Source organism: Sphingopyxis sp. OPL5 (assembly GCF_003797775.2).
Taxonomy (GTDB): Bacteria; Pseudomonadota; Alphaproteobacteria; order Sphingomonadales; family Sphingomonadaceae; genus Sphingopyxis.
Genome location: NZ_CP060725.1, coordinates 3,812,362 through 3,868,638, shown reverse-complemented (window position 1 = coordinate 3,868,638; position 56,277 = coordinate 3,812,362). Strand labels below are relative to the sequence as shown.

At 62.3% G+C, this 56,277-nt stretch carries 55 protein-coding genes, 1 tRNA gene and 1 pseudogene (2 of these 57 cut by a window edge); 31 read left to right on the top strand and 26 right to left on the bottom strand.

Translation table 11 applies throughout. From position 1 onward, the window contains the following. Both dmeF and EEB18_RS18665 read left to right on the top strand, forming a co-directional pair. Positions 1-536, top strand: partial view of a CDF family Co(II)/Ni(II) efflux transporter DmeF gene (gene dmeF / locus EEB18_RS18670; RefSeq protein ID WP_187140148.1) — the 3' portion only. The gene continues 484 nt to the left of window position 1, outside the view; only the last 536 of its 1,020 coding nucleotides appear in the window; its start codon lies off the left edge, out of view; its stop codon occupies positions 534-536. A 93-nt stretch (positions 537-629) separates the two neighbouring features. After that, positions 630-1,334, top strand: coding sequence for an outer membrane beta-barrel protein (locus tag EEB18_RS18665; RefSeq protein WP_187140149.1), 705 nt, complete (start codon positions 630-632; stop codon positions 1,332-1,334). 14 nt (positions 1,335-1,348) lie between these two features. Here EEB18_RS18665 and EEB18_RS18660 read toward each other — a convergent pair. Then, positions 1,349-1,438, bottom strand: a tRNA-Ser gene (locus EEB18_RS18660). 165 nt (positions 1,439-1,603) lie between these two features. On the opposite strand from EEB18_RS18660, the gene EEB18_RS18655 reads away from it, so the two are divergent. The 10 genes from EEB18_RS18655 to mazG all read left to right on the top strand — a co-directional run bounded on the left by EEB18_RS18655 (position 1,604) and on the right by mazG (position 10,938). Next, positions 1,604-2,668 (top strand): lytic transglycosylase domain-containing protein, encoded by a 1,065-nt coding sequence (locus tag EEB18_RS18655; RefSeq protein WP_187140150.1) that lies wholly within the window; start codon positions 1,604-1,606, stop codon positions 2,666-2,668. Between the two features lie 10 nt (positions 2,669-2,678). Beyond that, positions 2,679-3,653: a septal ring lytic transglycosylase RlpA family protein gene (locus tag EEB18_RS18650; protein ID WP_262408002.1), complete on the top strand. Its 975-nt coding sequence runs from the start codon at positions 2,679-2,681 to the stop codon at positions 3,651-3,653. A 51-nt stretch (positions 3,654-3,704) separates the two neighbouring features. Next, positions 3,705-4,907: a D-alanyl-D-alanine carboxypeptidase family protein gene (locus EEB18_RS18645; protein WP_187140152.1), complete on the top strand. Its 1,203-nt coding sequence runs from the start codon at positions 3,705-3,707 to the stop codon at positions 4,905-4,907. Continuing rightward, entirely contained in the window at positions 4,904-5,527 is a 624-nt protein-coding gene (gene tmk / locus EEB18_RS18640) for a dTMP kinase (RefSeq protein WP_187140153.1), read from the top strand. The genes EEB18_RS18645 and tmk overlap by 4 nt, the downstream gene beginning before the upstream one ends. Beyond that, positions 5,518-6,501: a DNA polymerase III subunit delta' gene (locus tag EEB18_RS18635; RefSeq protein ID WP_187140154.1), complete on the top strand. Its 984-nt coding sequence runs from the start codon at positions 5,518-5,520 to the stop codon at positions 6,499-6,501. The genes tmk and EEB18_RS18635 overlap by 10 nt, the downstream gene beginning before the upstream one ends. A 53-nt stretch (positions 6,502-6,554) precedes the next feature. Continuing rightward, positions 6,555-8,129: a methionine--tRNA ligase gene (gene metG, locus EEB18_RS18630; RefSeq protein ID WP_187140155.1), complete on the top strand. Its 1,575-nt coding sequence runs from the start codon at positions 6,555-6,557 to the stop codon at positions 8,127-8,129. 118 nt (positions 8,130-8,247) lie between these two features. Continuing rightward, positions 8,248-9,024 (top strand): TatD family hydrolase, encoded by a 777-nt coding sequence (locus EEB18_RS18625; RefSeq protein ID WP_187140156.1) that lies wholly within the window; start codon positions 8,248-8,250, stop codon positions 9,022-9,024. A gap of 27 nt (positions 9,025-9,051) precedes the next feature. Further along, entirely contained in the window at positions 9,052-9,816 is a 765-nt protein-coding gene (locus EEB18_RS18620) for an MBL fold metallo-hydrolase (RefSeq protein ID WP_187140157.1), read from the top strand. Further along, positions 9,813-9,986 (top strand): hypothetical protein, encoded by a 174-nt coding sequence (locus EEB18_RS18615; protein ID WP_156377824.1) that lies wholly within the window; start codon positions 9,813-9,815, stop codon positions 9,984-9,986. Before EEB18_RS18620 ends, EEB18_RS18615 begins: the two co-directional genes overlap by 4 nt. Positions 9,987-10,191: 205 nt before the next feature. Next, positions 10,192-10,938, top strand: a complete 747-nt coding sequence (gene mazG / locus EEB18_RS18610) for a nucleoside triphosphate pyrophosphohydrolase (RefSeq protein WP_187140158.1) — start codon at positions 10,192-10,194, stop codon at positions 10,936-10,938. Here the strand turns inward: mazG and hflX are convergent. The 6 genes from hflX to EEB18_RS22850 all read right to left on the bottom strand — a co-directional run bounded on the left by hflX (position 10,916) and on the right by EEB18_RS22850 (position 17,896). After that, positions 10,916-12,262, bottom strand: coding sequence for a GTPase HflX (gene hflX / locus EEB18_RS18605; RefSeq protein ID WP_187140159.1), 1,347 nt, complete (start codon positions 12,260-12,262; stop codon positions 10,916-10,918). The genes mazG and hflX overlap by 23 nt on opposite strands. An 8-nt stretch (positions 12,263-12,270) precedes the next feature. Beyond that, positions 12,271-12,762, bottom strand: a complete 492-nt coding sequence (gene hfq, locus EEB18_RS18600; RefSeq protein WP_056351428.1) for an RNA chaperone Hfq — start codon at positions 12,760-12,762, stop codon at positions 12,271-12,273. A gap of 122 nt (positions 12,763-12,884) precedes the next feature. Further along, positions 12,885-14,264 (bottom strand): sigma-54-dependent transcriptional regulator, encoded by a 1,380-nt coding sequence (locus tag EEB18_RS18595; protein ID WP_187140160.1) that lies wholly within the window; start codon positions 14,262-14,264, stop codon positions 12,885-12,887. Continuing rightward, positions 14,254-16,545 carry an ATP-binding protein gene (locus EEB18_RS18590; protein WP_262408001.1) on the bottom strand — a complete coding sequence of 764 codons (2,292 nt, stop codon included), beginning with the start codon at positions 16,543-16,545 and terminating at the stop codon, positions 14,254-14,256. Before EEB18_RS18590 ends, EEB18_RS18595 begins: the two co-directional genes overlap by 11 nt. A 215-nt stretch (positions 16,546-16,760) precedes the next feature. Continuing rightward, positions 16,761-17,102 (bottom strand): hypothetical protein, encoded by a 342-nt coding sequence (locus EEB18_RS18585; protein WP_187669025.1) that lies wholly within the window; start codon positions 17,100-17,102, stop codon positions 16,761-16,763. Between the two features lie 362 nt (positions 17,103-17,464). Then, positions 17,465-17,896 (bottom strand): GFA family protein, encoded by a 432-nt coding sequence (locus EEB18_RS22850; protein ID WP_410468111.1) that lies wholly within the window; start codon positions 17,894-17,896, stop codon positions 17,465-17,467. Between the two features lie 175 nt (positions 17,897-18,071). Between EEB18_RS22850 and EEB18_RS18575 the strand changes: the two genes are divergently transcribed. Beyond that, positions 18,072-18,449: a hypothetical protein gene (locus EEB18_RS18575; RefSeq protein WP_222943115.1), complete on the top strand. Its 378-nt coding sequence runs from the start codon at positions 18,072-18,074 to the stop codon at positions 18,447-18,449. Positions 18,450-18,682: 233 nt separating this feature from the next. Here EEB18_RS18575 and EEB18_RS18570 read toward each other — a convergent pair whose 3' ends face one another. Both EEB18_RS18570 and EEB18_RS18565 read right to left on the bottom strand, forming a co-directional pair. Next, the gene (locus tag EEB18_RS18570) at positions 18,683-20,359 is read right to left on the bottom strand and encodes a recombinase family protein (protein WP_187140164.1); all 1,677 of its coding nucleotides are present in this window, start codon (positions 20,357-20,359) and stop codon (positions 18,683-18,685) included. Positions 20,360-20,584: 225 nt separating this feature from the next. Then, positions 20,585-20,953 (bottom strand): hypothetical protein, encoded by a 369-nt coding sequence (locus tag EEB18_RS18565; RefSeq protein WP_187140165.1) that lies wholly within the window; start codon positions 20,951-20,953, stop codon positions 20,585-20,587. Between the two features lie 99 nt (positions 20,954-21,052). Between EEB18_RS18565 and EEB18_RS18560 the strand changes: the two genes are divergently transcribed. After that, complete coding sequence (locus EEB18_RS18560) at positions 21,053-21,313, top strand: helix-turn-helix domain-containing protein (protein WP_187140166.1); 261 nt, start codon at positions 21,053-21,055, stop codon at positions 21,311-21,313. Here the strand turns inward: EEB18_RS18560 and cas1 are convergent. Continuing rightward, positions 21,310-22,377 (bottom strand): CRISPR-associated endonuclease Cas1, encoded by a 1,068-nt coding sequence (gene cas1 / locus EEB18_RS18555; RefSeq protein ID WP_187669024.1) that lies wholly within the window; start codon positions 22,375-22,377, stop codon positions 21,310-21,312. The genes EEB18_RS18560 and cas1 overlap by 4 nt on opposite strands. Positions 22,378-22,408: 31 nt before the next feature. After that, on the bottom strand, positions 22,409-23,338 hold the full coding sequence (locus EEB18_RS18550; RefSeq protein ID WP_187140168.1) for a hypothetical protein: 930 nt from the start codon (positions 23,336-23,338) through the stop codon (positions 22,409-22,411). A 70-nt stretch (positions 23,339-23,408) separates the two neighbouring features. Between EEB18_RS18550 and EEB18_RS18545 the strand changes: the two genes are divergently transcribed. The 7 genes from EEB18_RS18545 to EEB18_RS18515 all read left to right on the top strand — a co-directional run bounded on the left by EEB18_RS18545 (position 23,409) and on the right by EEB18_RS18515 (position 31,688). Next, positions 23,409-23,984 (top strand): hypothetical protein, encoded by a 576-nt coding sequence (locus EEB18_RS18545; protein ID WP_187140169.1) that lies wholly within the window; start codon positions 23,409-23,411, stop codon positions 23,982-23,984. Between the two features lie 12 nt (positions 23,985-23,996). Next, the gene (locus EEB18_RS18540; RefSeq protein ID WP_187140170.1) at positions 23,997-24,359 is read left to right on the top strand and encodes a hypothetical protein; all 363 of its coding nucleotides are present in this window, start codon (positions 23,997-23,999) and stop codon (positions 24,357-24,359) included. Next, entirely contained in the window at positions 24,356-27,169 is a 2,814-nt protein-coding gene (locus EEB18_RS18535; protein ID WP_187140171.1) for a hypothetical protein, read from the top strand. The genes EEB18_RS18540 and EEB18_RS18535 overlap by 4 nt, the downstream gene beginning before the upstream one ends. 161 nt (positions 27,170-27,330) lie before the next feature. After that, complete coding sequence (locus tag EEB18_RS18530; RefSeq protein ID WP_187140172.1) at positions 27,331-28,536, top strand: SIR2 family NAD-dependent protein deacylase; 1,206 nt, start codon at positions 27,331-27,333, stop codon at positions 28,534-28,536. Beyond that, positions 28,529-30,430: an ATP-binding protein gene (locus EEB18_RS18525; RefSeq protein ID WP_187140222.1), complete on the top strand. Its 1,902-nt coding sequence runs from the start codon at positions 28,529-28,531 to the stop codon at positions 30,428-30,430. Before EEB18_RS18530 ends, EEB18_RS18525 begins: the two co-directional genes overlap by 8 nt. Next, a complete protein-coding gene (locus EEB18_RS18520) occupies positions 30,430-30,648 on the top strand; it encodes a KTSC domain-containing protein (protein WP_187140173.1) in 219 nt (72 codons plus the stop codon). The genes EEB18_RS18525 and EEB18_RS18520 overlap by 1 nt, the downstream gene beginning before the upstream one ends. Before the next feature lie 2 nt (positions 30,649-30,650). Further along, a complete protein-coding gene (locus EEB18_RS18515; protein WP_187140174.1) occupies positions 30,651-31,688 on the top strand; it encodes a hypothetical protein in 1,038 nt (345 codons plus the stop codon). A gap of 205 nt (positions 31,689-31,893) precedes the next feature. On the opposite strand, the gene EEB18_RS18510 is transcribed toward EEB18_RS18515, so the two are convergent. From EEB18_RS18510 to dusB, 3 genes are read right to left on the bottom strand one after another with little or no spacing between them, the layout of a single operon-like run. Beyond that, entirely contained in the window at positions 31,894-33,312 is a 1,419-nt protein-coding gene (locus EEB18_RS18510) for a sigma 54-interacting transcriptional regulator (protein WP_187140175.1), read from the bottom strand. Then, on the bottom strand, positions 33,309-34,400 hold the full coding sequence (locus tag EEB18_RS18505) for a two-component system sensor histidine kinase NtrB (RefSeq protein ID WP_187140176.1): 1,092 nt from the start codon (positions 34,398-34,400) through the stop codon (positions 33,309-33,311). The genes EEB18_RS18510 and EEB18_RS18505 overlap by 4 nt, the downstream gene beginning before the upstream one ends. Continuing rightward, positions 34,397-35,395: a tRNA dihydrouridine synthase DusB gene (dusB, locus tag EEB18_RS18500; RefSeq protein WP_056351408.1), complete on the bottom strand. Its 999-nt coding sequence runs from the start codon at positions 35,393-35,395 to the stop codon at positions 34,397-34,399. Before dusB ends, EEB18_RS18505 begins: the two co-directional genes overlap by 4 nt. 94 nt (positions 35,396-35,489) lie before the next feature. Between dusB and EEB18_RS18495 the strand changes: the two genes are divergently transcribed. The 4 genes and pseudogenes from EEB18_RS18495 to EEB18_RS18480 all read left to right on the top strand — a co-directional run bounded on the left by EEB18_RS18495 (position 35,490) and on the right by EEB18_RS18480 (position 38,024). After that, entirely contained in the window at positions 35,490-36,677 is a 1,188-nt protein-coding gene (locus EEB18_RS18495) for a bifunctional 2-C-methyl-D-erythritol 4-phosphate cytidylyltransferase/2-C-methyl-D-erythritol 2,4-cyclodiphosphate synthase (protein WP_187140177.1), read from the top strand. A 31-nt stretch (positions 36,678-36,708) separates the two neighbouring features. Next, positions 36,709-37,248, top strand: coding sequence for a hypothetical protein (locus tag EEB18_RS18490; protein WP_187140178.1), 540 nt, complete (start codon positions 36,709-36,711; stop codon positions 37,246-37,248). Between the two features lie 52 nt (positions 37,249-37,300). Continuing rightward, positions 37,301-37,864, top strand: a complete 564-nt coding sequence (locus EEB18_RS18485; RefSeq protein WP_187140179.1) for a CinA family protein — start codon at positions 37,301-37,303, stop codon at positions 37,862-37,864. Positions 37,865-37,945: 81 nt separating this feature from the next. Beyond that, positions 37,946-38,024, top strand: a pseudogene (locus tag EEB18_RS18480). Between the two features lie 58 nt (positions 38,025-38,082). On the opposite strand, the gene EEB18_RS18475 reads toward EEB18_RS18480, so the two are convergent. The 3 genes from EEB18_RS18475 to lipA form a co-directional block, all read right to left on the bottom strand. After that, positions 38,083-38,442 (bottom strand): membrane lipoprotein lipid attachment site-containing protein, encoded by a 360-nt coding sequence (locus EEB18_RS18475; RefSeq protein WP_187140180.1) that lies wholly within the window; start codon positions 38,440-38,442, stop codon positions 38,083-38,085. A gap of 173 nt (positions 38,443-38,615) precedes the next feature. After that, on the bottom strand, positions 38,616-39,056 hold the full coding sequence (locus EEB18_RS18470) for a type II toxin-antitoxin system RatA family toxin (protein WP_187140181.1): 441 nt from the start codon (positions 39,054-39,056) through the stop codon (positions 38,616-38,618). Positions 39,057-39,064: 8 nt separating this feature from the next. Continuing rightward, complete coding sequence (lipA, locus tag EEB18_RS18465; protein WP_056351393.1) at positions 39,065-39,994, bottom strand: lipoyl synthase; 930 nt, start codon at positions 39,992-39,994, stop codon at positions 39,065-39,067. A 62-nt stretch (positions 39,995-40,056) separates the two neighbouring features. Between lipA and EEB18_RS18460 the strand changes: the two genes are divergently transcribed. From EEB18_RS18460 to EEB18_RS18450, 3 genes are all read left to right on the top strand, one after another. Beyond that, positions 40,057-40,695 (top strand): carbonic anhydrase, encoded by a 639-nt coding sequence (locus tag EEB18_RS18460; protein ID WP_187140182.1) that lies wholly within the window; start codon positions 40,057-40,059, stop codon positions 40,693-40,695. Positions 40,696-40,709: 14 nt separating this feature from the next. Beyond that, on the top strand, positions 40,710-41,285 hold the full coding sequence (locus EEB18_RS18455; protein WP_187140183.1) for a hypothetical protein: 576 nt from the start codon (positions 40,710-40,712) through the stop codon (positions 41,283-41,285). Positions 41,286-41,418: 133 nt separating this feature from the next. Continuing rightward, positions 41,419-42,123 carry a DUF899 family protein gene (locus EEB18_RS18450; RefSeq protein ID WP_187140184.1) on the top strand — a complete coding sequence of 235 codons (705 nt, stop codon included), beginning with the start codon at positions 41,419-41,421 and terminating at the stop codon, positions 42,121-42,123. A 97-nt stretch (positions 42,124-42,220) separates the two neighbouring features. Here the strand turns inward: EEB18_RS18450 and EEB18_RS18445 are convergent, their stop codons facing one another. Beyond that, on the bottom strand, positions 42,221-42,625 hold the full coding sequence (locus EEB18_RS18445; RefSeq protein ID WP_235535780.1) for a PaaI family thioesterase: 405 nt from the start codon (positions 42,623-42,625) through the stop codon (positions 42,221-42,223). 50 nt (positions 42,626-42,675) lie between these two features. Continuing rightward, positions 42,676-44,355 (bottom strand): energy-dependent translational throttle protein EttA, encoded by a 1,680-nt coding sequence (gene ettA / locus EEB18_RS18440; RefSeq protein ID WP_056351379.1) that lies wholly within the window; start codon positions 44,353-44,355, stop codon positions 42,676-42,678. Positions 44,356-44,485: 130 nt separating this feature from the next. Here ettA and EEB18_RS18435 point away from each other — a divergent pair, with 130 nt between their 5' ends. After that, entirely contained in the window at positions 44,486-45,898 is a 1,413-nt protein-coding gene (locus EEB18_RS18435; protein WP_187140186.1) for a M28 family peptidase, read from the top strand. 145 nt (positions 45,899-46,043) lie between these two features. Further along, positions 46,044-46,331, top strand: coding sequence for a hypothetical protein (locus EEB18_RS18430; protein WP_082545231.1), 288 nt, complete (start codon positions 46,044-46,046; stop codon positions 46,329-46,331). A gap of 101 nt (positions 46,332-46,432) precedes the next feature. Here the strand turns inward: EEB18_RS18430 and EEB18_RS18425 are convergent, their stop codons facing one another. After that, positions 46,433-48,190 carry a hypothetical protein gene (locus EEB18_RS18425; protein WP_187140187.1) on the bottom strand — a complete coding sequence of 586 codons (1,758 nt, stop codon included), beginning with the start codon at positions 48,188-48,190 and terminating at the stop codon, positions 46,433-46,435. A gap of 260 nt (positions 48,191-48,450) precedes the next feature. Continuing rightward, positions 48,451-50,133 carry a tetratricopeptide repeat protein gene (locus EEB18_RS18420; protein ID WP_187140188.1) on the bottom strand — a complete coding sequence of 561 codons (1,683 nt, stop codon included), beginning with the start codon at positions 50,131-50,133 and terminating at the stop codon, positions 48,451-48,453. Between the two features lie 346 nt (positions 50,134-50,479). Between EEB18_RS18420 and EEB18_RS18415 the strand changes: the two genes are divergently transcribed. Beyond that, positions 50,480-50,902: a hypothetical protein gene (locus tag EEB18_RS18415; protein ID WP_187140189.1), complete on the top strand. Its 423-nt coding sequence runs from the start codon at positions 50,480-50,482 to the stop codon at positions 50,900-50,902. A gap of 22 nt (positions 50,903-50,924) precedes the next feature. Here EEB18_RS18415 and EEB18_RS18410 read toward each other — a convergent pair whose 3' ends face one another. The 5 genes from EEB18_RS18410 to EEB18_RS18390 form a co-directional block, all read right to left on the bottom strand. Beyond that, the gene (locus EEB18_RS18410; RefSeq protein WP_187140190.1) at positions 50,925-51,839 is read right to left on the bottom strand and encodes a hypothetical protein; all 915 of its coding nucleotides are present in this window, start codon (positions 51,837-51,839) and stop codon (positions 50,925-50,927) included. Positions 51,840-51,844: 5 nt separating this feature from the next. Continuing rightward, positions 51,845-54,301: a fimbrial biogenesis outer membrane usher protein gene (locus EEB18_RS18405; protein WP_187140191.1), complete on the bottom strand. Its 2,457-nt coding sequence runs from the start codon at positions 54,299-54,301 to the stop codon at positions 51,845-51,847. 241 nt (positions 54,302-54,542) lie between these two features. Next, the gene (locus EEB18_RS18400; protein ID WP_187140192.1) at positions 54,543-55,310 is read right to left on the bottom strand and encodes a molecular chaperone; all 768 of its coding nucleotides are present in this window, start codon (positions 55,308-55,310) and stop codon (positions 54,543-54,545) included. 118 nt (positions 55,311-55,428) lie between these two features. Further along, positions 55,429-56,028, bottom strand: coding sequence for a hypothetical protein (locus EEB18_RS18395; protein WP_056351356.1), 600 nt, complete (start codon positions 56,026-56,028; stop codon positions 55,429-55,431). Between the two features lie 49 nt (positions 56,029-56,077). After that, positions 56,078-56,277, bottom strand: partial view of a hypothetical protein gene (locus EEB18_RS18390; RefSeq protein ID WP_156377819.1) — the 3' portion only. Its footprint extends 373 nt past the window's final position; the window shows 200 of its 573 coding nt (coding positions 374-573); its start codon lies off the right edge, out of view; it ends in the stop codon at positions 56,078-56,080.

Below are 56,277 nucleotides of genomic sequence, written 5' to 3'. Positions count from 1 at the left end.
ACGGCCATGCGCACCACAATCATGCGCACGACGACCATGATCACCATGGTCACGGCCACGATCACCACCACCACGACCATGCCAAGCCTGCGCGGCACAGCGACAACAATATGCGCTCGGCCTATCTCCATGTCCTCGCCGATGCGCTGACCTCGGTGATGGCGATCGCGGCGCTGCTCGGCGGGCGGTACCTCGGATGGATCTGGCTCGACCCCGTCATCGGCATCGTCGGCGCCGTCGTCATCGCCATCTGGGCCTGGTCGCTGATCCGCGACACCGCGTCGGTGCTGCTCGACAGCAGCGAACCCGCGCTCGAGGCGAAGATCCGCGACACCCTCGAGGCCGAAGGCGACATCCGCCTCGCCGACCTCCACGTCTGGCGCGTCGGCCCCGCCGCGCACGCCGCCATCGTCTCGGTCGATGGCGGCGACTGTAACGCGATCCGCCGGCGGCTGGCGAGCATATCGGAAATCGCCCATCTGACGGTCGAGACGAGGCGCGAGCCGCCGTATTTATCGGTGGATAAAGAGTTGTAAATATGGCCCTATCACCTGCGCGATAGGGCTGCTTTCGATTGTGCCATCGGAAATCCGGCCATATCGTCGATCGGCAATCGGGTGGGGTAGGTCATGATTTCGAGCAACAGCTGTTCCGCCGTGCTGGCCGCGGCGATACTGGCATCCACCTTGTTGGCGCCGACCGCCGTCCAGGCGCGCGACGGCGAAGCCTATGTCCAATATGCGCTCGGGCTCACCGATCCGCTCGACACCGAATTTCGTGTCGATGGCATAAAGCAGGCCAACCGCGTCGATTATCACACCGGCCAGTTCGATACGGCGCTTTCAGTCGGTTACGACTTCGGGACGATCCGCGCAGAGGGTGAGTTCATCGCCCAGCGCAGCCGTATTCACGACTATATCGTCAACGTGCCGACCTTGCTCACCGGTCCCGAAGTCGCGCAGCCGGCGCTCTATCCCGATGTCAAAGGCTATACGCACCGCAAAGCGCTGATGGCGAACATCATCGTCGAAACCGGCGGCAACGGGAAAATCGGCCTTTACGGCGGCCTTGGCATCGGGTTTCAGAATGTGAAAGCCAGCCGCTTCCGCAGCCGCCTGCTGCTCGATCCGTTCATCGACGCATCATCGACCCGGCTGGTCGGACAGGCCATCGTCGGCGCCTATATCCCGTTGTCGAAGAACCTCGACCTTGGCGTCAAATATCGCCTCATCCACGGCGAAGGCTTCAAATATACCAGTATCCAGGGCGGCCAGACCTTCAAGGGCAACTTCGGTTCGCACAGCTGGCTGGGAACGCTGGCCTGGAATTTCTGATTGCCCTCGGCTTTTGGCGGACAGGGTGGGATTCGAACCCACGGTGAGCTTGCACCCACGGCGGTTTTCAAGACCGCTGCCTTAAACCACTCGGCCACCTGTCCTCCGCCCGCGCCATAGCGCGCGCGCGGCTTGCGGCAAGCGAAACCTTGTCCGGCGGCGCGGCGGGCCGGCGGTTCTCCGTCCGCCGCGCTTATGACTCGCTTCATCGGGTCGCAGGCTGGTCATTCAGCGTGCATCTGTGTCAGACCTTGCTTATGGGGTGGGACATGATGCGCACTGCAAGTTTCGGAATCACACGCTTTTTCTCGCTGTTCGCGGCGTTCGTATCGGCGTGGATGCTCACCGCCTCGGCGCCGCTCCATGCCCAAAGCGGCGACCCCGGCTTCGATACCTATATCCAGTCGCTATGGCCCAAGGCGCAGGCGCGCGGCGTGTCGCGTGCGACCTTCGACCGGGTGACCATCGGGCTGCGCTACAATCCGCGCGTCATTGCGCTCGACCGCGACAATCTCGGCGCGCCGCCGACCAACGACACCCCGATCCCAGCCTTCGCCCCCTATAAACTCAAGCATGTCGATGCCGCGCGCATCGGCGGCGGACGCCGCGTCCACGATCGGCTGCTGCCCTTGCTGTCGCGCATCGAGCAGCGCACCGGGGTGCCGACCAGCATCATGATCGCGATCTACGGCCATGAAACCGCCTACGGCCAGGTCACCGGCAATTTCGACCTGCCCGAGGCGCTGGCGACCCTCGCCTATGAAGGGCGCCGCCGCAGCCTGTTCGAACCCGAATTCCTCGCGACATTGCAGATGGTCGAACAGGGCGTGCCGCGACAGGTGCTCAAGGGCAGCTGGGCCGGCGCCTTCGGCTATCCGCAATTCCTGCCCTCGGTCTATCTGCAGGTCGCCGAGGACGGCGACGGCGACGGCAAGGCGAATATCTGGTCGAGCGAGGCCGATGCGATCGAATCGATCGGCGCCTATCTGCGCCGCGCCGGCTGGCGCGCCGGGCAGCCCTGGGGCGTCGCGGTCAGCGTTCCCGCCGGGTTCAACCGGACGCGCGTCGCCAGCAAGCTCGAACCCACCCGCTGCCCGCGCGTTTTCGCGCGTCACAGCCGGTGGCGTTCTGTCGCCGAATGGCGCGCCGATGGCTTCCAGCTGGCGGGCGGCAATTGGCCCGACGGTCGCGTCCAGGCGACCTTGCTCGAACCCGACGGGCCGGGACGCACCGCTTATTTGCTGACCGGCAATTATCGTGCGATACTCGATTACAATTGTTCCAATTTTTACGCACTGTCTGTGGGGTTGCTGGCGGATGAAATCGATCGGTAATAGGGGGGTCATGCTGGCGGCGACATTGCTGCTGGCGGGTTGCGGAAGTGTCGATGGCAAGCGCGATGGCGGCCCTGTGGCCGGGCCGACGCCTGCCCCCGGCGGCGGCGCGCTGGTCGACGGCCCGCCCAAGCTCGGCGCGCCCTTCACGGTCGCCGGCACCACCTACACCCCGTCCGACATCGCCGATTACGACGATGTCGGCTATGCGAGCTGGTATGGCGAGGAACTCGCGGGGTCGCCGACCGCGATCGGCGAGCCCTTCAACCCCGACGGAATCAGCGCGGCGCACAAGACGCTGCCGTTGCCGAGCTATGTCGAGGTGACCGCGCTCGATACCGGACGCACCATCGTCGTGCGCGTCAACGACCGCGGGCCGATGGCCAATGACCGGTTGATCGACCTGTCGCGCGGGGCCGCGCAGCAGCTCGGCCTCACCGGCGGCGTCGCCGCCGTGCGCGTCCGTCGCACCAACCCGCCGATGGCCGAAAAGGCGCAGCTGCGCAGCGGCGGCGCCGTCGGCGAACGGCTTGCGACCCCCGACACGTTGCTCGTCCTGCTCCGCAACAAGCTCAAGGACAGGCCGGCGCCTGCCGGCATGGCCGCCGCGACCGCGAGCAAACCCACCCCCTCGGCCCCCGCGCCGGGCGGCGACCGTTTCATCGTCGAAGGTCCGGGTGCCAAGCCCGCGACCGCGAAACCCGCCACCGCAAAACCTGCGACGGCGAAACCCGCGGCGACCCCGCCGCCCGCTGCCAAGCCCGCACCCGCCACCAGCGGCAGTTATGCCGTGCAGGTCGCCGCCTTCGGCAGCCAGAGCCGCGCCAATGCCGCCGCGAAATCGGTCGGCGGCACGGTGACCAAGGCGGGCAACCTCTGGCGCGTGCGCATGGGGCCCTTCGCCAGCGAGGCCGAGGCGGCGAGCGCCGCCGGCAAGGCCAAGGCCAAGGGGTTCCGCGACGCGCAGGTCCAGCGCGACCGCTGACGCCCGATGACGGGACACCGGCACAGTAAAACAAGGGCAGGGGGCGCGGCCTTGGCGGCGTTCGCGCTGCTGCTCGTCCCTGCCGCCGCGCCCGCCGCCAATCCGCCCGCGAAGAAGGCGCCCGCCCAAAAGGCGCCGGCAGCGGTCAGCCGCCCGCTCTATGTCACCCAGGCGCCGATCGTGATGCTCAAGGATCTCGATTCGGGCGCGATCCTGTTTTCGCGCGGCGCCGACAAACGCTTCGCCCCCGCCTCGATGGCCAAGGTGATGACCGCCTATGTCGTGCTCGACCTGATCAAGGCGGGCAAGCTGTCGCGCGACACGGTCTTCACCGTCGACGACGCGACCTGGAAACAATGGAACGCCCGCCGCGGCGGCTCGACGATGTTCCTCCGCGCCCGCGAGAAGGTGAGCGTCGACGAACTGCTCAAGGGGCTGATCACCGTCTCGGGCAACGACGCCGCGACCGCGCTCGCGGTCGGCATCGACGGCAGCGAGGATGCTTTCGTCAAGAGAATGAACGAGGTAGCGAAAAAGATTGATATGAAGTCGAGCCGCTTCGGCACCCCCAGCGGCTGGCCCGACGGCGGCGTCACCAAGGTGTCGGCGGCCGACCTGATCACGCTGGCCGACCGGCTGATCCGCGACCATCCTGCGGGATATGCGCGCTATTTCTCAATTTCCAGCCTCCGACACGGCAAATCGCCCGATGGCAAGCCGATCGTCCAGCCGAACCGCAACCCGATCCTCGGACGGTTCGAAGGGGCCGACGGGCTCAAGACCGGCCACACCGCCGACGCCGGCTATTGCTTCCTCGGCTCGGCCAAGCGCGACGGGCGCCGCCTGATCATGGTCGTTGCGGGGATGAGCAGCGAAAAGGCGCGCCGCGACGAGGCCGAACGGTTGATGGCCTGGGGCTTCGATGCCTGGGAAGGGCGTGAGATCGTCCCCGCCGGCGCCAAGGTCGGCCAGATCGATGTCGGGCAGGGGGCAAAGCCCATGCTCGCCGCCGAAGCCGCCATCCCGGTCCGCATGACCGTGCCCGCGGGCTATCGGGGCGGCTATCGCGCGACCGTTCGCAGCCAGAGCCCGCTCGCCGCGCCGATCGCGCGCGGCACCCGTGTCGCCGACCTTATCGTCACCCCCGACGGCCTGCCGCCGCAAATCACGCCGCTGCTCGCCGCGACCGATGTCGGCGAGGGCGGCTGGTTCGACCGCGCGCGCACCGGCTTCTACCGGCTCACCGGACTGTGAGCGGCCGCTTCATCACGCTCGAAGGCGGCGAGGGGGTCGGCAAGTCGACCCAGATCCGCGCCCTCGCGGCCGCGCTCACGAAGCGCGGGGTCGATGTCGTGACCACCCGCGAACCCGGCGGCAGCCCCGGCGCCGAGGCGATCCGCACCCTGCTGATGACCGGCAGCGACGACCGCTGGGACGCGCGCAGCGAAGCTTTGCTCTTCGCCGCCGCGCGCGCCGACCATGTCGCGCGCACCATTCGCCCGGCGCTGGCACGCGGCGCCTGGGTGCTCTGCGACCGCTTCGTCGACTCATCGCGCGCCTATCAGGGTGCCGGCGGCGGGCTGACCGATGCCGACATCCTCACCCTCCATCGCATCGGCTCCGAAGGCCTGCTTCCCGACCGCAGCTTCCTGCTCACCGTCGGCACCGACGAGGCCGCGAGGCGCCTCTCGGTCCGTGACGCCGCCGGCGCCGACCGCATGGGCAGCAAGTCCGCCGACTATCAGGCGCGCCTCTCCGCGCGCTTCGCCGCGATCGCCGCCGCCGAACCCGACCGCTGGCGCGTTGTCGCCGCCGAAGGCGCCGCCGACGCCGTGACGTCAGCCATCCTCGCCGAGCTCGAACCATGGCTCTGATCGGGCATCAAGACGCCGAGAACGCGTTCCTCGAATCCTGGTCCGCCGGGCGGCTCCATCACGCCTGGCTCTTCGCCGGGCCGCAGGGCATGGGCAAGGCCGCCTTCGCCGCGCGCGCCGCACGCTTCCTCGTCACCCATGACAAGGGCGGGGCGAGCGCCGCTGTCGCTCTCGACGACCCCGGCGATACCGCCGCCGACCGCCTCGTCGCCGCGGGCAACCACCCCGAGATTCTCCACCTCAACCGACAGGTGAAGGACAAGGGCAAGGACCTCGCGCGCAACATCACGATCGACCAGGTGCGCGAGCTCAAGGCCCGTCTTCACTTCTCGCTGTCGCTCGGCGACTGGCGCGTCATCATTGTCGACGCGATCGACGATCTGGAGCCTGCCGCGTCCAACGCGCTGCTCAAGACGCTCGAGGAACCGCCGGCGCAGACCGTCTTCATCCTGATCAGCCACTCGCCGGGGCGCCTGCTCCCGACGATCCGGTCGCGGTGCAGAACGGTGCGTTTTCAACCGGTTGATCATGACGTCATGACGGCGTGGCTGCACGAACTGCGCCCGATGGCCGATATGGTCGAGCTTCGCGCCACCGTCGCCGCATCGGGCGGCGTCCCCGGCAAGGCGCTCGCGCTGATCGACAGCGACGTCGGCGCGATGGAAAAGAAGCTGCTCGCCATCGCCACCTCGGGCGACCCCGGCAATCGCCTGCGCGAAGCGCTCGCGCGCGAGGTCGGCGGCACGGCCAACCGCGCCAAACTCGAACTCGTCATCGACATCGTCCCCGGCCTGCTCGCCCGCATCGCACGCGAGCGCCCGGTTGCCGAGATCGCGCCGGTACTCGCGCAATGGGACAGGGTGCAACGCACCGTTCGCGATGCGATCCGCGGGTCGTATGACGGCGCGATGGTCGGGTTCGAGATCGGCAATTGCCTCGCCGAGCTGGCCCCGCGCGGAATGCCGGCGCGCTGACGCGGCGGAAGGGGCCACTTCCCCTTCTGCCCCGCACCCGCTAAGGCGCGGCCATGTCCGAAACCAACACCCCTTTCTACATCACCACCGCGATCAGCTACCCCAATGGCCGCCCGCATATCGGCCACGCCTATGAAGCGATCGCGACCGACGTGATGGCGCGGTTCCAGCGCGCCCGCGGCCGCGACGTGCGGCTGACCACCGGCACCGACGAACATGGCCTCAAAATGTTTCAGACGGCGCGCGACCAGGGTCGCCCGACGATCGAACTCGCTGATGAAATGTCAGGATATTTCCGTGAGATGTATGCCAAACTGAATATCAGTTTCGACCATTTCATGCGCACATCCGACCCCGCGCATCACGCCGCGTCGCAGGCCTTGTGGCGCGCGATGGAAGCCAATGGCGATCTCTATCTCGACCGCTACGAGGGCTGGTATTCGGTCCGCGACGAGGCCTTTTACGATGAAAGCGAACTGATCGCGGGGGAAGGGGAGGCCAAACTCTCGCCGCAGGGGACCGCGGTCGAATGGACCGTCGAAGAAAGCTGGTTCTTCCGCCTCTCGGCCTATCAGGACAAATTGCTCGCGCTCTATGAGACGAACCCCGATTTCATCCGCCCCGAAAGCCGCCGCAACGAAGTGCTGCGCTTTGTCGAGGGCGGGCTCAAGGATCTCAGCGTCTCGCGCACCAGCTTCGACTGGGGGGTGCCGGTGCCGGGGTCGCCCGGCCATGTCATGTATGTCTGGGTCGATGCACTGACCACCTATATGTCGGCGCTCGGCTATCCCGATACCGACGGCGAATGGGGCAAATATTGGCCCGCCGACATCCACATGATCGGCAAGGATATCGTTCGTTTTCATACGGTTTACTGGCCGGCCTTCCTGATGAGCGCCAATCTGCCTTTGCCCAAGCAGGTGTTCGGGCACGGCTTCCTGCTCAACCGCGGCGAGAAGATGTCGAAATCGCTCGGCAACGTCGTCGACCCGATGACCCTCGCCGACACCTTCGGGGTCGATCCGCTGCGCTATTATCTGCTCCGCGAAGTCAGCTTCGGTCAGGACGGCACCTATTCGGCCGAGGCGATCGTGCGCGCCGCCAACGCCGATCTCGCGAACAGCTTCGGCAATCTGGCACAGCGCAGCTTGTCGATGATTTTCAAGAATTTGGGCGGCGAACTTTCCGTCATACCGGGAAATGCAGAGGCGGACGCGGACTTGCTTGCCACCGTGAAAATTGCCTGCGCTTCCGAACTTCCGCGCGAGTTTGAGAAACTGAATTTTTCAGTCGGCATTGACGCTTGGCTGAGGGCAGTTTTTGCATGCAATCAGTACGTGGATGAAATGGCCCCTTGGGCGCTGCGCAAGACCGATCCTGAGCGAATGGCCGCTGTGCTCATGACTCTCTTCATCGCCGTTCGCGACCTCGCGATCGCCATCCGCCCGGTTGTGCCAGCCGCCGCCGACAATCTGCTCGACCAGATGGGCATCGCGGTCGACGCGCGGGACTTTGCGGCGCTCGACGACACCGACTGGCTCGCCAGGGTGGCGGGCAGCGGCTTCACCGTCGGCCAGCCCGTCCCGATTTTCCCGCGTCTCGAACTGCCCGAGGGGGAAGGGGAATGACCGCCCCCATAAACTTCGTCATTGCGAGCGAAGCGAAGCAATCCAGGGCGGCCTTGCACTGCCCTGGATTGCTTCGTCGCTACGCTCCTCGCAATGACGAGCCGTTGAAGGTCCTTTGATGCTCGTCGATTCGCACTGCCACCTCAACTACAAGGGGCTTGCCGAACAGCAGGACGAGGTGCTGGCGCGCGCCCGCAACCGCGGCGTCACCGCGATGCTCAACATCGCGACGCGTGAAAGCGAATGGGACGATGTGCTCGCCGCTGCCGAGGCGAACGACGATGTCTGGGCCAGCGTCGGCATCCATCCGCACGACGCCGACCATCATCCCGACGTCGACACCGCGAAGCTCGTCGAGCGCGCCGCGCACCCGCGCGTCATCGGCATCGGCGAAACCGGGCTCGATTATTATTACGACAAGAGCGACCGGCAGCGGCAGCAGGACAGTTTCCGCCGCCACATCCACGCGTCGCAGGCGACCGGCCTGCCGATCATCGTCCACACCCGCGATGCCGAGGAAGATACGCTCGCGCTGCTCGGCGAGGAGATGGGCAGGACGACATTCCCCGGCGTGATCCACTGTTTCACCGCCAGCGACGATTTTGCAAGGCAGGCCCTGGCGCTCGGCCTCTATATCTCGATCTCGGGCATCGTGACCTTCAAGAACGCCGCCGATCTTCAGACGACCGCGCGGTGGCTGCCACAGGACCGGCTGCTGATCGAAACCGATTCCCCCTTCCTTGCCCCCGTCCCGCACCGCGGCAAGACCGGCGAACCGGCCTTCGTCGCCGACACCCTCGCCTATCTCGCCGATCTGCGCGGCGAGGACAGGGCGGTCCTGGGCGCCGCAACAAGCGCCAATTTCTACCATTTGTTCAACAAGGCGGCGCCATGACGTCACGTCTGGCATGAAGGTCGCACTATGAAAGTTCGCATCCTGGGTTGCGGTACCTCGTCGGGGGTGCCGCGGATCGGCAATGATTGGGGGCAGTGCGATCCCGACAACCCGCGCAACCTGCGCAGTCGCTCGTCGATCCTGATCTCCTTGGGCGGTTTCCGTCTGCTCGTCGACACCAGCCCCGACATGCGGCTGCAACTGCTCGATGCCGAGGTGGGGGCGGTCGACGGCATCATCTGGACCCACGAGCACGCCGACCACTGCCATGGCCTCGACGACCTGCGTCAGATCATGCATCTGCGCGGCTCGCAGGTGCCGGCTTACGCCCGCAACCATGTGCTCGACACGCTCAAATGGCGCTTTACCTACGCCTTTGCGGGGAACGCCGGCTATCCGGCGTTGGTCGATCCGATCGACCTGCTCGACCATCAATCGATCGGCCCCCTTGAGGTGTCGGCGATCGAAATGCCGCACGGCCCGATCAAGGCCAGCGGACTCATCTTCAGCGATGGTGTCCACAAGATCGGCTATGCGACTGATTTCTCGAAATTTACCGACGAAATGGTCGATTTTTTCCAGGGTGTCGATCTGTTCGTGATCGACGCGCTGCGCCGCTATCCGCACCCGACGCATCCGCATCTGGCCATGTCGCTCGCGGCGCTGGAAAAGGTAGGAAATCCGCGCGCGATCATCACCCATATGGACAATACGATGGATTACGACGACCTTGCCGGCGAACTGCCGCCGGGCGTCGAGCCGGGCTATGACGGGCTGGAGGTGCAGCTGTGAACGACATGGGCGTCAATCTGATCTGGGGCATCGGTTCGCTGGCGCTGGTAGTCAGCGCACTCGTCGCGCGCCAATTGCCGATGAAGGACTGGATCAAGATGGCACTGGCCTGGATCGCGATCTTCGGCCTGATTTTCCTCGTGATCCGAACTTGGCAGGTCGTGACGTGACTTATGCTTAGGGCCTCGTCATTGCGAGGAGCGAAGCGACGCGGCAATCTAGAGCGGGCATGAATCGCTCTGGATTGCTTCGCTTCGCCCACAATGACGAACGATTGGGAAAGCAGTCGCCTTCTACTTCTCCACAGATTTAACATAATATATATTATCGGATAAACTGATGTCCCAAGGCACGACCGAATCCCCCGCATCCCCCATGGCCCGCCTGCTTGGCGTCATGGCCCGCTTGCGCGACCCCGACGGCGGCTGCGAATGGGATCTGGCGCAGGACTTCTCGACCATCGCGCCCTATACGATCGAGGAAGCCTATGAGGTCGCCGACGCGATCGCCGGCGGCGATCCTGTGGCCATCTGCGACGAGCTTGGCGACCTGCTGCTCCAGGTCGTCTTTCACAGCCAGATCGCGGCCGACGATGGCCTGTTCACCTTCGACGATGTCGCGACCGCGATCTCCGACAAAATGGAACGCCGCCATCCGCATATCTTCGGTGACGTCACGACGTCCGACGTGCGGCTGCAATGGGAGCAGATCAAGGCGAACGAACGCGCCGCCGACGGTCCCAAGGGTGCGCTCGACGGCGTTGCGCTGTCGCTGCCGGCGTTGCTCCGCGCCGAAAAGCTCCAGTCGCGCGCCGCGCGCGTCGGGTTCGACTGGCCCGATGCCGATGGCCCGCGCGACAAGATCGCCGAGGAACTTGCCGAAGTGGCCGCGGCGACCAACGAACAGGAACGCCATGAAGAGGTCGGCGACCTGCTCTTCGCGGTCGTCAACTATGCCAGTAAGCTCGGAGTCGATGCCGAGAGTGCGCTGCGTGACGCCAACATGAAGTTCGCAAGACGCTTTGCCGCCATGGAAGACCGCGCGGGTGGAACGCTGGCCGGCCTGTCGCTCGACGCGCAGGAAGCGCATTGGCAGGCGGTCAAGGCGTCGGAGCGGTCCTAGCCGGCCACAGCCGTTCGAACCGCGCCTTGTCGGCGGGATCGAGCCGTACCGTCAACACATGACCGTCGTCCTGCGGCTCGTCGCCCAGCACTTCGCCGCGCGCGTGAAGCCACGCCGCCGCTTCGCCATGGTCGTAGCCGAGGAAAATGCGTTCGACCCTGTGCAGCGCGGTCAATTGCGACGCCATGAGCGTCCGGGCCGCTTCGACGCCCTCGCCGCTGACCGCCGAGATGACCGCGACGTCACTCCGCCGCGCCGCCATCTCTTCGATCGCCGCTCGCTCATCGGAATCGGCGGTGTCGATCTTGTTCCATATCTCGATCTGCGGAATGACCGCGGGCGCATCGGCGCCCCCTTCCCCGCCGTCCTGCGGGCCGTTGACGCCCAGCGAATTGAGGATGGCAACAACATCGGCATATTGCGCCTCGCTGTCGGGATGCGCGATGTCGCGGACATGGACGATCAGGTCGGCGGTCGTCACTTCCTCCAGCGTCGCGCGAAACGCCGCGACCAATTCGGTTGGCAGGTCGGACACGAAACCGACGGTGTCGGACAAGATCGCCTTGTCAATGCCGGGCAGCCGAATTTCGCGCATCGTCGGGTCGAGCGTCGCGAACAGCATATCTTCCGCCATGACGTCACTTCCCGTCAAGCGATTGAAAAACGTCGATTTTCCGGCATTGGTATAGCCGACGAGCGCGACCACCGGCCAGGGCGCGCGCTGGCGCTTGGCGCGCTGCAACTGCCGCGTCCGCTTGGCATCCTCCAGGCTGCGGCGGATACGCGCCATGCGGTTGCGGATCATCCGGCGGTCGGCCTCGATCTGGGTTTCGCCGGGGCCGCCGAGGAAGCCGAAGCCGCCGCGCTGGCGCTCGAGGTGGGTCCAGCTGCGCACCAACCGCCCCGCCTGATAGTCGAGATGCGCCAGTTCGACCTGCAGCCGCCCCTCGGCCGTCGCCGCGCGCTCGCCGAAAATTTCGAGGATTAATCCCGTCCGATCAATGACTTTGGTTCCGAACGCGGTCTCCAGATTGCGCTGCTGGATCGCCGTCAGCGACGCATCGACAATCACAAGCTGCGCGGCACCTTCGCCAACTTCCGCCTTGATCGCATCGATCTGCCCCACCCCGATCAACGTCGCCGCCCGCGTCTGCCGCAGCCGAAGCGGAAACACCGCCACGACCTCCAGCCCGATCGCGAGCGCCAGCCCCTTCGCTTCTTCGGCGCGAGCGTCGACGTCGCGCGACAGCCGCTGGGCGTGCCATTCGGGCACGATCAGCACCGCCGTGGCGCCGCGCGTCACCTCGTCGTCATTGTCGGACATCGGATCGATCAGGCGTCGCCTTCGGGCTCGCTGTCGGTCAGATTGATCGGCCCGTTGGGCTGCACTGTCGAAATCGCGTGCTTGTAGACCAACTGCACCTGCCGCTCACGTTCGAGCAGCATGCAGAACAGATCGAACGCGACGATATCGCCCTGCAGCATCACGCCGTTGACGAGGAACATCGTCACCGATTCGTCGGATTTGCGTACCGCGTTCAGGAACACATCCTGCAATGCCTTGCCCTTGCTGGCGGGCGCGTCACGCAGATTGTCGCCGAGCAGCGACAGGTCGAAGTCATGCGAAGGCATGACGGTCGAAATCGCATGCTTGTAGACGAGCTGCGACTGGCCATCGCGGCGCAGAAGCAACGAAAAATTGTCGAACCAGGTGATGATGCCCTGCAATTTGACACCCTTGACGAGGAACATCGTCACCGGTGTCTTGCTGCGGCGGAGAGCGTTGAGGAAGAGATCCTGGAGATTCTGGTTTTTATCGGACACATTGGCCTCCTGTTCTTGGCGGGTAAAACCGCTTGATGGCCCTGACTGGACCGCCGCTTTCGTCGCGGCGTGCCCAATATGCGGCAAAGCGTCGCGCAGGTCTAGCGCAAAGCCGATGGCTTTCAGGCTTCGCCGTCCGAATTGTCGGTCAAACCCAAAAGCTTCAGCTTCCGGTGCAATGCCGACCGTTCCATGCCGATGAAGGTCGCGGTGCGCGAAATATTGCCCGAGAAACGATTGATCTGGATCCGCAGATATTCGCGCTCGAAATTCTCTCGCGCTTCCTTGAGCGGGATTGCGGTGATCGATTCGGCGTTAGGCAATATGTCGGTGCCGCCGCGCACCAGTTCGGCAGGCAACATGTCGGCGTCGATCCGCCCGAGCCGATCGCTCGGCGCGAGGATCATCACGCGCTCGATGACGTTGCGAAGTTCGCGAACGTTGCCGGGCCAGTCGTGCGCCTGGAGCGCCGCCATCGCTTCGGTGCTGATTTCCGCCGGCGGCGCACGGCGATCGGCAGCGTAGCGACCGACAAAATGCTCGCACAGGGCTGCGATGTCATCGCGCCGCTCGCGCAACGACGGGATGTGCACCGGCACGACGTTGAGCCGGTAATAGAGATCCTCGCGGAAACGCCCCTCGGCGATTTCGGTCATCAGGTCGCGCGCCGATCCCGAAATGATCCGGACATCGACGCGGATCATCGTCCGCCCGCCAACGCGGGTGAAGCTCTGATCGGTCAGCACGCGCAATATCTTGCCCTGCGTGGTCAACGGCATGTCGGCGACCTCGTCGAGGAAGACGGTACCGCCATGCGCCTGTTCGAGCAGGCCGACGCGGATCGCGCCGTCGTCGCTTTCGGACCCGAACAGCTCGGCCTCGACCGTTTCGGGGTCCATGCGCGCCGACGAAATGACGCGGAACGGCGCGGTGTGGCGGCCGCTCCAGCCGTGGAGGACGCGCGCTGCGACCTCCTTGCCCACGCCCGCCGCGCCGGTGATCAGCACGCGGCTGCCGGTGCCGGCGACGCGTTTCAGCGTCGCACGGACATTGTTGATCGCGGCGCTGGTGCCGGTGAGTTCGTCGGCGGGACCGGCACGTTCGCGCAGCCGCTCATATTCGAACTTCAGCCGCTCGTTTTCGGTCGCGCGCGCAACGAGGTGGAGCAGGCGCTCGGCCTCGAACGGCTTTTCGATGAAGTCGAAGGCGCCGCGGCGGATCGCAGCGACGGCGGTGTCGAGCCCGCCATGGCCCGAAATGACGATGATCGGCAGCGTCGGGTCAAACGCCTTGATCGCCTCGACCAGTCCAAGCCCGTCGAGCCGAGAACCCTGCAGCCACACGTCGATCAGCGCGAGCGACGGGCGCCGTTGGCGGATCGCCTCGAGCGCGGCGTCGCTGTCGGACGCGGTACGCGCCTCATATCCTTCGTCTTCCATGACGCCGGCGACGAGGTCGCAGATGTCGCGCTCGTCGTCGACGATCAAAATATCAAGCGCCATGATCTTCTCTATCCTGTCGGTTCCGGGAACGGCCCGGGACCGATTCGGCCTGCCCTGTTGTCGTATCGGCGCCGCGCCCGGCGAGCGGGCGGAGGCGGTCGGGATGAAGCGTGAGCGTCACGCATGTCCCCTTTCCTGCCGGATTGTCGGAAAAATCGAGTTCGCCATAATGCTGCTCGACAATTTTCTTGACGATCGCGAGGCCGAGTCCGGTGCCGCCCTGGCGCGTCGTCATATAGGGTTCGGCGATCGTGTCGCGGGCTTCGGGGAGGCCGATGCCGTCGTCGGCGATGCGGATCACAACTTCACGATCATTGCCCATATCGAGGATCGCACGAATGTGGCCGATCGGTGAAGTTTCGGGATTTTTTACATTTTCTTCAATGGCTTCAACCGCGTTCTTGACGATATTGGTCAGCGCTTGGGACAGCAAGCGGCGGTCGCACACCAAGGGCTCGATATCGTTCGGGACGGTGACGCTGAAGGCGATGTCGGGCTTGGCGACCTCGAACAGGAACACCGCCTGTTTCAATATGTCGCGGATATCCTCGACCCCGAAGGTCGGCTTGGGCATGCGCGCGAAGCTGGAGAATTCGTCGACCATGCGCCGCATGTCGTGGACCTGGCGGATCACGGTGTCGGTGAGCTTGCGGAAGGTCGCCTGGTCGCCCTCGACCTTGTCGCCGAAGCGGCGCTGGAGGCGTTCGGCGGCGAGCTGGATCGGGGTGAGCGGATTCTTGATCTCGTGCGCGATGCGGCGCGCGACGTCGGACCAGGCGGCGCGGCGCTGGTCGAGCAATTGCTGGGTGATATCCTCGAAGCTGAGGACGAAGCCGTCGCCCTGCGCGACCGCCTTGGCGGCGAGCGTCGCGGGCTCGCCCTCGCGGCGCGCGAGCTGGACCACCGCCTCGCGCTCGTCGCCGGTGATCAGGCGCGCGAGTTCGGGCGCGACCTGTTCGAGCGGGCGTCCGGTGAGCTGGTCGGCGGGGGTCCCGATCAATCGCTCGGCGGCGGCGTTGGCAAGCAGGATGTGATGGCCGGCGTCGACCGAGACGACCGCCGAGGAGACGCCGCTGAGCACCGCTTCGATGAAGCTTCGGCGCGCCTCGATCTGCTCGTTGGCGCTGAGCAGCGCGCCGGTCTGACCCTGAATCTGTTCGGTCATGCGGTTGAAGGCATGGGCGAGGACCGAAATCTCGTCGTCGTGTGCGGTCGGCGTCACCCGCACCGACAGGTCGCCGCCGGCGGCGGTACGCGTCGCCCCGACGAGCGTGCCGAGCGGGCGGACGATGCGGTCGGCGACGACGATCGCCGCGATCACGGCGAGCGCGAGCAGGAGCAGCGCGCCGAGATAGAGCGCGCCGTTGAACTGGAGCTGGAGCTGCTGCGAACGTTTGAACAGGGCATTATAGTCGGCGAGCACGGTGCTCGCGCGCTGCGACTGCTGAAAGCCCAGAACATTGGCATCGCGCGACGCATAGAGATAGGCGCGCGATCGCCGCGGCAATTTGGTGACCGCTTCGATCCGGTCGGACTGGCGGCTGACGATGACATCCTCGCCATTGTCGAGCCGCGCGACGATCGACGGCGAAATGCGCGCTTCGGCATCGCGATTATCGGGATCGATCATCGCCGCCGTACGCGCGACGCCATCGGGACCGATCTCGATGATCGCCGATTCATTGAGGTTCCGGACGACGACCTGTTGCAGATAATAATCGGCAAAATCGGGACCATCGATCGGAAACCGGGCCAGGATATCGCCGAGATCGCCCGCCATCTTCATCGTGTTCGCGACGACCTCGCGCTGGTTTTCCTGATAATAGCCCTCGGCGAGACCAGCCGCATTTTCGAACATGCCGCGCGAGCGGTCGGAAAACCAGAAATCGACCCCGAACTGGAAGAGCAGCGAGGCGAAGATCACGACGAGCATCGTCGGCGTCGCGGCGATCAGCGAAAAGAGCGCGACGAGCCGGACGTGGAGACGCCCGGTACCGCCCGCCATCGAGCGCATCGCGCGCGCGCGCGCCACGCGGCTGCCGATGAGCACGATCAGCGCCATCGCGGGAACGAGGTTGACGACCATGATCACGGCGACCAGCCCCGGCGTGAGCAACCGTTCGCTCTGCGCGTCGCCGGTAACGAAGACATAGGTGGCGATGCCGACGCTGAGGATGAGGGCCAGCGTGTAATATTCGGGCGCGGCAAAGGTCCAGATGCGCGAACGGGCCCCCTGCCCTTCGGGTTGCGCTTCGCCGGTTACCGTAACGCCGTTCGCCATTGTTGCCTCGTTACGACAAACCTGTTGCATAGAAAACACACAATGTGCGCGGGGACCACGGTTTGGCGCATAAATCGGTTCGGTTGGACGTTGTTTTGCCGGATGTTCGATACCGGGATCGGGAAATGCGGGTCGTGGCGGGTGGCGCGGATCGGGGCGATCGGATTCCGATGCCGATGATCGCTTTGGGGTAGGAAGCAGACGCTCGCTGTGGACTACATCTCCAATAGGGACGTGATCTGTGAAGGCTCAGAAAGGCCCATTTGGCGCCCTAGAGCGACACCCAAAGGCACCACCCAGAATGCCGAGTCAGCATCAAATGGCGCAGGAGAATCGCTGAGATTGTATATGGTCTTTGCGCAAATTTCCTCAAAAGCATATTGTACCAAACCTAGCTGATCGTCCCGCTTCTCCGCCTTCAGCGTCTTTTGTCGAATGTCTTGGAAGAGCGCATGGGCGCCCTTCCAACTTCCACGATCCGCAATCATTATGAGAAGTTTGCGGAGCGTGTCTCTATCGTCACACCGATTTTCGAAGAACGTCAGCATCTCCGTCATTGCGTCAACGATGTTGGTTGGATGAGTGCGCATCACATTCTTCTATAGGATGTCACAAAGTCCGCAATCGGTCGTTACCGGCCATTTTGGCTGGGTTCGAACCGGGTGACCGGAATGAGGTGGGGAACGGACGTTGCCACTCCTCCCTGTCGCGCAGCGATGGGGAGGTGGCAGCGCGTAGCGCTGACGGAGGGGCCGACGCCGTCAAAGGCTGGCGCAACGCCGCGGCCCCTCCACCACCGCTACGCGGCGGTCCCCCTCCCCACGGCTGCGCCGCAGGGAGGATTCATTTCCGCAACCGGTCGTGAGAGGCCATTCCGGCGCCCGCGGAGGGTCGGCGACGGGCTGGCTTCTCCGCGCGGTCAGCTATCGGCCTTGTCCGAGGGGAATCCTGCCGCGAATTGCGGCGCCCCGTCGGTTATGCACACCCAGGGCGCCTTCGAACCGACGAATATATGGGCGGCATACCCACGAAATCCCGGGTCGTCGTCGAGCAAGCCCGCCGGGACGAAATATATCTTTCCTTCCCGATCGGTGTGAGGGGTCGGACTTCCGCACGTCTTGCAGAAGCTGGACTGCCACCCCTGCTCACCGGGGACATGGTAGGTCGCGATATTGTCCGCGCCTTTCACCCAGCGGAAGCTGGCTTTCGCGGCATAGAAAACGGCATTGCCATCGGTTCCGGACACCTTGCGGCATTTCGAACAGTGACATTGCCCGGCCGGTCCGAATTTGCCGTCGACGACGAAGCCTATTTCGCCGCAAAGGCATGAGCCTTTGATTGGTCTGGGCATCGCTACCTCCCCCATGTTCTGAACCGGGTCATACTAGCAAAGCCCGGCGTGGCCGCAATCGGTCATGCGCGACCATCGGCTTTCTCTCGCTTGCCGCGTTCCGGACGAGCGATGCGCAAATCGCCGACAGGGAACATCCGTTGACGCAAAAGCCGTCTGCCCGCATCACCCGGTCATGACCGACATTGGACCGGGTTCAACCAGCCTCTATCTGCTGCCCGAAGGAGAGCGCCCCGACTGGGTGGAGTATCCAGGGCCCTTTATGCGCATCGTCGAACAGGCGCTGCTCGACATCACTCCTTGGCATATCATGGAGGCGCGGCGTGCCGCCGTTCATTTCGAGGGACTGTCGCGACGTTATCCATCCCGCGACCTGTTCCCCTTCGCCTATCGTCAGGACAATGACGATGTGGCGTGCTGGTCGAAGGATTCCGGCGAGCAAGTCGTTATCATCCATGATTTCGCATCGCCCGGTTGGGAGGATGCGGGCCGGTTCGACGATATATGGTCCTGGTTTCGTGCCGCCGTGGAGGAGATGATCGAGTGGGAGTGAGGCAGTGGGCGACGGGGTCCGCTTTGGGGTGGGAAGCGGACGTCGCCGATCTTCCCCGTTCCGGGGAGGATCGCTTTTGGCCGCTACCGGCCGTTAGCCGCCATCCCTTGTCGTCCTGCCGGGCTTGACGCGGCAGCCGCCTTTTTCTTCTGCAAGACAAGGCAGGCCCCGGATCAAGTCCGGGGGGTATAGTGATCGCTAGCAAAAATTGCATGAAAGCGCCGACGCAAGCGCTACCCTTTCCTCTTCGGACTGCGACCTCGCTGAATAGCCAAGACAGGCATACCAAGGCGCTTCCGCGCAGCCCGCATAATCTCGCTTCGACTGCTCGAATAGCCGACCTGCTCATATATCGAAACCAGACCACCAAACCTCCGCGCTATTGTTCCGACAGCGGGAAGATCAGGATCGGCATTTATCAATTGCATTGATAGGTAGCCGTGCGTTGCCAAGAGCCTCCGCAGCCCATCGATCATCTCTGCATCGGGCACTCCCCTTTTTGGCGGACGCGCCTTAGGCAATCCGTTGGCATCCTGAAATGCATGTCTGCGCGCAGTGGCTGCCCGTCGCTGCGAGTTGGCGTCCGCGTCGATGCCTGCCAGACGAAAAGCTGGTATCAGACCGCCGAACCGCCGAATGTAGTATCTCCCAGTCGGGCATTCTGGGTCCAGGTCGATCAGGTGGCGCGAAATGTAGCCGTGCCCACGGTAAATCCTAAGAAGCTCCTCCAACAACTCTTCGTCCGTATAGGGCAATCCGTTTCGATTTTTGCGGACACGCGGCGGGATTTCATACCCAACTGTTTGAAACGCCTTTCCGAGACCGCCGAAGCGATCGGACACGACACATGCTCGCGGGAGATAGGGGCACACCTCGATAAGATCATAAGATAGCCGCCCCTCCGCCTTTAGCAATTTTTGAAGCCCGGCGTGAATTTCTTGAGTCGACCAATGCCGACGTGTCACCAGCGCCAACCGCCGTTGAGCAGCGTCGAACAGCTTTTCGGGGATGATGGGATCGACGACGCGGACGCGGCTGAAGTCGGTATCCTTGGCTCTGGGCTCATTCTTCTGTAGGTTGTTCCTCGTTCTGCCGAACACGTAATAGCCGATATACAGCTGGTTGGTCAGAAGAGTGCGAACGGGCTGCGTGTGCCAAAGGTTGCCGTTGGGGTGGCGTTCGCCTTGCTGGTTCAGCCAATCTGCAATCTGCCCAAGATTCATCCGCTTTCTCACGAAATTGTAGAAAACTTGCGCAATTATTTCTGCTTCGTGATCGGGACCGCGAACAAAGACGACTTTATCGGTCGCGAGTGCCTTGCGTTCGCCAGTCTTAAGGACGAATCGAGGAACGCCATTCTCGTCGATAACTTGCCGCCGAAGCCCATAAGGTGGAGCGGTGCCCTGTTTGAAACCTAACCGCGCCTGTAGTCGCTGTGCCCGCGCAATCTTCGAGGACAGTTCGCGACTGTATTCCGCAGCCATAACCCGCTTCATGTGCTTGACGATCGAGGCGACCATGCCACCTTCGGAATCGAAGGGTTCGGCACAGTAGTGGATGGAAACGCCCGCCGCGCGGCACATAAATTCATAATGGGCGGCTTGATCCGTATCCTGGAACCGCCCCCATCGGCTCACGTCTAGAACCAGAATCGCCCCATAGTTCGCCTCGCCGCTGATGACATCGCTAAGCAGCCTCTTCAGCTCGTCCCGCCCCTTGAGCGTTAGGCCGCTCTTCCCGCTATCTTGGTAAGTTTCGACAATATCAAAGCCCCTATCAAGGGCGTATGCTGCGATAACGGCTTTTTGGTTGTCAGGCGAATATCGCTGATGCTCGGTCGACATGCGAATGTATTGGGCGGCGGGTATCCCGGCGGCTGCCATATCCCTGAGAACCATCTCTTTCGACATGGCAACCTCCAATCGTACCGAGACATGTTGCAAGGTAAAAGCTGATAAGACCTAAATATCTGAGCATCTTGCTCGGACGATTGGCGATGACCGAAATAACGTCGTAGCGCTGCCTATCGTTCTTTGTGGGAGGGCAGCACCGAACATCGGTTGCCAGCCACCGGTGGTGTTAGCTTTCCGCTGCTCAACGGTTGATGTGGCGAACGTTGAATCTATGCTCCCCGCCTAGAACTTCTTCCCGGGAAACCCCGAAAAGGTCTTTGCCTCGCATGCGCCAGTGTCTTTTGGTTCACTCCCGAAGCCTCGGCGTATCGCCGCAAATGCGCCGGTGTAACGATCGATCTTTATCGTCCAATCGTTTTGGCCGTCGCTGCTAAACGTAACTAGTTCAATCATGCTGTCGCTAAGCCGATCAATCCCCCAGACAGATTGGCATTGGTCGATGCACCACTTCTTCTGCGCGAGGTCGAATCGATAATGTAGCTTCTGCCCGCTCAATCCCCGGCAGATGAGATCGAAGGTTGGTTCGGCGGCCTGAACTGATGTGGCGCCAAGCGCGAAAGCAGACAGCATGAGACGGGCGAAAAAGCGCATAATCTTCCTCCAAATTTCATGGCAAAGATACCGCGCAAATCTTAATATGATGGATATATCCAGTGGTTTTATGCCCTGCATCTTCGGCTTTGTCGGATCATGCGCGGCCGCGAACTTGTTGGGAAAAATATCAGGCGGATTCGCGTCGAAAGAGGCGTGTCTCAAGAACGGCTGGCGTTCGACGCCAGCGTGGACCGCTCTTATTTGGGAGGCATCGAGCGCTTCGACGAAAATCCGAGCGTCGATACGCTCGATAAGATCGCGGCTATTTTGAATGTCGGTGTTCTCGAATTTTTCCTACCGATTAGGGACGATGAGAATTTGAGCGGCCTTCGCCCCGGAAGGAAAAAGCGAGACTAAATTATCAATGCCGCCACAACCCGCGCCAGTTGCGGGGACAGTCGGCAAGCGCCGTCTTTCCGCAGTATGAAATCCGCGCCCGAAAAGGTGCGGGATTGCACAAAGTCCAAAATTGCCGCGTCCACGCGCGGGCGTTCGGGCTCTAGCATGTCGAGAATGTAGCTCGCGCTCGATCGCTTTTGCCGGTGCATGATCCCGAGAAGCGGACTGTAGCCATCGGCGACGGCTTTGATCTGCAATTTGCTATGCATCACGGCGTAGCCGTAATTCAGCATGGCATTGATCGGATCGGTAGCGCGGCGATTTTCGGGTTTACATTCGTGAACCGAGCTGCGGCCCCGATATGTCAGCCAGCTTTCCGGGACCGGATATCGTTTCGAGATTTTCCATTGCGGGCGCAAATTGCGCCAAGCGCGAAAATAGAGGGATGCGCATTCGCCTTCGATCGCTCGCACCTGCTGCATATCGTGGAGAGGCCGATCGAGTGCTGTGATCCCGCGCTTGGCCCCTGCAATCGCGGCGTCTGTGTCCGCGTGCCTAGGCAAATGACCGGAAAGCGTCTCCAGGCTATTCGTCAGCTTCGATTGAATAAGCTCTTGCACGAACGCCATGCGTCGAACTGGGCATGCAAGCGTTTCTCGCTGCCAATCTATCTTGGATTGGTCGCTCGCAAATCCATTTCCGCTGGCGACGATCGCCACGTCGCCGGACCCTTTGATACGGGCGAGAGCAATGGATTGCTCTGACAGCCAATCCAAAACATCAAAGGACAGTGAGCCGCTTCCGTCCAATAGCATTATGATGCGCGGCAAATCCAAATCGCCTTTGAGAAGGCGGTGGCATTCCTGCTTTTGGGGATAATGGGTAAAGCCTTGTTTGATAATAAGGGAGCCATTCTCGACGCGAAGGCTATTGCCGTGGCCGGTCAATATCAGTGCATTGGGATTTCGCTCGCGAAGCCGTCTCGGCTTTTGCAATTTCCCTAATTCGGCGATCCAATTATCGGAACGAATTGCCCATTCGTCGGCCATTTCCGATTGCTCAAATTGCGTTTCTAAAAGCATATTGTTCTATAGCGAAATCGCCGGGGAAATGTCAGCAAATTCGCGCAAAATCAGTGAGTTTTTGTCCAAAATTGGGATCGTTCACGATTGAATGTAGAATTCCGGCAAACTGAAAAATTGCCCAAGGTCCGATTGATATTTGGGAATGCAATTGCATTCTAATGTCGATCAAATTTTGAAGATTTTTGGCCGTTTGGGCCGCGACGGCTTCAACGTCGGGCGGTATCGAAATGTTGGTCATTATTTTATTTAATTGGCGTGCCTTCTCAAATTGCTCCGCTGCCGCATTTATGAGGGTCTCTTCGCCTGAATTCGCGATTTCATCTTGATAACCGGTCAAACCTGCCGTCGCGGAAGCAAATGCGAGTAAGTCTTTCCGCGGCATAAGATTAGCAATTTTCGGATCGATTTTTTCCAGACCTTCCGCCAGCAATGCGGCGATTTGAGAGGCTTCGACCTGCCCTGTACGAGCAGCGTCCGCAAACAATGCGTACAATTCTGGGGCCTGCTCAAACGGCGCATCAACAAATCGCTGATCGAGCGGACCAAGTTGGGTTTTGATTGCCCGCTTTTTCGCACTGCTGACTTCTTGGAAATTCTTTCCACCCAAGGTTGTCGTCTGGCGGCGATTCAGCTGCTCACGCCATTTAATAAATTCACTGACGACTGCCTCGCGTGCCAATTCGAAATCAGGGTGTCCCCATTCGAAATAGGCCTGAGCGACCACAGCATTCTTGCGGCGGATGCCAAGCTTTCGGAGCTCGGATAATCGAACGGCCCGCTCCAGGCCTGTATCCTGCCGCGCCCATTCCGGCGCCTTACCGAAGGCCTGGCCGATCGGCTGGGCCTTCGGCAGCACGTCCCAACCTACCCACTGTCGCACAACATTGACGGTGACGGCTTCCTTGCCAGTCAACCCAACGGCTTCATTCAAATGATCTGCCAGCTCTTGATTGGTCATTTCCGCACTATCGCACAGATGCGTCCGGATTCGCGAGAACGGACTCGGGGAGTCACGTCACCAGCGAGGCATGGCACAGAAAAGAAACTATCGCAGCGAATATAAACGCCGGTTGGCGAACGCGAAAAAGCGGGGACTAAGCCGATCACAAGCTCGCGGCCACGCCCGTCCCGGCGAGGCGGCACTTCGCCCCAAACCGACTATAGATACGACCCGCCTAGAGGCGGCGCTTAGCGACATGCGCCAGTCGGGCGCGCTGACCACCGCCGCCAAATCCCATCGTATCGCGCCCGAACGGCTACGCCGGTACATCCGCGAACTGGGCCTCGCCAAGCGCGAGGGCCGAGCATGGACTTTCACCGACAAGCGGCTTCGCGAGATGACGACCATCAGCGGCGGCGAAGTCTACAAAATCAAGATTATCGGGTGGGAAGAGTCATCACTTAACGGCGATTATCTCAGCGCTGTCCGCACCTTTCTGCGGCTCAATGATTACGACCTGATCGCCCCCTTCGTCGGTCGATCGGTGATCGACGCCAAGGGCAAAGCCCACCCCTTCGAAACCCGTCCGAACACGCTCCACCGGCTCGCCGCGTCGCAGTCGGGGAACGAACTATTCCACCAAGTTTACCGCCTAGTTTCTTGAAAGGAGAATACCATGACTGATAAATTTGAACGAGATCGCCGCCAGCAAAAGCGGTTCGAAAAGCTAGGGACCGAGGATCCCCATTGCGGGATGTGCGGCGAAGGCAATGATTGCACCTTGGAATTGCATCATGTTGCGGGCCGCAAGCATGATGATTTGACGGTGATCCTTTGCGCCAATTGTCATCGGATCATGAGCGACGATCAGCGCGACCACCCAGCGTTTGATCGGGACGCCAATAGCCCAATGGCTGCGATCGGCTATTTCCTGCTGGGGCTCGCCGACATGCTGCGGGTCATTGTGCGCCGTCTCTATGAATTCGGCCTGATACTCATTGAAGGAAAGTCGGATGATGTCGGGGAGGCCGCGAAATGAGCGCGCTCGATCTCCCCGCTATCACCGATGAACTTCCGGTTGCCATTCGAGCTTATGCCACGCCGACATGGCGGATCATTCCCGATGAAAGCGCCAAGCCAAAACGCCGCCGCAAAGGCCTTTTGCCCGCGTCGAAATGGTCACTGACCTTTGACAGTGAAACAACGACCGACGCGGCTCAGGCGCTCCGGTTTGGCACCTATCAATTGCGAAAAGAGGGGGAGCTTCGCGAAAGCGGGATATTCTACGATCCCGACGGTATAACTGGCGCCGAACTGGAGGTCATGACCGCATTCGCCGATCGCGAGGAGCTGACGCTTCGCGACCGTGACAGCTTTGTGGACGAGATATTCTTCCGGCGAGCCTATCAGCTCAATGCGACAATCATCGGCTTCAATCTGCCGTTCGACATCTCGCGCCTTTCGATCAGGCACGGCTCGGCACGGGCGCCGATCGATGCCGACACGCATCCCATGCGCGGCGGCTTCACCTTCACACTCTCGCGCCAGAAGATTTTCCCGAACGTTCGCGTGAAGCATATGGGTGCGAAGGCCGCTCTCATTTCCTTTGCTGCACCAATGGGCAATCCGGATTCACGGGGACAACGGCGTCGCGGTATGAAATCGCCCGTCCGACGCGGCCATTTCATCGATCTCAAAACGCTAGCAGCGGCGCTCTTTGCAAAGTCTTTTTCGCTGAAAAGCCTTTCGCAATTCCTCGAAATTCCTAATCCCAAGTTGGATTTTGAGGATTTCGACGGACCTATTACCGATGATATCCTGACATATGCCGTGCGCGATACCCAAGCGAGTTGGGAATGCTTTGCCGAATTGATGGCCCGATTTGTCGATTTGAAGCTCGACCGCAGCATTCCGGAAAAAATCTACAGCGAGGCGGGCATCGGCAAAGCCTATCTCAAACAGATTGGCGTCACGCCGTGGCGTAAAGCCCAACCGGAATTTCCCGCCCAGCTCATCGGCAACGTTATGGGCACATACTATGGGGGGCGATCGGAGGTCCGCATCCGCCGCGAAATCCGGCAAGTGATGCTCTGCGATTTCCTGTCGATGTATCCCACCGTCTGTACGCTCATGAACCTTTGGCAGTTTGTCATCGCCGACGGCATGACATGGCGCGATGCGACCGACGAAGCCCGCGACCTTCTCGATAGTATTGATCTCGATGCGTTGCGGTCACCGCGCACCTGGTCGGCGCTCAATATGATCGTCCGGGTCAAACCCGACGCCGACATATTTCCGGTTAGGGCCGACTATTGCGGCGAGGGCCAGCCAACAATTGGTGCAAATTTCCTTACCTCGCCGCACCCTATGTGGTTCACTTTGGCGGATTGCATTGCAGCAAAGCTGGCCACCCGAAAAGCGCCGGAGATTGTGGAAGCGATGGCGTTCGAAGCGGGGCTGCCGCAGGAGGGATTCCAGCCGATCAATATTGCCGGAAACCCAGCGTACCGCGTCGATCCCTACAAGGATGATTTCTTCAAACGCGTCATTGAACTGCGGCAAGCGACCAAACGCCAGATGAAGGCGGCGCCGCCGGAAGAGTGCGACCGGCTCGACATCGAACAAAACGCTCTCAAAATTTGCGCCAACTCGACCAGCTACGGAATTTGGGTCGAGGTCAATGTCGAGGATCGGCCGGAACCTCGATCAGTGACGATCTTCAATTCGACTGCCGAGCAATTCACGCTCAATACCGATAAGGCTGAAATGCCGGGGAGCTATTTCCACCCGCTGCTCGCCACGCTGATTACTGGTGCGGCACGGTTGATGCTCGCCATCGCAGAAAGGCTCGCGGCGGATGCGGGCCTTGATTGGAGCTTTTGCGACACCGATAGCATGGCCTTTGCTAAACCCGATGATCTGGAAGGCGACGATTTCACCGCCCGCGTCCGATCGATCGTCGATTGGTTCGAGCCGCTCAACCCGTATGAGTTTGGCGGATCGATCCTCAAGATCGAGGATGTAAATGACGGCCTTGATGGCGGCGGGCTGGAGCCACTCTATTGCCTCGCCATTTCGTCGAAGCGCTATGCACTTTTCAACCTGACGGCGATCGGCACGCCGACCATGCGCAAGATATCGGCGCACGGCCTCGGGCATTTGCGTGAACCATACGACGATGCGAATGCCCCAGCGGGCTTCCCGATCCCGCACCCGTCCGTTCTTCGATATGGCACCGCGCGGTGGCATTGCGATTTATGGCACCAGATCGTTCGAGCCACTTTGGCGGGACACCCTGATCGGGTTGCCCTCGACTATCATCCGGCGCTTAATCAGCCGACGGTCAGCCGCTATGCTGCGACATCACCTAACCTGTTACGCTGGTTCAAGGGCTATAACGAAGGACGGTCATACCGCGAGCGGGTAAAACCGTTCGGCTTCTTGCTTGCGCTTCGCGCTGCGTTCGATTTCGCGGGTGGCGAGCAAATCGATACCGCGCCAAAGCGGGGAAGGCCGCGCAAACGATTGCCGATCAGGCCGGTTGCCCCGTTCGATAAAGAACATTACCGCGCAATCCAGCTCGCCTTTGATCGTGAAACCGGCAATCCGATCACCGCATCTGCGCTCGCGACATATGCCGAAGCGCTTGCGACCTATCACCTCTCGCCGGAATTGAAATTTTTGAACGGGGACTATTTCGATAGCGGGATAACGAAGCGACGGCACGTTCTCATTTGCGGTATCGAACATATCGGTAAAGAGGCCCATGATTGGGAGCGGCAGACGGCCACTGGCTGGGACGCAAAAGCGAAGGTTTCCTACACGCCGCCACTGGAAGGCGCAGATTAGGGCTGTCTCAGCGGCGGTCGAGGTTTGAGCCGCCAGACTTTCCATGGCCCCCATTCTGGATTTGTCGGCGATGGACGTAAGGACCGTGACTTGTATAAGATGACAAAGGGGGCGACGCTCATCATGCGCGCTACAGCAGTATCAAGCTATGTAGAGGTGCCATGCAACACGACGCTATTCGCCAAGTTGGCTTTATTCAGCAGTCCCTTTCCCAAAATAGGAAGCAGATAGGGTTCTTCATTGGCGCGGGGTGCCCGTTGTCGGTGCGAGTGAATATAAGGGTTGAAGGCGACAAAACGCTCAGCGACCCACTCATCCCGGACGTCGCCGGTCTCACCGCAATCATCCACAAGAAACTGGCAAACGCTGACCCTGTCGCGCCATCAAGTTGGGACAGAATTATTGCAATCGCCAAGGAAGATGGGGGCAATGAAAAGAACATCGAGTTCCTTTTAAGCCAAATTCGTTCGCTTCAAAGTGTCGCTGGAAAAGGCGTAGTGCGGGGCATGAAGGCGGATGAACTCCGCGAGTTAGATGAAAAAATCTGCCGGATCATTTCAGAAGAGGTCAATAAGCCTCTGCCAGATAGAAAATCAGCCTATCATAATCTCGCGGTTTGGACCCGTTCGGTCAAACGTGAAAAGCCAGTCCACGTTTTTACCACCAACTACGACCTTTTAGCTGAGCAATCTCTCGAGGAAAGCTCCGCGCCATACTTTGATGGATTCATTGGCTCTCGAAAGGCGTTTTTCGACTTGGGAGCAGTCGAAGATGAAAACATTTTACCCGCACGGTGGACCCGCCTCTGGAAGATTCATGGTTCCTTGAACTGGCGTTTGCAAGACGGCAAAAGCGTCGTTCGAAGCGACCAGAAATCTGATACGGAATCGTATCTGATTTATCCTTCACATCTAAAGTATGACCAGAGCCGGAAAATGCCATATCTGGCTATGCTGGATCGTCTAAAGGCGTTCTTATTAAATCCCTCATCTCTGCTTTTTCTTTCTGGATATTCCTTCGGGGACGAGCACATAAATGACATAATTTGCCGTAGCCTTGAGACTAATCCAACCGCGCACGTTTTTGCATTTCTTTTTGGACCATTAGACAGCTCGCAATATGCCCAAGCGAAAGAATGCGGGCTCTCTACGCCAAACCTGAGCGTGCTTGCCTTCGACAAGGGCATCATCGGGCGCGTTGAAGGCCTGTGGACAGGCACGGATGAGCCAACATCGTTTGATCTTCCTGAAGGCGTAATCAACACAGACCCCTCGACGCAGGTTTGTGAGTTGAAGCTTGGAGATTTCGCTGTTCTGGGAAACCTGCTCAAGGGGCTTGCCGTCGGTTCGGAAAACGATGATGTCTAAGTCAATCCATACCGCTACCATCATCGGCACAGTTCAAGATGTCAGCGGCACGTCGGTCAGCGTCACCCTTAATGCTGATCAGTTTTCAGGCCTCACTTTTGTGAGCGGCCAAGGGTATCGGATCGGTCAGATTGGAAGTTTCGTCAAGATTCCGGTTGGTTATCTTGATCTATATGGAATCGTTTCTCAGGTGGGAGCTAGCGCTGTTCCAGAAGCGCTCTCAGCAACCATGCCTACGGGCTATAAGTGGATCACCGTGCAGCTAATTGGCGAAGGGTATCGCACTGGAAAGTTCCAGCGCGGCATCTCACAGTATCCTACCATCGAAGACGAGGTGCATTTGGTCTCGGAAGACGACCTTGCGGCGATTTACGGAAAGGCTGGAAAGCAAAATCATTTCGTCCGGATCGGGCATATTGCTGGGAGTGAATCCATCGATGCGCTCGTCGATATCAACAAGTTAGTTACTAGGCATTCCGCCGTGGTGGGCACGACCGGTTCGGGAAAGTCCACCACGGTCGCGGGCTTGCTGAACGTTTTATCCGACAGCACCCGGTTCCCATCGGCCCGCATTGTCGTTCTCGATCTTCACGGGGAATATTCACGCGCGTTGGGTGACCGCGCAAACATCTTCAAGATCAACCCGGATAGCCGGAATGCCAATGAGCATCCGCTCCATATACCCTTCTGGGCAATGAGCTTCGACGAACTTATCAAAGTCACTTTCGGAACGCTGCCCGCAGATGGCAAAGCAAGAAACATGATTTTGGAGCGGGTGATCGAACTAAAGGCCGAGACACTGAAAACATATCAAAGGCCCGGTGTCACCGATGATAATATTAGTGCCGATAGCCCTATCCCATTCTCCCTGAACAAGCTTTGGCACAGCCTCTACTGTACGGAATTTGGAACTTATTATAGCGCGCAAGGGAACGCATCAGACCCGAAGACCTGGGCCTATGAATTAGACCCGGCTAAAAAACCCATGATGGGAGACGCTCAAATAGGCCGACCTCCCCGGTTCAAAAAAGTAAAAAATATCAAATCTGACGACGAAAAGATAAATTACATCCCGGATGGATATAATATTCGAGGGGCCGTCGAGAATCTTGGTTCCAAGATTCGTGTTTCCCGCTTCGATTTCCTCCTTAATGCTGGCGACTGGCATCCCGATTTAGACGGGAAAGTTGAAAAAGACCTGCCCGACCTGATGAAGCTATGGTTGGGTAGCGACAAACCGATAACGATCCTCGATCTGTCAGGCGTACCGGCATCGATGATGAATGACATTATCGGCATCGTGTTGCGGGTTCTTTACGACGCGTTGTTTTGGGCACGCAATCTGTCGGAAGGTGGGCGGGAAAGACCGCTACTCATTGTGATGGAAGAAGCTCACACTTATCTGAATGATAATTTCGACGGCGCTGCATCATCGGTGGTCCAGCGGATCGTCAAGGAAGGACGAAAGTACGGAATTGGTGCTATGATCGTGAGTCAACGCCCCTCCGAAATCAATTCAACCATTCTTTCTCAATGCGGCACTTTCTTCGCGCTAAGGCTCAGCAATGGGACGGACCGGTCTCATGTGACCGGTACGCTATCAGACAATCTGGAGGGGCTGACTAATATGCTGCCTATCCTGCGGACTGGCGAGGCGATTGTACTCGGCGAAGCCGTCGGACTCCCAATGAGGACAATGATCCAAGCTCCACCGAAAGATCGGCGTCCGGATAGCCAAGACCCAATTGTTTGCGACGATGTTCTGCCAGAGGATTCGATGGCGCCGGGTGGCTGGAATATCCCGCTACCCAAAGATATAAAATATGACGAGTTTGTGCTGGCGTGGCGCCAGCAAAGCCCCGTCATACCCAAGGCATCCAAGGAGAATGAATAATGAGCTGGCATCAATTTGGCGCGTTTGAATCTTCGAACATTCAAAGCATTCGGTATGATGATGAAACTCAGACTTTGGAGGTCACTTTCCTCAATGGTGGTACATATCATTACTACGATGTCCCGTCGCAAGTAAGTCAGGATTTTGAGAGAGCAGAATCGAAGGGACAGTTTCTTGCTGCCAATATCAAAGGCCATTATCGATATGGAAAAGTCTAAAGATGGCGATAGTCTATTTGGACCAACAGAAAAATCGAGTGCAGATTTCTTCATTTGAAATTGACAATGCCCTCGTATTTTCATTTTTTGATAAGCTTCCAGCTTCTGATCGTGACGAAAAACTACACAAGGCTTTATACATTGGGGTCCTTGCGCTTATCGAGGATCGAATTTCGAGTTTCCTAGCTAAAACGAGCAATGAATTAGGAACTGAGCTTGAAAGTCTAAAAATACTTTTCGATATGAAGCGAGAAATATTTTACAAGACTTCTGTAAAAGGAATTTTAGCTGAGGACGAAATCGCAGAATATCTCGAGGATTTCTTATCGAAGCAGAAGCTGCCCGATAAGGTCGAACTGACAGGCAATTCCGCGGGTACTATCCCTCGCAACAAGACGGGAGACATCGTTTGCCACCTCGGAGGTGGTCAAAATCTCCGGATTGTGATCGAATGCAAGTTTGACAAAGGGATTAAGCTTGGAGACATTCAATCGAAAGACGTTTTCACGAAGAAGATGGATACAGCTTGGAGTCAGCTTCTGGAGGCACAGGCAAATAGAGATGGAAAAGTTGGAATCATTGTTTTTGATGCGTCAATTGTCGATGGATCTATCCTAAATTTCGTACAAGATGTGAGATTTATACCTTCGATAGGATTCGTTACGATCATAGATTCTCAAAAAGGGGATTACCAAAATCTCGCAATTGCCTACATGCTAGCACGAGACATTGCTATAAATAGCAAACCAATATCGTTAGATGGAAATATTCTTACTATAATTGTTAATAGAATAATAAAAGATATAAGTGAAACTATTCTGATTAAGAATCTAGTTTTTTCGAACATCGAAAATTGCCGAAAAATACTTTTACAGATTGAAAAAAGCCTTCTTTTGATGGAATTCAATCAAAAGTATCTGGCAAAATTTCTTTCTGATGGCACGCTGTCGAGTGATGACCTCCTCTCCTTTTATTCGGGCGAGGATGTCAAAGACCGCTTTCGCGACATTGAAAAAGAAATCTATGCCTTGGGCTCGTAGCTGAGGCCAGCGAGACGTGTCTCTCCGCGAAATTGCCCAGTGGGATCGATCAAGGGTGTATCACTCATAATTTTCGGAGCTATCACTATACCCCCCGGATCAAGTCCGGGGTGACGATGAACGAGAAATCTTCGCTCGATTGAAGGCTCTCATGCCATCCCGTGCCAGCTTTCAAGCCTGTGCACTTCGCCGCGCCGGCACCGCTTCACACCCGCGTCGGGTCGATGTCGAGCTGCCCCAACCGCTTGCGCAGGGTGTTGCGGTTGATGCCGAGGCGGCGGGCGGCCTCGAGCTGGTTGCCGCGCACGTCGCGCAGCACGCGGCGTAGCAGCGCGGCCTCGACGATCGCCTGAAGCCGTTCGTGGATCGTGCCGTCCTGTTCGGCGGCGGCGAGTTCCTCGCGCGCCCAGTCGTCGACGGCGCGGCCGATCGCGTCGGCGGGGGCGAGGATCGGGTGGCCCTCCCCGCTTTCGTGGAGCACCGCCTCGACATCGCGGACCGAAACGACGGTGTCGCGCGACAGCACCGCGAGACGCTGGACGACGTTGCCGAGTTCGCGGACGTTGCCCGGCCAGTCATAGCGTTCGAGCAATTGCATCGCGGCGGGCGCGAACTGGCGGTCGGGAAGGCCCGACGCGCGGCCGGCCTCGACGAAGTGGCGGATCAGCGCGGCGATGTCGCTGCGCCGGTCGCGCAAGGGCGGCAGAGTCACCGGGATGACGTTGAGCCGGTAGAAAAGATCCTCGCGAAAGCGGCCGTCGGCGACGAGGGTGCGCATATCGCGGTGGGTCGCGGCGACGACGCGGACGTCGGCACGCAAGGCCTGACTGCCGCCGACGGTCGAATATTCGTTGCTTTGAAGGACGCGGAGCAGCCGCGTCTGCGCCTCGATCGGCATGTCGCCGATTTCGTCGAGGAAGAGCGTGCCGCCCGCTGCCTGTTCGAAGCGTCCCGCGTTGCGGCTGTGCGCGCCGGTGAAGGCGCCCTTTTCGTGGCCGAACAGTTCGGCCTCGATCAGTTCGCGCGGGATCGCCGCCATGTTGATCGCGACGAACGGCCCGGCGCGGCGCAGGCCGGTGGCGTGGACGGCGCGCGCGACAACCTCTTTCCCCGTGCCCGATTCACCGAGGATCAGGACGGCGAGGTCGTTCGAGGCGAGGCGTGCGATGGTGCGGTAGACCGCCTGCATCGCCGGAGCGCGGCCGACGAGGCCGTGACTGTCGGCGGGACCGGCCTCGGCGGCGGCGGCGGGTTCGGCGCGGCGGCGGGCCAGCGCGGCGCGGACGCTGGTCGTCAGGTCCTCGAGGTCGAAGGGCTTGGGCAGATAGTCGTAGCTGCCGATGCCGGTCGCGCGCACCGCCGTATCGAGGGTGTTCTGCGCCGACAGGATGATCACGGGCACTTGCGCGTCGAGCCCGGCGCCGGGCAGCGAGTCGATGCCGTCGCCGTCGGGCAGCACGACATCGGTGATGACGAGGTCGGGACTGTTCGCGGCGAGCCAGGCGTTGCGTTCGGCCACGGTGGTGACCGCGGCGAAGACGCCGCATTCCTCGGCAAGCGTTTCGCGGATGATCAGCGCGATCGTCGGATCGTCCTCGACGAGCAGGATCGTCTTGCCGTTCATGCCGTCTGACCCTTTTGCGCTGCGGGGAGGTGGATGCGGAAGCGGGTCCATTCGCCGTCGCGCATATGCTGGACGGTGCCGCCCATGTCGCGCGCGAGCTTTGCCACGAGGGCGAGGCCGAGGCCGCGTCCCTCGCGCTTGGTGGTAACGAAAGGATCGAACAGGTCGCCGCGAATCTCGGCAGGAACGCCCGGACCATTGTCGCTGATCGACACTTCGATCGGCAGCGCGATGCGTCCGCGGCCGTCGCCATTGTCGATCGAGAGGCCGTGGCGGTACGCCGTCGCGATACGCACCGTGCCATCGTCGCGCGCGCCCAGCACCTCGCAGGCGTTGGTGAGCAGGTTGAGCAATATCTGCACCATGGCGTCATGGTTGCCGAGGACGAGCGGCAGCGAGGGGTCGAAATCCTCGGCGAAACGGATGCCGGGAAGCTGGCGCGCGCGCACCGCCTCCATCGCCTGGTGGATCGGCTGGTAGAGGTTGAGCGGCTCGCAGGCGATCGGCTGGCCGCGCGAGAAATGCTCCATCTGGTCGATCAACGTCGCGATGCGATCGACCTCGGCGACGATCAGCGAGGTGAACCGCGCCTTGCCCGCGTCGGCGCCGCGCGCGAGCAATTGCGCCGCGCCGCGGATGCCGGCGAGCGGGTTCTTGATCTCGTGCGCGAGCATCGAGGCGGCGGCGCCGGCGGCGCGGCCCGAGCGGCCGATCGCGCCGCCCATCAGTTCGGCGTCGCGCTGCGACGCGACGAGCGCGAGGATGCGGTGCCCGGCGTTCCCATAAGGCACCATCTGCATGTCGACCGCGACCGCCTTGCGCCCGCCGACGCTGATCTCGGCGCCATGGGCGAAAAGCGCCGAATAAGCGGGGTCGCTCATCCGCTGGCGATAATTGCGGTCCATGCCGATGACGTCATAGACGACATGGCCGACCATCGCGGCGCGGCCGGTGTTGCAGAGCTGCTCGGCGGCGGCGTTGACGAAGAGGATGACGCCGTTGCGGTCGATCAGCAGGGTGGCGACGGGATGCGACTGGATCAGCTCGTCATGGTCGAACGTCGGGATGCTCGACGTGAGCGCGCTCACGCAGCCGCCCTGGTCAGATGCGGTCCGTAAAAGCCTTCGAGCGCGTCGAGCACACCCTTGCTGTCGGGGATCTGGTTGACCTTGTTGCGGAACTCGGCCGAACCATGGAGCCCCTTGACGTACCAGCCGAGGTGCTTGCGCGCCATATTGACCCCGGTCATTTCGCCATAATGGTCGATCATCGCGCGGTAATGCGATGTAATGACGTCATATTGCTCGTCGAGGCCGGGGTCGGGGCGCTCAGCCTCGCCGCGCAGCGCCGCCATCACCTGCCCGAGCAGCCAGGGGCGGCCATAGGCGCCGCGGCCGATCATGACGCCATCGGCGCCGCTCTGCGCCAGCGCGGTGCGCGCGTCGTCGGCGGAGCAGATGTCGCCATTGACGATGACCGGGATCGAGACGGCATCCTTGACCGAGCGGACGAAGCCCCAGTCGGCCTCGCCGCGGTACATCTGGTTGCGGGTCCGGCCGTGGACGGTGACCAGCTTGGCGCCGATATCCTCGGCGATATGGGCGAGTTCGGGGGCGTTGAGGCTGTCGTGGCACCAGCCCATGCGCATCTTGACCGTCACCGGCACCGACACCGCCTTGACGCAGGCGTCGATCAGCGCGGCGGCGAGCTTGAGGTCGCGCATCAGCGCCGATCCCGCATCGCCATTGGTGACCTTGCGCACCGGGCAGCCCATGTTGATGTCGATGATCGCGGCGCCGCGATCCTCGTTGAGCTTCGCCGCCTCGCCCATTTCATAAGGGGTGCAGCCGACAAGTTGCATCGACACCGGCTCTTCGATCGGGTCCCAGGCGGCCTTTTGCACAGATTGACGCGTCTCGCGGATCGCCGCCTGGCTGGCGATCATTTCGGTGACGTTGAGCCCCGAGCCATAGTAGCGGACGAGCTTGCGGAACGGCAGGTCGGAGACGCCCGTCATCGGCGCGAGGATCACGGGATCCGCGATGGTGATGGGGCCGATCTGGATGGGGCGCAGCGCCGCCATGGGGGAAGCCTTCGAATTTGCCTAAAAATTGAGCAGCGCCCCTACACGTTAAGCGGCTTTCCCGCAAGCGACGGCTGCGCTAACCGGCGAGGTGATGAGCGAGTCCGCCCCTTCCCCCGCCCCTGCCGTCGTCGCCGTGCTGCTGGCGGGCGGGGTCGGTGCGCGCGCAGGCTATGACCAGCCCAAGCAACTCGCGCTGCTCGGCGGCAAGCCGGTGCTGCGCTGGAGCCTCGACGCCTTTGCCGCGCATGGCGGGCTGTCGGGCGGGGTGCTGGTGGGCAATGATGACGTCATGGCGGCGGTCGGAATGCTGCCCGAAGGCTGGATTTCCGCGGCTCCGGGCGACGAACGACAACAATCGGTGGCGAATGCGCTGGCGGCGCTGGCGGGCTTTCCCGACGATGCAGCGGTGCTGGTGCATGACGCGGCGCGGCCCGGCGTCAACGCCGCGGTGATCGACCGGCTGCTCGCCGCGCTCGCCGACGGCGCCGAAGCGGCGATCCCGACCCTGCCGGTTCCCGATACGCTGGTCGCGCAGGCCGACGGGGTTGCGGGCGATGTCGTCGATCGCGGCGCGCTGGCGCGGGTGCAGACGCCGCAGGCGTTCCGGCTCGGGACATTACGCCGCGCGCATGCCGCGGCCGACGGCGCGGCGGCGACCGACGATGCGCAGCTGGTGCGGCGGATCGGGGTGCCGGTGGCGGCGGTCGCGGGCGATGCGCGGCTCCACAAACTGACATATGCGGACGATATGGCGATCCTGTCGGGATTGCTGGAGACGGGCAGGATGATGCAAAACGCGGTCGGCATGGGATATGACGTGCATCGCCTCGTCGCCGACAAGCCCTTGTGGATCGGTGGGATAGAAATCGCGCATAGTCATGGACTTGAAGGCCATAGCGATGCCGATGTCGCGCTTCATGCGCTGACCGACGCGATCCTCGGCGCGCTTGGCGACGGCGATATCGGTGACCATTTCCCGCCGAGCGATCCGCAGTGGCGCGGCGCGGCATCGCACCGTTTCCTGTCCTTCGCCGCCACCCGTGTCGCAGCGCGCGGCGGGCGGATCGCACATGTCGACCTGACGATCATCGCCGAGGCGCCGAAGATCGGGCCGCACCGCCAGGCGATCCGCGAGCGTATCGCCGACATCCTAGCGGTTTCACCGCTGCGGGTCAGCGTGAAGGCGACAACGACCGAGCGGCTGGGCTTTACCGGCCGCCGCGAAGGGATCGCTGCGCAGGCCGTCGCGACACTGTCGCTTCCCGACGACCGGGCCTAAGGTCGGAAAAGCGAAAGACGATGGGGGATTCATGAAGCGGATTGTTTTGAGCGTTGCAGCCGGCGCGGCGGTGTTGGCGGGGCCATCGGCGCAGGCGGCGACAAAACCCTGCCTCACGCCGGCCGAAATGAGCGGCCTTGTCGCCTATTTCCTGCCGCAGGTGATCGACGGCGTCGTCGAGACATGCAGTCCGCACCTGCCGGCGGGCAGCTATCTGCTGACCGGATTGGACACCCGCGTCGCCGAACTGCGCGGCAACGCCGATGCGGTCTGGCCGCTGGCCCGGGCGGGCTTCATCAAGATCGGAAGCGGCAAGAATCCGGAGGATGGGGCAGCGATGCTCGACATGTCCGACGATGAATTGCGGGCAACGATCGACACCGGCTTCGTTGAAACGCTCGGCATCGAACTCAAGCCGGGCGAATGCGCCGACGTCAACGACATCAGCGAAACGCTGGCGCCGCTGAGTGCCGACCAGATGGTGGGGTTCGTCGCAGCGACGTTTGCAGCCGTGTCGCGCGGTGGCAAAGGCGTGGCAAGCTGTCCGCGCGCCCTGTACAACGCCAATTAGGCGAATATCGCTCTGAACCGCCCGGCAAGCCGGGCGCCACAAAGGTTTTCCCATGACTGATACATCGGCCGTCCCCAGCAGTCGCGAGGCCGCACGCGGCGAACTGGCGACGCGCGTGCTGACCGACAACCGTGCCGCCGGGCGCAGGGTCGCGGTCGCCGAGAGCTGCACCGGCGGCATGGTGTGCGCGGCGCTGACCGACATCGCGGGCAGCTCGGACGTGTTTTCGGCGGGCTTCATCACTTATTCGGGCGCGGCGAAACAGGCGCAGCTCGACGTGAGCAGCGAGATATTGGAGACGTTCGGCGAGGTGTCGCTGGCGACCGCCTGGGCGATGGTGGCGGGCGCGCTGGCGAACAGCGATGCCGATGTCGCGGTCGCGATCACCGGGATCGCGGGTCCCGGCGGCGGGTCGGAAAAGAAGCCGGTGGGCCTGGTCGTCTTCGCGCGCGGGCTGCGCGGGCAGGACCCCGACGATTATTTCACCCAGCGGGTGCAGTTCGAAGGCGGCGACCGTGCGGGGATCCGCCACGCGGCGACCTTGTTCGCGCTCGACCTGCTGTTGCCCGAGAAGGATACGCTAGGGCCGTCGGAGGATATTGCGCTGCCGGCTTGAACGGGGGAGAACAGCTTTTGTCGGCTTCGGGGTGGGAAGCGAGCGCTCGCGGTCACGTCGCATTCCGGCTATGGGCTTCCGGCCAGCGTAACGGAATTGGTAGACGTATCGCTACAGCGATCCCGGCGACGGGTGCAGGTTCGATCCCTTGCCGCTGGCGTTTCCGGAATGGGTGAGAGTGGAATGGCTGCTTTCGGCGCCGATGAGGTATATAGCCGTCAGTTAACGACAGGCCGCTTTGCGCCCCACTCGCCTTCCACGCATCGCTGCTGTTGGCACAGCCCGCTCTCAACAATCTGCTTCCGAACAAAAAGGGCACGATCCGATGGGGCTTGTGGCTCAAACTCTACCCATAGACGACCGGCTCCCTCGGGCAATGCAGCATATTGTCGAACGTAGGTCTTAAACTCTGCATCGTCGAGTTTTTGGCCGTTCCACTTGACGGTTCCGCCACGGTTGACCTGCACAAGATAACCGTCTCGGAAGCCACCGCTCCGATCCAAAGGAATGCTTACGGTCTCCTGTCCGCTGCAGCCGCTTAGCGCCAACATTGCAACAAATATGAGGATGATCCGCATCGGGCTACCATATGGCGACGAAGGCGTGTCCGCTATCGAGAACTTCGCACGCGTCCCCGAATGTCCGCTAATGGTCGATAGCGGCCATTCGTCATACAAGCTTTTTCGCGGGATTCCCGATCAAGCCCGGGGTGACGAGGATCGTCGGGCGCGCGCCCGGTCGGAAAGCCTTGCTAAGCCGCTACCCCGTACAACTCCCCTGCCCGCGTCTCGAACGCCGCGATCATCTTGCGGAGCGCCTTGTCGAACATCTGCCCCGCCAGCGCCTCGAACATGCGGTTGCGGAAGGCGAAGTCGACCATGAAGTCGACGCGGCAGCCGCCCTCTTCGAGCGCGGTGAAATGCCATTCGTTGGTGAGGTGGCGCATCGGGCCGTCAATATAGCTAACCGAGACCTTGGTCGGCCGCTCCTTGTGGACGCGGCACGAGAAGCTTTCGCGCAGCCCCTTGAAGCCGACAATCATGTCGGCGACCGCCTCATGTTCGCTGTCGCTGCGGATACGCAGCGCGACGACCCAGGGCAGGAAGTCGGGATAATGTTCGATATCCGACACCAGCGCGAACATCTGTTCGGCGCTGTACGGCAGGACGCGGCTTTCCTGATGCCTCGGCAAGTCGGTGGTCAGTCCGCCGCGGCGCGGGCGAGCTTGGCCTCGCGCGCCGCGCGCATGACCTCGAAATCGTCGCCGGCGTGATAGCTCGACCGGGTCAGCGGCGACGCCGCGACCTGCAGGAAACCCTTGGCGCGGGCGATCTGCGCATAGGCATCGAAGGCCTGCGGGGTCACAAAGTCGATCACCTTGGCATGCTTCGGCGTCGGCTGGAGATATTGGCCCATCGTCATGAAATCGATGTCGGCGCTGCGCATGTCGTCCATCACCTGGTGGACCTCCATCCGCTCCTCGCCGAGGCCCATCATGATCCCCGACTTGGTGAAGATCGACGGGTCGCGGCGCTTGACGCTTTCGAGCAGGCGCAACGAGGCATAATAGCGCGCGCCGGGACGGATCGTCGGATAGAGGCGCGGGACGGTTTCGAGATTATGGTTATAGACGTCGGGGCGCGCATCGACGATCGCCGCGATCGCGCTTTCGGGCTTGTTGCGGAAATCGGGGGTCAGGATTTCGATCGTCGTCGTCGGGGTTTCGCGGCGCAGTGCCTGAATCACCTTGACGAACTGGCTCGCGCCGCCGTCGGGCAGGTCGTCACGGTCGACCGAGGTGATGACGATGTGGCTGAGCCCCATCTTCGCCGCGGCGATCGCGGTATGCTCGGGTTCGAACGGATCGACCGCGCGCGGCATGCCGGTCTTGACGTTGCAAAAGGCGCAGGCGCGGGTGCAGGTGTCGCCGAGGATCATCACCGTCGCATGCTTCTTGGTCCAGCATTCGCCGATGTTCGGACACGCCGCTTCCTCGCACACGGTGTGCAGGTTGAGCTCGCGCATCAGCTTGCGCGTTTCGGCATAGCCGGGGCTGGTCGGCGCCTTGACGCGAATCCAGTCGGGCTTGCGTTGGCGCTGCGGGGCGGGCTGGGGCACGGGAGCGGTCATGCCGCCCACATAGTCGCGCGCGCCGCTCTTCTCAACCTCACTTGTTGTGCTAAGGCGCGCGCATGACTCGCTTTGCAGATATGATCGATGGCTACCGGCGTTTCCGTAACGGCGGCTGGCAGGAACAGCGCGAACGCTGGGAACAACTGGCCGAGGGCCAATCGCCCAAGGTGATGATCATCGCTTGCTCCGACAGCCGATCCGAACCGTCGCAGATTTTCGATACCAACCCGGGCGAAATCTTTGTCGTGCGCAACGTCGCGGCGCTGGTGCCGCCGTTCGAGACGACGCCGGGGCGTCACGGCGTCTCCGCAGCGCTCGAATTCGCGGTGCAGTTCCTCAAGGTCGAGGAAATCGTCGTGATGGGCCACGGCCTGTGCGGTGGCTGTCATGCGTCGCTGCACCGGACGATGGACGGCGCCGAGCCGGGGCGTGGCGGCTTCATCGCCGACTGGATCGCGATGCTCGACGATGCGAGTGCCGCGGTTCGCGCCGACTATCCCGATTTCGACAATCGCGAGGCGGGCCGCGCGATGGAAATGGCGGCTGTGCGCGTGAGCATAGCCAATCTGCGCACTTTTCCCTGTATCGAGGAGAAGGAAAAGCGCGGAAGCCTGACACTGCGCGGCGCCTTTTTCGCGATCAGCGACGGGGTGCTGCACGTGATGGACGACGCGACGGGAGATTTTGCACCCGCCTGACAGGGGAGACGGACATGAGCAAGAATGCGATGTGGTTGACGATCATTTTCGTGGCAGCCATTGTCGGAGCGCTGATGGGACCGTCGATCGGCAGCCTGGTCGGCGAAGGCACGATGCTCATCCTCGCTCCGCTGTTCCTGATCGGGGTGGTGGTCTTCTGCATCTGGGCGCTGTCGAGCAACAAGAGCGGCGCCAAGGCCGATCCGGCGGCGCTTGCCGACGCCCGGCAGATGCGCGCGCCCGACGGCAAGGCACGCATCTATGTCACCCGCCGCGGCTTTGTCGCCGCGTTGCAGGGGATGAATATCACGATGGGCAGCGCGCAGGGGCAGATCAAGTCGGGCCAGATGCTGATGGCCGACGTCGAACCGGGCCAATATGTGATCCACGTCGCGACCGCCAAGGCGAAGCTGGCGCGGCCCGCCGAGATCGAAGTCGATGTCGGCGCGGGCGGCGTGGTCGTGATCGACGCGATGATCGAAATGGGGGCGCTGAAGGGCGGCGTGAAGCTGACCCGGCTCGACGCGACGCAGGCGCGCGAGAATGTGAACGCGACCAAGCTGATCCTGTGGGAAGTGCCGCCGGCATAATTTCCGATCGCGCGGCAACTCGTCGTCGATATCGGGCGCTTCCCGGTCGAGGCGACCCGCAACTGCGGGCAGCCGATTTTGCGCTTTCCCGGCCGACTGGCAGAGCGACGACAGTCGCAAACAGGGAGACACTATGGCCCTTCGCCAACATTTATTGGCCGCACCGGCGCTCGCGTCGCGGCGGCGCCCCTTTCCCGGCGAGGACGATGATTATGCAAAGGCCCGCAAATCGTTGCTGGCCGAGGAAATCGACCTTCGCCGCAAGATGACGCGCGTCGCCGAACAACGGCGCGCGCTGCCGCCCGGACCGCTGATCGGGCAGGATTACCGCTTCAAGGACGCCCATGGCGCCGACCTCGGCCTCGCCGAGCTGTTCGACGATCATGACACGCTGGTGACCTATTTCTGGATGTACGGCCCCGAGCGCGAGCGCCCCTGCCCGATGTGCACCAACTGGCTGGGGTCGGTGAACGGCAACGCCAATGACATCAAGCAGCGCGTCGCGCTGAAGATCGTGGGGCGCAGCCCCGTCGAGCGGCAGAAGGCGTTCGCACAGGAACGCGGCTGGCAGGCGCTCGACTTCGTCCAGACCGTCGGCGACGACTATGCGCGCGACTATCATTTGCTGAACAAGGACGGGACGGAAAACCCGGCGCTGGTGGTCTATAAGAAGAATGGCGCGGGCGTGCGGCTGTTCTGGAAGAGCGAGATGACCCGCGACATGGCCGATCCGGGACAGGACCCGCGCGACGCGCCCGATATCGCGTCGCTGTGGAATGTGCTGGATTTGACCCCGCACGGGCGCGGGACCGACTGGTATCCGGCGCTGGAATATTGAAACACACGCTCGTCATTGCGAGGAGCGAAGCGACGCGGCAATCCAGGGTGGTGAAAAGCCGCCCTGGATTGCTTCGCTTCGCTCGCAATGACGATATTTAGGGAATCGCGTAGGTCACATTCGCCTGCCCGACGGGCTTGTCGGCATCGTCGGTCCAGATCCGCACGTCCATCACCGCGAGCCGCTTGCCCAGCCGCAGCATATACGCGTCGGCGAACAGCGGGCCCGGGCGGCACGGGCGCAGGAACTGGTAGTTGAGCCCACTCGTCACCGCCATCGCGACGGGGCCGATATGCGCGAGGACGAGCGCATAGGCGGCCATGTCGGCGAACCCCATCTGGGTCGGGCCCGAGATCAGCCCGCCGGGGCGCAGCGCCTTGTCATTCGGGTCCATGCGCGCCTGGATATGGCCGGGCGCGGCCGAGACGACATGGCCGCGCGATCCCGGCGCCGAATGCGGGAAGGCCTGTGCCATGAAGGCGTTGAGCGCGTCGGCGTCCAAGCGGATCGCGCTCGATGAAATAGGCTGCGCCCCCTCCCCGCTCATGCCGGTCAGCGCGTCAGCTTCTTGTACGACGTCGCGTGCGGACGCGTCGCATCGTCGCCGAGGCGGCGGATCTTGTCTTCTTCATAGGATTCGAAATTGCCTTCGAACCATTCGACATGGCTGTCGCCCTCGAACGCGAGGATGTGGGTCGCGAGGCGATCGAGGAAGAAGCGGTCGTGGCTGATGACCACGGCGCAGCCGGCGAAATTCTCGAGCGCCTCTTCGAGCGCGGCGAGGGTTTCGGTGTCGAGATCGTTGGTCGGTTCGTCGAGCAGCAACACGTTGCCGCCCTGTTTCAGCATCTTGGCCATATGGACGCGGTTGCGTTCGCCGCCCGAGAGCTGGCCGACCTTTTTCTGCTGGTCGACGCCCTTGAAGTTGAAGGCCCCGACATAGGCGCGCGTCTGCATCTCGTGCTTGCCGATGTTCATCATTTCGGCGCCGCCCGAGATTTCCTGCCAGACATTGTTGTCGGGTTTCAGGTCGTCACGGCTCTGGTCGACGAAGCCGAGGTGGACGGTGTCGCCGATCGTCACCTTGCCATTGTCGGGGGTTTCCTGACCGGTGATCAGCTTGAACAGCGTCGACTTGCCCGCGCCGTTCGGGCCGATGACGCCGACGATGCCGCCGGGCGGCAGCGAGAAGGACAGGTCTTCGAAGAGCAATTTGTCGCCATAGGCCTTCGAGATATTCTCGACCTCGATCACCTTGCCGCCGAGGCGCTGGGGAACCTGGATGACGATCTGCGCCTTGCCGGGGATGCGTTTCTCCTGCGCCTCGACGAGCTGGTCGAAGCTTTTGATACGCGCCTTCGATTTGGCCTGGCGGGCTTTGGGCGACTGGCGGATCCACTCGAGCTCGTCCTTGATCGCCTTCTGGCGGCCCTGATCCTCGCGTGCTTCCTGCTCGAGGCGCTTGCCCTTCTTTTCGAGGTAGGTGGAGTAGTTGCCCTCGTAGACGAAATAGCGGCCACGATCGAGTTCGAGGATCCAGTTGACGACATTGTCGAGGAAGTAGCGATCGTGGGTGACGAGGATGACGTTGCCCGGATAGTCGACGAGATGCTTTTCGAGCCAGGCGACGCTTTCGGCGTCGAGATGGTTGGTCGGTTCGTCGAGCAGGAGGATCGACGGCTTTTCGAGCAACAAACGCGTGAGCGCGATGCGGCGCTTTTCACCGCCCGAGAGGTTTTCGACGCTTGCGTCGCCCGGCGGGCAGCGGAGCGCTTCCATCGCGATTTCGAGCTGGTTGTCGAGCGTCCAGCCGTCGACCGCGTCGATCTTTTCCTGCAGCGTCCCCATTTCCTCCATCAACGCGTCGAAATCGGCGTCGGCGGGCGGGTCGCCGAGCAGCGTGCTGATCTCGTTGAAGCGGTCCATCATGTCGGCGACGCCGCGCACGCCGTCCATGACGTTTTCCTTGACCGTCTTGGTCGGGTCGAGCTGCGGCTCCTGCGCCAGATAGCCGACGGTGATGCCGTCGCCGGCCCAGGCCTCGCCGGTGAACTCGGTGTCGATCCCGGCCATGATCTTCATCAGCGTCGACTTGCCGGTGCCGTTCGGGCCGACGATGCCGATCTTGGCATCGGGATAGAATTGCAGGCTCAGGTCCTTGAGCGTCGGCTTTTGCGCGCCGGGATAGGTCTTGTTCAGACCCTTCATCACGAAACTATATTGAGCGGCCATGGGATATGCTCCGGTATGTGGCGCGGCCGCGCGGGCGACCGGGAGAGATGTTGCGCGCCGGTTAGCGAATGGGCGCCCGCTTGGCAATCGACGCTTGCCGCCGATGGCGGCGCAGAGCTAGGACGACGCCATGACAAACAGCCTTCGCATCCTCGCCCTCGCGTCCGCCACGCTCGTCGCCGGGGGTGCCGCCGCCATCCCGCCACCCCCGCCCCCCACGGCGGCGCAACTCGCCGAGCGCGGCGACGACCTTGCCTGGTCGATCACCGAGGACCTGACGACGGAGATCGGGCCGCGGCTGGCGGGCACCGAGGCCGAATCGGCGGCGCGGCGCTGGGCGGTCGCGCGGTTGCAGGCGATGGGCTTTGCAAATGTCCGCGAGGAACAGTTTCTGATGCCGACCTGGGTGCGCGGCGACGAGGAGGCGTCGCTGATCGGACCGTTCCAACCGCAGAAGCTGGCGATCACCGCGCTCGGCAACAGCGCCTCGACGGGGCCGAAGGGGGTCGAGGGCGATATCGCCTATTTCCCGAGCTACGACGCCCTCGCCGCCGCGCCCGATAGCCAGGTGAAAGGCAAGATCGTCTTCATCGACCATCAGATGGAGCGCGCGCAGGATGGCAGCGGTTACGGCCAATACGGCCGCGGCCGCTTCATCGGCGCCAATGCCGCGTCGAAGAAGGGTGCAATCGCGGTGGTTATCCGTTCGATCGGCACCGACAATCATCGCACCCCGCACACCGGCGGCACCAATTTCGAGGCCGGTGTGACGCCGATCCCCGCCGGGGCGCTGTCGAACCCCGACGCCGACCAGTTGGTGCGCCAGTGGAAGCGCGCGCAAGCGATGCGCACCAATGAGAATGAGATGGGCTACACACCCGAGGCGGTGCGGATGAAACTGCTGCTGACCCCGAAGCAGGTCGGCGAGCAGCATTCGGGCAATGTCATCGCCGAAGTGCCGGGCAGCGACCCCGCCGCGAGCCCCGTCATTGTCGCCTGCCATCTCGACAGCTGGGACCTCGGCACCGGGGCGATCGACGATGCGGCGGGCTGCGGCATCATCACCGCCGCCGCGAAGCATGTGATGAGTTCAGGCCAGCCGCGCCGCACGATCCGCATATTGTGGGCGGGCGCCGAGGAGGTCGGGGTGTTCGGCGGCAAGGCCTATTTCGACAAGCACGGTACCGAGAAACACGCCGTCGCGCTCGAATCCGATTTCGGCGCCGACCGTGTCTGGCGCGTCGATTTCAAGCTGCCGGCGAGCGCCAAGGGAGTCGAGGACCGGATCGCCGCCGAACTGGCGGGTTTGGGCATCGTACGCGGCAAGGATCCGGCGGGCGGCGGCGCCGACATCGGCGCGCTGGTCAAGGCGGGCGTGCCGACGATCGACCTGCAGCAGGACGGCACCCGATATTTCGACCTGCACCACACCCCCGACGACACGCTCGACAAGATCGACCCGGCGCAACTGCGGCAGAATGTCGTGGCGTGGACGACGACTCTGGCGATTCTCGCGGGCAGCAGCGACGCCGAACTGCCATAATACTCAACTAAAAAAGTAGGATTTCCGCCGCGCCGGTTTCAACTCAATTATTTTTGTTGACGATTGGTACGGAACGGCTAAATCCCGCGGCTCGCGTGACGGGAATTTCCCCACCGCGTAAAGGCATTTTAGGGAGCCACACATCATGAAGAAGTTTGCTGCTATCGCCGTTGCTGCCAGCATGTTCGCCCTCGCCGCTTGCGGTGAAAAGGCTGCTGAAGAGCCCGCCACCACCGAAGCTCCGGCCGCAGACGCGACCGCTGAAGCTGGTGCCGACGCCGCTGCTGCCGGTGCCGACGCTGCTGCTGCTGGCGCCGAAGCTGCTGCCGCTGCTCCGGCTGCTGACGCTGCCGCTGCTCCGGCTGCTGACGCCGCCGCTGCCCCGGCTGCGGACGCCAAGGCTGCTGCTCCGGCTGAAGAAGCCAAGAAGTAAGTCACAGCCCCTCGGGGCATGACTGAACCGAAAGAGGCGGTCTTCCTTAGGGAAGGCCGCCTTTTTTCGTTGGGCGCTAAGGATGCGCGAGACGCTGCGCGCTAATCGTGCACCCAAAAGCCGCTCGCCGCGAAGTCGGCGCCGAGCCACCAGTCGGGGCGCGACGTCCCGTAGCGGAAGTTGACGCGTCCGGCCTGACTCTGCAGCGGCGAGGTAACCTCGCCCGCAGCATTGCGCTTGGCCTTTTGCGTGGCGGTTTCTGGCACGACCATCACGATATGCCCCGACTTGCCCTCGACCGTGTTGCGGCCGCAGATGATACCGAGCCCGCCCGCATTGGCGACATCCTGCAGCTTGGTGAGGGTGCCCGTCTGCCGCCAGCCATAGTCGGAGCCATAGTCGGTGAGCCAGCGGTAGAGCGCGTTGGCGCGCATCTCGTCGACCGTCGCGAGATAGGCGGGCTCGACCTTTTCGCCGGTGCGCAGCCGTTCGATCGCCTTCGACGTCCACCACACCCGCGGCAAATAGGCGCCGGCGAGGGTGCAGAAATCATGGGCATAAAGGTTGCAATAGGTCGGCCCGGCGGGCTTGTAGCGCAGATGCGCCGGATTCTCGCTGTCGAGATAGGCGATGATCGCGGCGATATTGGCGCAGCGCGCGGCCGCCGACCCGGTGCCCCGCGTCGGCATGTTCGCCTCGCTTAGCGGATAGGCGCCGCCCTGATTGGGCAGGTCGGTGCGTTTGGTGACCGCCCCCACCTTCCGCTTGAGGTGAACCTCGGGAAGCACCGAACCCGATGCGGTCGCCGGACGCGAGGGAAGCGCCACCGGCGCCGCGACGGGCGGTGTCGCAGGCGGCGGCGGTGCCACCACGGGAGTCACGACGGCCTTCAACAACGACGCCGAGGCGAAACCACGCTTCAATGCGCCCTGGATGCTCGCCTCGACTTCGAGGAAGCCGTTCACCGGCACGTCGCTGATCGCGCGGACCAGCGAATGACGCGGCAGCGCGGCGAAACGATTGTCGGGCTGCCCGGCGCCCGGCTTCGCGGCGGTCCGACGCAGCGCCAGCGGGTCGGACAGGGTTTCGACGCGGTAGGTCTTGCCCGTCGCGGTGACGGGAGACGGCGGCGGCACCGGGGTCGGCGGCGTGATGACCGGCGGCGAAAAGACGACCGCACGCGCCGCCTTGATATATTCGGCGATGAACTGGCCGTAATATTTCTTGCTGCCGTCGGCGAGCTTGACGAAGTGCCCCTGTTGCAGCCCCTTCGCCGAATTATAGCCGCCGGTGTTATAGGCGATCGCGACCGCACATAGCTCGGCGTCGGTCAGAACCGGCCGGCCGTCGAGCCCGATCTTCGTCTTTTTCGCCTTTAATTCGGAGAGGCATTTGCCGAGCGACTTTTCGAAGACCTCATAATCGCGGTTGAGGAAATAATCGGGATCGACGTTGCGGAAAAATTGAATGTCGTACTGGAAGATACCGTAACCATGGCAGAATTTATTCTGGTTGGTGAGAACCGGCTGGTACGCAGAGATTTTGGCCGCCATCGCCGCCAGAGCGGATCTGGCGATCGCGAACATCTGCGCGCCCTTGGGATGCGCCTCCAGTTCAGCGCGATTTTTCGGCCAGGCGCTTTCGCGCTTGGGGAAATCGAGCGTGTCGCCGGTGCAGAGTTTCAATATCTGCTCGACCGGCAGGCCACGCCGCGACAGTGGACCCCAGATTTCCTTGCCCGTTTCCTGATAGGCGATCGCCGCGATCAGATCGAGCGTGAAGGGCGTGCCGCGGACCGCCTCCAGGACGCGCGTACCGAAATTGCCCTTGAACCAGGCCATATCCTGCGAAATGCTCATGCTGCTGAATCCCCATTCTCGAGGCAACAGCGTCTGGCATGGCCGACCGGCGTCCAGACAGGCCATCGCCTGCCGTCCCATCTTCAACCTCTAGGGGCGACCCGGAATGTTTGTTGGACTCGGCGCGACAAAGCGCGCCCGGACGACAAGAGGATGCCGAATTTGGTGGCGGAGTCAATCGCGGCGCTTGTCCCCGTGGGCCGACAGCATCTCCTGTAGCGGGTCTCCAAGCCCGAACAGGCCGTCGTCAGGCCGGGACGTCAGTTCCCCGTCGCGCGTTCCGGCGAACGGCATCGATCGAACAACTGCGACATCGCGCCGTAAAGTCTGTCGTTCCAGATCCGGTCCTTGAACGGAATAGCCTTCAACAATTCGAGGTCATAGTCCGGCCTGCTGCTCAACAGCTTTGCCGCGGCACGCTCGGCCTCTTCATGATCGCCGTTCATCCAAAGCGCCGCGGCCCCATAGACATGGCCGAACGAATATCCCGGACGCCGGGCCAGTGCGGAGTTCGCGCTGTTGACCGCCTCGTCGTAGTTTTCGAGCATGATATTGGCGAGCGCCAGTTGCCCGAAGCGATGAAAATTCTTGTTGTCCTGGGGGGTCAAGCGCAAGGCCGTATGGATCGTGCGGATCCCGTCGTCGGGCTCGCCCGATAATATATAACATGTACCCAACTGGGCGTAAGCAGGCGAAAAGCTGGGGTTCAGCGCAATCGCCTCGTGCATCAGGGCCGCGGCACTGTCGTGCTGGCCCTGCCACATGTCGATGACCCCCAGCAGCAGCCACGCACGCGCGTCATAAGGATCGATGTCGCGCGCGAGCGCGACCCGAGCGCGGAGATCGTCGAACGATCCCGGCACCGATGCGGTCGCCCAGATACGAGAGGCCTCCGCTTCGGCCTGCTCGATTATGAGGTCCACCGTTCCCGGTCGCGCCGTCGCCGCGAGGTCCAGCAGATCGGCGGTCAGTTCCGCATCGGCACGCGTGAGGCGGCGCTTGTGCCAGCGGGCGCGCCACAAAAGTTCATCGGGATTGAGATCCTCGATCGGGCGATCCTGCAACCGTTCCGCCTGATCCGCCTCGATGCGCGACGAAACCGCGGCGATGGCATCGATCGCGACGCGCTTGATGTCGCCGCCCGGTCCGTTCTGGTTGAGATCGTGACGGCTCGACCAGATCACGCGGCCCGAAGCCGCCTCGCACAAGGAGATCAAAATCGCCTCGCCCGGCACGGGTTGGCAGCTCAAAAGATACACCACCCCCTGCGTCTTGCGCGCGCGAACCAGGCTGCCCCGCCCGGACAGGCGCTGGTTCGCCGCCGGCGCTCCGACAAGGGGCAACCAGCGCAGGCCCGCGATGCTCTCGGCCAGATGACCGACCAACTCCTCGACGGTCGCCGCCTGGCCTTCGGGGAGGTCATGATCATGGACCAGGATGCTGATCGCGGGACGCCCATCGGCCTGCTGACCATCGTCATCGGATAGCGCCGAGGGCCGATCGCCGACAAAGAGGTCGCCGGCGGCCTCGCGCGCCGAGTCGATGGCCTGTCGTTCCTCGCGGAGCCAGTCCTCGAATCCTTCTTCCCAGGCGATGTCGATCCCTTCGAGAAATTCGTCGCGCGATTCAGCGACCCGGGCGGGGTCGCGGACGTCGACAAGGATCTGCGTCAGATCGAGCGCGACGGTTTCGTAACCGATGATCAACAAGGGATGATCGCCGGAATTGACCAGCGATCGCAGGTTCGAAAGCTCGCGGCGAAGGCTGGCTTGCGAATTGGCTCGCTCGCGGCTGCCCCAGATGCGCTCCTGCAACCAGCGGCGCGAGCGCTCGCCCGAACGGGACGTCGCCAGCATCGCGAGCAGGATGCGCGATCGTTTCGCGGCAATCGGCACGCGTGACCCATCTGGTCGCGCCAATCGAAACGATCCGATCAGGTCCAACCGGAAAAATTTACTTCCCACCACACCCAAGCCCCATGATTAATTCTATATTATCTTTGTATGTTTTTGCAAAAAGTAAGTTTTATTTTCGAATGACCCTAAATTAATTTGGGGTGGTGCCGCGCGAATTCGCCACGTCACGCCCTGCCCCACCGCCGGCAGCGGATTCCGTCGGCGATGGCTCCAATGACGCAAAATCGCGGCGGTCCCGACGATCTCTGCCGACCCGAATCGCCATCCGCCGTCGCGCAACACCCTGTCGCCCCGGCCTGATCGGCCTGCTTCCAATCCCTTCTTAACTATTTCGCATTAGACCCCCGGTGTCGAACAGGAGTTGAGAACGCCAATGTTGCGAAAGAATCGAATTGCCGGGGCCGCGATGCTTGCCGTCGTCGCGCTTTCGTCGACCCCGACTGTGGGGAGCGTCAGCAAGACTATTTACCTGCGCGCGCATGTTCCGGTATATTGCAACGTCGAGTTGCTGCCGACGCTGGGCGCTCCGTCGAACGATGGCGTCGTCAACCTGGGCATGTCGCAGGAACTGTGCAACTCGCCGCGCGGCTATCGCGTCATCCTCCAGCATCCGGTCGACATGCCCGAGGCGGCGGTGATCAGCGATTCCGATCGGATCCCGCTTTCGGCGACCGGTGAAACGGTACTGTCCGATTCCGACCATGCGGGCTTTCATTTCCGCCAGCTGGCGCTCGACCTCGGCGATGATCCGGCAACGATCAACCGCCTCGGCCTGCGGATGGAAGTCAAATATTGACGCGTTGAGCGGGTGACCCTCATCAGGTCACCGGGGCGAGCGTCAGGATCAGCGTATCACTATAGGCTCCGGCGCGTTTCGACGACACATCGTCGACGACGACCTCGAGCGGAATCTGCTGGCCGGCGAGCCCGGCGCGCGGATTGGTGAAGCCCGCGCCGGTATCGAGCGCCAGCGCGCGACCGCCAAAACGAACCACATAGGGAATCCGGTCGGCCTTGTCGGTGCCGGCGGCGCCTTCGCGCAGCATCACGCTGCCGTTGACGCTGCGCGCGGTGACGGCAAAGCGTCCGGTGCTGCGGACCGAGACCGACAGCGACCGCGTCAGCGTCGAAAAATCGAGAAAATCGATTTCGCCCTGGGTCGATGCGCCCGCGACATTCGCGCTCAATACATTGGGCACCTGGACCGTGACGGTCACGATGCCCGGGATTTCCTCGGGTATCGAGCTATCGCGGTCGGCGCACCAATAGCGGATCGTGTACTGCTCGCGATAGACACCCGCCGGCAGATCTTCGCGCAGGTTGGTCAGGAACAGCCGCAGCGTCGCTTGCTGGCTGTTGTCGTCGGCGCCGATCGTGACCGATCCCGACCGCAACAGCGCATAGGCTTCGCTGCGGGTCGCGCCGATATTGCGGCCCGAATCGTCGCTCCGCCATTCCAGCTGCGGCCCGCCCGTCACGCCGACGCGCGACCGGACCGACGAATCCTCGTCGACGATCTGGTACGTCACGGTGATCGGCGCGTTGCCGACCCCGACCCGGCGAAACATCATCGTGACCGGCTGCATGACCTGTGCCGCGCCCGTCGCGTCGAGCGGATCGACGCGGACGTCGGGTATGATCACCGGATCGACCGTCACGCATTGCGCGGCGGCGGTGGTGCCGAATGCGGCCAGAGGAAGAGCGACCGCAAGGGCCATCGCGAAGTTTTTCACGCCGTTCACCTTTCATCCGCTGGATTGACATCGCCGATGCGCACGATGCCGGAATCGGTTTCCGGTATATCCAGTTCATATATGATCGGCGGGCTATCGTTCATTTCGATCCGCCAGCGACCGGGCCGCAGCCCGCTGATTCCAAACCGGCCCTGCCGGTTGGTGAACAGTTCGACCCGGCGCTGCTCTCCGCCGATTTCGATCGCCTGTCCGACCTTGAGCGCCAGCGGTTCGCCGCCGAGGGTCAGACGGCCGATTGCCATCACGTTGTAATCCGATCCCACGGCGACGACATATCCCGACCTGTAGGGCGCATACATGCGGATCGATCCGGTCCCGAGGTCGAGGCCGGCCGTCGCATTGGGGACATCATAGGTCAGCGTGCGCGGCGAATAGGAACCGACCTGCCCATAGAGCGCGGGGCCGAACGTCCCCGAGCGCGCCTGATAGCTGCCCTGCGACGGCTCGACCTCGATCGACAGGCCCTTGCCGCCCTTATACGGGCGCATGATGGCGAAGCTGTCGCTGATCGGACGCCCGACCGCGAAGGATCCGCCGGCGAACGCAATCGACGACGCGACGCGCAGCGACGTGCGCTGATCGACGATGCTGTTGCTCTGCTGCGAATAGGCCGCGGTGTGGGCGAGGCCGACATCGGCGCGGTTCGCGACATAATTGCCGCTCGCGTTGACGCTGTAGGTGTCCGACGCGACATCGACGTTGGCGACGCCGCTCCACGCCCCGACGCCATAGCCGCCGGAACTCTGCATCCCCAGCCGGACGCGGTCGTCGCGGCTGTCATATTCGGCGCGCGCCGAGGTGCGGGCGCCGAAACGCCGGACCAGCGAAACCCGGACGCTCTTGTCGTCGCCGCGCGCGCCGCGGCTCCATTCGCCGTCGATGACGACGTTGGTCGACAGGTCGATCCGGTGCCCCGCGCTCAGGCGAATGGAGCGTTCGTCGGCAAAGGCGCCGCGCCCTTTGGAATAGCGGGCCTGCGCCCCCAGGAACGACGCGCGGCCGAGCGAGCGGTTAAAGCTGACCGTGGCGTTGAAGCTGTACGGATTGTCGGCGGCCAATTGCCCCACGGCGCCGAACCGCCGGCTTCGCGTTTCAAAGGTGGCGATGAGCGAGGAGCCGCCGTTGGCGGCCTGGGTCACGCGCTCGATCGAGAAATTGGCCGCCCAGCCGCTGCCGGTCGACGGGATATAGCTGTAGGCGACATCGCCGCCGATCGTGCCCCAGTCGGTACCCAGCACCGCTTCGCCGCCGACGAGATACGCCTTGTTGGCATATTGGAAATTGCCACCGAGGGTCAGATTGTCGTTGAGACCGCGGCGGTAGAAGCCGGAGACCGCGAGATCGTTGCTGTAATCGAGCCCGTCGGTCCGGGCGGTGAGCACGCCGATGTTGAGATTATATTCGGAGAGTCCCTGCGCGAGCTGGCTGCGTTCGATGAAGGTCGTGAAGGCGATCACGTCGCGGCGCCCGGTGTCGTCGACGATCACCAGTTCGACGTCGTTGCCACCCTGCGCGAAGGGGAAATCGCTGACATTATAGGTGCCCGGCTGCAGGCGGAGCGTCCGCACCGTGCGGCCGTTGACGATCGCCTCGACCGTCGCATCGCGTTCGAGCGAAAAGGTGCGGCCGCCGCGCGGCGCGACGTTGCGTTGCGGGTCGAGCAAGGCATAGCTGCGCGCGATGCCGATACCGGCGATGTCGACGGCGCCCTGAAAGCCCCGGCTTTCCGAAAGCAGGTCGCCCGCGGTCCACCGCGCAAGACGGTCGGAATCGTCGTAGACGACCCGCGATCCGGTCCGGCGGAAACTGCTTCGCTGGCCGTTATATTCGCCTTCGGACTCGACGACGAACTTGCCGATGCGCGTGGCGCTGTCGAACAACAGGAAAGGATCGCCGAGGCCGGTCTGGCCGCCCTTGTGGACATAATCCAGCGATCCGCGAATATTGACATAGGCGGAGAATTTCTCCGGCGTCGCAAACTCGCCGATCTTGGCGGGATCGAGGTCGCTGAGGCCGATCGTGCGCAACGCCCGGTCGGCGGTCGCGATGCTGAGCGTCAGTTCGAGGGTTCGTTTGTCGAACAGGAGCGGGACGCCGCGTTGCTCGAACAGCGAAAGCGGCGCGAAGCCCTGGTCCGACGGTGTTGCCCGCAATTCGCTGAGCCGCGCGGTATCGAGCCGCGGCGTGAGCAGTTCGACAAGCCGGTCGACCGAAATCAGGATCGTGTCATCGGAGGTGATCTGGACTTCGATGTCACCGACATAATTGGGGCCGTCCTTGACCGGAACGACGATCGTCATGGTCCGCCCGGTGCTGTTCAGGCGGACTTCGTCGGTCGCCTGCATCGCGGCGGCCGAGACCGAGCCGAAGGGCAATGATACGCCCTGGGTCGCGGGTGGCGGCGGCAACGACGCTTCCTCGCCCGCGCGCACGACAGGCATCCGCGGGACACAGGTCCTCAGCGACAGCGGTTCGCACGATCGCGTCGCCGGCGGAAAAATGGCCCTGCCGTGGTCCCAAGGAACAATCGGTGCCGAGCGCGGATCCGGATTCAGCGGCGCGCGCGAAGCGTCCCGCACCTCCGCCGCGTCGACCGGAAGCGTGAAAGCCAGTGCCGCGGCAACAGCCCAGGGGCATGCCCCCCATCGATAAGATCGCCGAACGCCCCCTCGCACGATGGAATCAACGCGACCGGCCGGACGTCAGCACTTCCGCAGTGCCTTCCGGGTTTTCAAGATCGATCGGCGCCACGAACTTGCGGCTGGTTTCGGGGCCGACGAGGCCGAAACCGATCATCTGCTGCACGTCGCTGCTGTTGAGCGACCGGCGGAAAAGCTCTTTGCCGCCGGCATCGCGCTGGATCAGGGTGAGCGACCCGCTGCTGATATAGCCGTAATTCTTGCCCGTATTATGCACGGTAAAGGCGATCCGTGCCGGAGCATCCGCGACCGGGCGCACGATTTCCGCGCTTTCGATCGTCAGCTTGGGCTCGCCCGCGACGATCGAAGAGACATTGATCATCGCCTGGAAATTATAGAGCACCTGGATCGTCGACTGGCCGCCGGGGACTTCGACCGGCAATTGCGAAACCTCCGCATAATAATGGCGACTGCGATCGACCTCGGGGTCGCCGACATATTGGATGCGGAACGACTGGGTCGCGCCGGGGGGGATGATGGCCTGCGCGGGAAAGGCGACTAGGTCGTCGGTCAGGCGATCGGATGCCTTGACGGTGTCGGGCAGCAAGTCGGCCTCGACCAACCGGATTTCGACCGGAAGCGGGTTGGTACCCGTGTTTTCCACGCGGATTTGCCCGCCCATCTGACGCCCGGACATCTGCAAGTCGAGGATGACCGGCTGAACCGTCATCGCCGCCTGTGCGGCGGCGGAAAACAAACCGAGAATGGCCGCAAACGCGGCGGCAACGAACAACGACTTCAACTTAAGCATCTTGCCCCCAAAAGTGCCGCCTTGCCGGCAACACGAAATTTGGCAGGCGTCGAAACCACGACGCCTGCCCCCCAATTCACTTCGGTATCAATCGTGCCACTGACATGGCTGAATGCCGTCACCCCGCCACGGAAATGGTGATGGTCAGCTGATCGGTGTAGGTGCCAGCAAGCATCGGGGCGTTGGTGGGGTCGCGCAGCAAGCCCATGCGGACGTCGAAGTCGCGCACGCCGGGCGGAACGCGCGAACCATGATCGTAGGTCCGGCTATCGCCGGGCGCCGACGGCACGAAGTTCAGAACGCCCCAGCTCTGGTCGCGCCAATTGGCGTTGTAGGTCATCCGGCGCATCCGCACGAAGCCAGCGGGCGGGCTTCCCGACGAGGCATCATGGGCCAGTCCGCCGTTCGAGCTGGTCACCGTGATCGTGTGCGTGGTGTTGCACGCCGCCTGACCGCGGACGCGGATCGCGACCTCGGCGGTCGACTGAACCGCATTGCCGGCGCTGTCAGCCACCAGCGCGGAGGGGATCGTCCAGGTGTTGCCGCTGAACTGCGACGCGCTGACATTGTTCGTCGAAGACGCGAACTGCCAGGTGCTGGGCAGGCTGCAGAAGGCTTCGGCGGTGCCGATGACATCGACCGAAGCGCTGTCCTGCGCCGCCGCCGGTGTTGCAAGCGTCGCCAGTGCAGCGACGCCGAGGATCAAAATGGATTTCATGACGGAGGTTCCTCCATGGCATGCGGAAAGGTGAGGACGAGCCGACATCTCAGTTCGTCGCCAAAGTGACGGTGACGCGGCCGCGATAGCTGCCGGCTTCGAGCATCAGATTGGGCTGTTCGGCCCGCGCTGCGGTCAGCGTCTCAAGTTTCGAGATATCGAGCCGCAGCCCCGCCGCAGGCGCTGCGCGCGCTTCGGGCCATTCCAGGAATGCCTGGTCGCTTCCACTGCGCGGGCGAAAGCCGACGG

What these genes read in the sequence shown, in the direction of transcription:
- EEB18_RS18665 (WP_187140149.1), top strand. Translation starts at nt 630, where the DNA reads ATGATTTCGAGCAACAGCTGTTCCGCCGTGCTGGCCGCGGCGATACTG.
- EEB18_RS18560 (WP_187140166.1), top strand. Translation starts at nt 21,053, where the DNA reads ATGCGCGGCCGCGAACTTGTTGGGAAAAATATCAGGCGGATTCGCGTC.
- EEB18_RS18510 (WP_187140175.1), bottom strand. Translation starts at nt 33,312, where the DNA reads ATGAACGGCAAGACGATCCTGCTCGTCGAGGACGATCCGACGATCGCG.
- EEB18_RS18635 (WP_187140154.1), top strand. Translation starts at nt 5,518, where the DNA reads ATGGCTCTGATCGGGCATCAAGACGCCGAGAACGCGTTCCTCGAATCC.
- EEB18_RS18530 (WP_187140172.1), top strand. Translation starts at nt 27,331, where the DNA reads ATGCAACACGACGCTATTCGCCAAGTTGGCTTTATTCAGCAGTCCCTT.
- EEB18_RS18450 (WP_187140184.1), top strand. Translation starts at nt 41,419, where the DNA reads ATGGCCCTTCGCCAACATTTATTGGCCGCACCGGCGCTCGCGTCGCGG.
- EEB18_RS18475 (WP_187140180.1), bottom strand. Translation starts at nt 38,442, where the DNA reads ATGCGGATCATCCTCATATTTGTTGCAATGTTGGCGCTAAGCGGCTGC.
- EEB18_RS18400 (WP_187140192.1), bottom strand. Translation starts at nt 55,310, where the DNA reads ATGCTTAAGTTGAAGTCGTTGTTCGTTGCCGCCGCGTTTGCGGCCATT.
- EEB18_RS18535 (WP_187140171.1), top strand. Translation starts at nt 24,356, where the DNA reads ATGAGCGCGCTCGATCTCCCCGCTATCACCGATGAACTTCCGGTTGCC.
- EEB18_RS18395 (WP_056351356.1), bottom strand. Translation starts at nt 56,028, where the DNA reads ATGAAATCCATTTTGATCCTCGGCGTCGCTGCACTGGCGACGCTTGCA.
- EEB18_RS18540 (WP_187140170.1), top strand. Translation starts at nt 23,997, where the DNA reads ATGACTGATAAATTTGAACGAGATCGCCGCCAGCAAAAGCGGTTCGAA.
- EEB18_RS18595 (WP_187140160.1), bottom strand. Translation starts at nt 14,264, where the DNA reads ATGGCGCTTGATATTTTGATCGTCGACGACGAGCGCGACATCTGCGAC.
- ettA (WP_056351379.1), bottom strand. Translation starts at nt 44,355, where the DNA reads ATGGCCGCTCAATATAGTTTCGTGATGAAGGGTCTGAACAAGACCTAT.
- EEB18_RS18425 (WP_187140187.1), bottom strand. Translation starts at nt 48,190, where the DNA reads ATGAGCATTTCGCAGGATATGGCCTGGTTCAAGGGCAATTTCGGTACG.
- EEB18_RS18515 (WP_187140174.1), top strand. Translation starts at nt 30,651, where the DNA reads ATGGCGATAGTCTATTTGGACCAACAGAAAAATCGAGTGCAGATTTCT.
- EEB18_RS18430 (WP_082545231.1), top strand. Translation starts at nt 46,044, where the DNA reads ATGAAGAAGTTTGCTGCTATCGCCGTTGCTGCCAGCATGTTCGCCCTC.
- EEB18_RS22850 (WP_410468111.1), bottom strand. Translation starts at nt 17,896, where the DNA reads ATGCCCAGACCAATCAAAGGCTCATGCCTTTGCGGCGAAATAGGCTTC.
- dusB (WP_056351408.1), bottom strand. Translation starts at nt 35,395, where the DNA reads ATGGCGGCGCTGCGCCCCATCCAGATCGGCCCCATCACCATCGCGGAT.
- EEB18_RS18625 (WP_187140156.1), top strand. Translation starts at nt 8,248, where the DNA reads ATGCTCGTCGATTCGCACTGCCACCTCAACTACAAGGGGCTTGCCGAA.
- EEB18_RS18655 (WP_187140150.1), top strand. Translation starts at nt 1,604, where the DNA reads ATGATGCGCACTGCAAGTTTCGGAATCACACGCTTTTTCTCGCTGTTC.
- EEB18_RS18575 (WP_222943115.1), top strand. Translation starts at nt 18,072, where the DNA reads ATGACCGACATTGGACCGGGTTCAACCAGCCTCTATCTGCTGCCCGAA.
- lipA (WP_056351393.1), bottom strand. Translation starts at nt 39,994, where the DNA reads ATGACCGCTCCCGTGCCCCAGCCCGCCCCGCAGCGCCAACGCAAGCCC.
- EEB18_RS18585 (WP_187669025.1), bottom strand. Translation starts at nt 17,102, where the DNA reads ATGACGGAGATGCTGACGTTCTTCGAAAATCGGTGTGACGATAGAGAC.
- mazG (WP_187140158.1), top strand. Translation starts at nt 10,192, where the DNA reads ATGGCCCGCCTGCTTGGCGTCATGGCCCGCTTGCGCGACCCCGACGGC.
- EEB18_RS18490 (WP_187140178.1), top strand. Translation starts at nt 36,709, where the DNA reads ATGAAGCGGATTGTTTTGAGCGTTGCAGCCGGCGCGGCGGTGTTGGCG.
- EEB18_RS18460 (WP_187140182.1), top strand. Translation starts at nt 40,057, where the DNA reads ATGACTCGCTTTGCAGATATGATCGATGGCTACCGGCGTTTCCGTAAC.
- EEB18_RS18405 (WP_187140191.1), bottom strand. Translation starts at nt 54,301, where the DNA reads ATGCCTGTCGTGCGCGCGGGCGAGGAAGCGTCGTTGCCGCCGCCACCC.
- EEB18_RS18620 (WP_187140157.1), top strand. Translation starts at nt 9,052, where the DNA reads ATGAAAGTTCGCATCCTGGGTTGCGGTACCTCGTCGGGGGTGCCGCGG.
- EEB18_RS18545 (WP_187140169.1), top strand. Translation starts at nt 23,409, where the DNA reads ATGGCACAGAAAAGAAACTATCGCAGCGAATATAAACGCCGGTTGGCG.
- EEB18_RS18525 (WP_187140222.1), top strand. Translation starts at nt 28,529, where the DNA reads ATGTCTAAGTCAATCCATACCGCTACCATCATCGGCACAGTTCAAGAT.
- EEB18_RS18495 (WP_187140177.1), top strand. Translation starts at nt 35,490, where the DNA reads ATGAGCGAGTCCGCCCCTTCCCCCGCCCCTGCCGTCGTCGCCGTGCTG.
- hflX (WP_187140159.1), bottom strand. Translation starts at nt 12,262, where the DNA reads ATGTCCGACAATGACGACGAGGTGACGCGCGGCGCCACGGCGGTGCTG.
- metG (WP_187140155.1), top strand. Translation starts at nt 6,555, where the DNA reads ATGTCCGAAACCAACACCCCTTTCTACATCACCACCGCGATCAGCTAC.
- cas1 (WP_187669024.1), bottom strand. Translation starts at nt 22,377, where the DNA reads ATGCTTTTAGAAACGCAATTTGAGCAATCGGAAATGGCCGACGAATGG.
- EEB18_RS18570 (WP_187140164.1), bottom strand. Translation starts at nt 20,359, where the DNA reads ATGTCGAAAGAGATGGTTCTCAGGGATATGGCAGCCGCCGGGATACCC.
- EEB18_RS18565 (WP_187140165.1), bottom strand. Translation starts at nt 20,953, where the DNA reads ATGCGCTTTTTCGCCCGTCTCATGCTGTCTGCTTTCGCGCTTGGCGCC.
- EEB18_RS18650 (WP_262408002.1), top strand. Translation starts at nt 2,679, where the DNA reads ATGCTGGCGGCGACATTGCTGCTGGCGGGTTGCGGAAGTGTCGATGGC.
- EEB18_RS18485 (WP_187140179.1), top strand. Translation starts at nt 37,301, where the DNA reads ATGACTGATACATCGGCCGTCCCCAGCAGTCGCGAGGCCGCACGCGGC.
- EEB18_RS18550 (WP_187140168.1), bottom strand. Translation starts at nt 23,338, where the DNA reads ATGACCAATCAAGAGCTGGCAGATCATTTGAATGAAGCCGTTGGGTTG.
- EEB18_RS18455 (WP_187140183.1), top strand. Translation starts at nt 40,710, where the DNA reads ATGAGCAAGAATGCGATGTGGTTGACGATCATTTTCGTGGCAGCCATT.
- EEB18_RS18415 (WP_187140189.1), top strand. Translation starts at nt 50,480, where the DNA reads ATGTTGCGAAAGAATCGAATTGCCGGGGCCGCGATGCTTGCCGTCGTC.
- EEB18_RS18590 (WP_262408001.1), bottom strand. Translation starts at nt 16,545, where the DNA reads ATGGCGAACGGCGTTACGGTAACCGGCGAAGCGCAACCCGAAGGGCAG.
- EEB18_RS18435 (WP_187140186.1), top strand. Translation starts at nt 44,486, where the DNA reads ATGACAAACAGCCTTCGCATCCTCGCCCTCGCGTCCGCCACGCTCGTC.
- EEB18_RS18520 (WP_187140173.1), top strand. Translation starts at nt 30,430, where the DNA reads ATGAGCTGGCATCAATTTGGCGCGTTTGAATCTTCGAACATTCAAAGC.